The 53,010-nt window shown below is 73.8% G+C and carries 61 protein-coding genes and 1 pseudogene (2 of these 62 only partly in view); 35 read left to right on the top strand and 27 right to left on the bottom strand.

Annotated features, from left to right (window positions below):
- Both ACZ7LK_RS12290 and ACZ7LK_RS12285 read right to left on the bottom strand, forming a co-directional pair.
- On the bottom strand, positions 1-172 hold the 5' end (the start) of the coding sequence (locus ACZ7LK_RS12290) for a hypothetical protein (RefSeq protein WP_471140078.1). The gene continues 479 nt to the left of window position 1, outside the view; 172 of the gene's 651 nt are visible here — the first part of the coding sequence; it begins with the start codon at positions 170-172; its stop codon lies off the left edge, out of view.
- A 37-nt stretch (positions 173-209) separates the two neighbouring features.
- Entirely contained in the window at positions 210-464 is a 255-nt protein-coding gene (locus tag ACZ7LK_RS12285; protein ID WP_471140075.1) for a hypothetical protein, read from the bottom strand.
- 174 nt (positions 465-638) lie between these two features.
- On the opposite strand from ACZ7LK_RS12285, the gene ACZ7LK_RS12280 reads away from it, so the two are divergent.
- Entirely contained in the window at positions 639-1,448 is an 810-nt protein-coding gene (locus tag ACZ7LK_RS12280; protein ID WP_469463186.1) for a DUF2382 domain-containing protein, read from the top strand.
- Positions 1,449-1,801: 353 nt separating this feature from the next.
- On the opposite strand, the gene ACZ7LK_RS12275 is transcribed toward ACZ7LK_RS12280, so the two are convergent.
- Positions 1,802-2,239, bottom strand: coding sequence for a subtilase-type protease inhibitor (locus ACZ7LK_RS12275; protein ID WP_471140073.1), 438 nt, complete (start codon positions 2,237-2,239; stop codon positions 1,802-1,804).
- 530 nt (positions 2,240-2,769) lie between these two features.
- Between ACZ7LK_RS12275 and ACZ7LK_RS12270 the strand changes: the two genes are divergently transcribed.
- Both ACZ7LK_RS12270 and ACZ7LK_RS12265 read left to right on the top strand, forming a co-directional pair.
- Positions 2,770-3,354: a carbonic anhydrase gene (locus ACZ7LK_RS12270; RefSeq protein ID WP_392272950.1), complete on the top strand. Its 585-nt coding sequence runs from the start codon at positions 2,770-2,772 to the stop codon at positions 3,352-3,354.
- Positions 3,355-3,438: 84 nt separating this feature from the next.
- Positions 3,439-5,028 carry a SulP family inorganic anion transporter gene (locus ACZ7LK_RS12265; RefSeq protein ID WP_471140070.1) on the top strand — a complete coding sequence of 530 codons (1,590 nt, stop codon included), beginning with the start codon at positions 3,439-3,441 and terminating at the stop codon, positions 5,026-5,028.
- Here the strand turns inward: ACZ7LK_RS12265 and ACZ7LK_RS12260 are convergent.
- The gene (locus ACZ7LK_RS12260; RefSeq protein WP_471140068.1) at positions 5,001-5,210 is read right to left on the bottom strand and encodes a hypothetical protein; all 210 of its coding nucleotides are present in this window, start codon (positions 5,208-5,210) and stop codon (positions 5,001-5,003) included. The two genes, ACZ7LK_RS12265 and ACZ7LK_RS12260, sit on opposite strands and share 28 nt — an antisense overlap.
- Positions 5,211-5,466: 256 nt before the next feature.
- Here ACZ7LK_RS12260 and ACZ7LK_RS12255 point away from each other — a divergent pair, with 256 nt between their 5' ends.
- On the top strand, positions 5,467-5,937 hold the full coding sequence (locus ACZ7LK_RS12255) for an SPW repeat protein (protein WP_392272953.1): 471 nt from the start codon (positions 5,467-5,469) through the stop codon (positions 5,935-5,937).
- 139 nt (positions 5,938-6,076) lie between these two features.
- Positions 6,077-6,598: a DUF1360 domain-containing protein gene (locus ACZ7LK_RS12250; RefSeq protein WP_392272954.1), complete on the top strand. Its 522-nt coding sequence runs from the start codon at positions 6,077-6,079 to the stop codon at positions 6,596-6,598.
- 35 nt (positions 6,599-6,633) lie between these two features.
- On the opposite strand, the pseudogene ACZ7LK_RS12245 reads toward ACZ7LK_RS12250, so the two are convergent.
- Positions 6,634-8,010, bottom strand: a pseudogene (locus ACZ7LK_RS12245) (ATP-binding SpoIIE family protein phosphatase); the annotation flags it as partial.
- 751 nt (positions 8,011-8,761) lie between these two features.
- Between ACZ7LK_RS12245 and ACZ7LK_RS12240 the strand changes: the two are divergent.
- Positions 8,762-11,038: a catalase gene (locus ACZ7LK_RS12240; protein ID WP_471140064.1), complete on the top strand. Its 2,277-nt coding sequence runs from the start codon at positions 8,762-8,764 to the stop codon at positions 11,036-11,038.
- A gap of 3 nt (positions 11,039-11,041) precedes the next feature.
- Here the strand turns inward: ACZ7LK_RS12240 and ACZ7LK_RS12235 are convergent, their stop codons facing one another.
- From ACZ7LK_RS12235 to ACZ7LK_RS12225, 3 genes are read right to left on the bottom strand one after another with little or no spacing between them, the layout of a single operon-like run.
- Positions 11,042-11,596: a cupin domain-containing protein gene (locus ACZ7LK_RS12235; protein ID WP_392273274.1), complete on the bottom strand. Its 555-nt coding sequence runs from the start codon at positions 11,594-11,596 to the stop codon at positions 11,042-11,044.
- 26 nt (positions 11,597-11,622) lie between these two features.
- Positions 11,623-12,846: a cytochrome P450 gene (locus tag ACZ7LK_RS12230; protein WP_471140637.1), complete on the bottom strand. Its 1,224-nt coding sequence runs from the start codon at positions 12,844-12,846 to the stop codon at positions 11,623-11,625.
- On the bottom strand, positions 12,839-13,972 hold the full coding sequence (locus ACZ7LK_RS12225; protein WP_469463182.1) for a type III polyketide synthase: 1,134 nt from the start codon (positions 13,970-13,972) through the stop codon (positions 12,839-12,841). Before ACZ7LK_RS12225 ends, ACZ7LK_RS12230 begins: the two co-directional genes overlap by 8 nt.
- A gap of 355 nt (positions 13,973-14,327) precedes the next feature.
- On the opposite strand from ACZ7LK_RS12225, the gene ACZ7LK_RS12220 reads away from it, so the two are divergent.
- The 4 genes from ACZ7LK_RS12220 (at position 14,328) to ACZ7LK_RS12205 (ending at position 17,349) form a co-directional block, all read left to right on the top strand.
- Positions 14,328-14,555 carry an acyl-CoA carboxylase subunit epsilon gene (locus ACZ7LK_RS12220; protein WP_471140060.1) on the top strand — a complete coding sequence of 76 codons (228 nt, stop codon included), beginning with the start codon at positions 14,328-14,330 and terminating at the stop codon, positions 14,553-14,555.
- Positions 14,556-14,558: 3 nt separating this feature from the next.
- Positions 14,559-15,101, top strand: a complete 543-nt coding sequence (locus tag ACZ7LK_RS12215) for a metallophosphoesterase family protein (protein ID WP_392272958.1) — start codon at positions 14,559-14,561, stop codon at positions 15,099-15,101.
- 18 nt (positions 15,102-15,119) lie between these two features.
- Positions 15,120-16,409 (top strand): hypothetical protein, encoded by a 1,290-nt coding sequence (locus ACZ7LK_RS12210; protein WP_471140057.1) that lies wholly within the window; start codon positions 15,120-15,122, stop codon positions 16,407-16,409.
- A gap of 127 nt (positions 16,410-16,536) precedes the next feature.
- Positions 16,537-17,349 (top strand): SAM-dependent methyltransferase, encoded by an 813-nt coding sequence (locus ACZ7LK_RS12205; RefSeq protein ID WP_392272960.1) that lies wholly within the window; start codon positions 16,537-16,539, stop codon positions 17,347-17,349.
- A gap of 21 nt (positions 17,350-17,370) precedes the next feature.
- On the opposite strand, the gene ACZ7LK_RS12200 is transcribed toward ACZ7LK_RS12205, so the two are convergent.
- Both ACZ7LK_RS12200 and ACZ7LK_RS12195 read right to left on the bottom strand, forming a co-directional pair.
- Positions 17,371-18,276, bottom strand: coding sequence for a helix-turn-helix domain-containing protein (locus ACZ7LK_RS12200; RefSeq protein ID WP_392272961.1), 906 nt, complete (start codon positions 18,274-18,276; stop codon positions 17,371-17,373).
- A gap of 84 nt (positions 18,277-18,360) precedes the next feature.
- Positions 18,361-18,594: a DUF397 domain-containing protein gene (locus ACZ7LK_RS12195; protein ID WP_471140053.1), complete on the bottom strand. Its 234-nt coding sequence runs from the start codon at positions 18,592-18,594 to the stop codon at positions 18,361-18,363.
- A 165-nt stretch (positions 18,595-18,759) separates the two neighbouring features.
- On the opposite strand from ACZ7LK_RS12195, the gene ACZ7LK_RS12190 reads away from it, so the two are divergent.
- The gene (locus ACZ7LK_RS12190; protein ID WP_471140050.1) at positions 18,760-19,257 is read left to right on the top strand and encodes an ATP-binding protein; all 498 of its coding nucleotides are present in this window, start codon (positions 18,760-18,762) and stop codon (positions 19,255-19,257) included.
- A 75-nt stretch (positions 19,258-19,332) separates the two neighbouring features.
- On the opposite strand, the gene ACZ7LK_RS12185 is transcribed toward ACZ7LK_RS12190, so the two are convergent.
- Positions 19,333-19,722, bottom strand: coding sequence for a rodlin (locus tag ACZ7LK_RS12185; protein WP_392272964.1), 390 nt, complete (start codon positions 19,720-19,722; stop codon positions 19,333-19,335).
- A gap of 234 nt (positions 19,723-19,956) precedes the next feature.
- Here ACZ7LK_RS12185 and ACZ7LK_RS12180 point away from each other — a divergent pair, with 234 nt between their 5' ends.
- On the top strand, positions 19,957-20,247 hold the full coding sequence (locus ACZ7LK_RS12180) for a hypothetical protein (protein WP_392272965.1): 291 nt from the start codon (positions 19,957-19,959) through the stop codon (positions 20,245-20,247).
- Between the two features lie 9 nt (positions 20,248-20,256).
- On the opposite strand, the gene ACZ7LK_RS12175 is transcribed toward ACZ7LK_RS12180, so the two are convergent.
- On the bottom strand, positions 20,257-20,952 hold the full coding sequence (locus ACZ7LK_RS12175; RefSeq protein WP_392272966.1) for a maleylpyruvate isomerase N-terminal domain-containing protein: 696 nt from the start codon (positions 20,950-20,952) through the stop codon (positions 20,257-20,259).
- 144 nt (positions 20,953-21,096) lie between these two features.
- Between ACZ7LK_RS12175 and ACZ7LK_RS12170 the strand changes: the two genes are divergently transcribed.
- The gene (locus ACZ7LK_RS12170) at positions 21,097-21,615 is read left to right on the top strand and encodes a hypothetical protein (RefSeq protein WP_471140045.1); all 519 of its coding nucleotides are present in this window, start codon (positions 21,097-21,099) and stop codon (positions 21,613-21,615) included.
- Positions 21,616-21,825: 210 nt separating this feature from the next.
- Positions 21,826-22,770: a DUF3048 domain-containing protein gene (locus ACZ7LK_RS12165; protein ID WP_471140634.1), complete on the top strand. Its 945-nt coding sequence runs from the start codon at positions 21,826-21,828 to the stop codon at positions 22,768-22,770.
- 49 nt (positions 22,771-22,819) lie between these two features.
- Here the strand turns inward: ACZ7LK_RS12165 and ACZ7LK_RS12160 are convergent, their stop codons facing one another.
- Together ACZ7LK_RS12160 and ACZ7LK_RS12155 are read right to left on the bottom strand one after the other, a co-directional pair.
- Positions 22,820-23,677, bottom strand: coding sequence for an aldo/keto reductase (locus ACZ7LK_RS12160; protein ID WP_471140632.1), 858 nt, complete (start codon positions 23,675-23,677; stop codon positions 22,820-22,822).
- Between the two features lie 86 nt (positions 23,678-23,763).
- Positions 23,764-24,669: a LysR family transcriptional regulator gene (locus ACZ7LK_RS12155; RefSeq protein ID WP_392272968.1), complete on the bottom strand. Its 906-nt coding sequence runs from the start codon at positions 24,667-24,669 to the stop codon at positions 23,764-23,766.
- A 237-nt stretch (positions 24,670-24,906) separates the two neighbouring features.
- Between ACZ7LK_RS12155 and ACZ7LK_RS12150 the strand changes: the two genes are divergently transcribed.
- Positions 24,907-26,022, top strand: a complete 1,116-nt coding sequence (locus ACZ7LK_RS12150) for an RCC1 domain-containing protein (RefSeq protein ID WP_471140041.1) — start codon at positions 24,907-24,909, stop codon at positions 26,020-26,022.
- Positions 26,023-26,118: 96 nt separating this feature from the next.
- On the opposite strand, the gene ACZ7LK_RS12145 is transcribed toward ACZ7LK_RS12150, so the two are convergent.
- Entirely contained in the window at positions 26,119-26,529 is a 411-nt protein-coding gene (locus ACZ7LK_RS12145; RefSeq protein WP_392272970.1) for a helix-turn-helix domain-containing protein, read from the bottom strand.
- A 281-nt stretch (positions 26,530-26,810) separates the two neighbouring features.
- On the opposite strand from ACZ7LK_RS12145, the gene ACZ7LK_RS12140 reads away from it, so the two are divergent.
- Both ACZ7LK_RS12140 and ACZ7LK_RS12135 read left to right on the top strand, forming a co-directional pair.
- Positions 26,811-28,292: an MFS transporter gene (locus ACZ7LK_RS12140; protein WP_471140629.1), complete on the top strand. Its 1,482-nt coding sequence runs from the start codon at positions 26,811-26,813 to the stop codon at positions 28,290-28,292.
- 70 nt (positions 28,293-28,362) lie between these two features.
- On the top strand, positions 28,363-29,538 hold the full coding sequence (locus ACZ7LK_RS12135; RefSeq protein WP_471140039.1) for a MalY/PatB family protein: 1,176 nt from the start codon (positions 28,363-28,365) through the stop codon (positions 29,536-29,538).
- A gap of 9 nt (positions 29,539-29,547) precedes the next feature.
- On the opposite strand, the gene ACZ7LK_RS12130 is transcribed toward ACZ7LK_RS12135, so the two are convergent.
- The 3 genes from ACZ7LK_RS12130 to ACZ7LK_RS12120 form a co-directional block, all read right to left on the bottom strand.
- Positions 29,548-31,431, bottom strand: a complete 1,884-nt coding sequence (locus ACZ7LK_RS12130; protein WP_392272973.1) for a transglycosylase domain-containing protein — start codon at positions 31,429-31,431, stop codon at positions 29,548-29,550.
- A 184-nt stretch (positions 31,432-31,615) separates the two neighbouring features.
- The gene (locus tag ACZ7LK_RS12125; RefSeq protein WP_392272974.1) at positions 31,616-31,864 is read right to left on the bottom strand and encodes a hypothetical protein; all 249 of its coding nucleotides are present in this window, start codon (positions 31,862-31,864) and stop codon (positions 31,616-31,618) included.
- A 203-nt stretch (positions 31,865-32,067) separates the two neighbouring features.
- Entirely contained in the window at positions 32,068-33,039 is a 972-nt protein-coding gene (locus ACZ7LK_RS12120) for a helix-turn-helix transcriptional regulator (protein WP_392272975.1), read from the bottom strand.
- A gap of 102 nt (positions 33,040-33,141) precedes the next feature.
- Here ACZ7LK_RS12120 and ACZ7LK_RS12115 point away from each other — a divergent pair, with 102 nt between their 5' ends.
- On the top strand, positions 33,142-33,618 hold the full coding sequence (locus ACZ7LK_RS12115; RefSeq protein WP_469463166.1) for a DUF3224 domain-containing protein: 477 nt from the start codon (positions 33,142-33,144) through the stop codon (positions 33,616-33,618).
- A gap of 88 nt (positions 33,619-33,706) precedes the next feature.
- A complete protein-coding gene (locus ACZ7LK_RS12110; protein WP_392272977.1) occupies positions 33,707-34,213 on the top strand; it encodes a hypothetical protein in 507 nt (168 codons plus the stop codon).
- Between the two features lie 170 nt (positions 34,214-34,383).
- Here ACZ7LK_RS12110 and ACZ7LK_RS12105 read toward each other — a convergent pair whose 3' ends face one another.
- Complete coding sequence (locus ACZ7LK_RS12105; RefSeq protein ID WP_392272978.1) at positions 34,384-34,848, bottom strand: SRPBCC family protein; 465 nt, start codon at positions 34,846-34,848, stop codon at positions 34,384-34,386.
- Positions 34,849-35,324: 476 nt separating this feature from the next.
- Between ACZ7LK_RS12105 and ACZ7LK_RS12100 the strand changes: the two genes are divergently transcribed.
- From ACZ7LK_RS12100 to ACZ7LK_RS12065, 8 genes are all read left to right on the top strand, one after another.
- Entirely contained in the window at positions 35,325-36,479 is a 1,155-nt protein-coding gene (locus tag ACZ7LK_RS12100) for a sensor histidine kinase (RefSeq protein ID WP_471140033.1), read from the top strand.
- Positions 36,476-37,144: a response regulator gene (locus ACZ7LK_RS12095; RefSeq protein ID WP_392272980.1), complete on the top strand. Its 669-nt coding sequence runs from the start codon at positions 36,476-36,478 to the stop codon at positions 37,142-37,144. Before ACZ7LK_RS12100 ends, ACZ7LK_RS12095 begins: the two co-directional genes overlap by 4 nt.
- Before the next feature lie 83 nt (positions 37,145-37,227).
- Complete coding sequence (locus ACZ7LK_RS12090) at positions 37,228-38,646, top strand: S1 family peptidase (protein WP_469463161.1); 1,419 nt, start codon at positions 37,228-37,230, stop codon at positions 38,644-38,646.
- Between the two features lie 113 nt (positions 38,647-38,759).
- Positions 38,760-39,173 (top strand): hypothetical protein, encoded by a 414-nt coding sequence (locus tag ACZ7LK_RS12085; RefSeq protein WP_392272982.1) that lies wholly within the window; start codon positions 38,760-38,762, stop codon positions 39,171-39,173.
- 114 nt (positions 39,174-39,287) lie between these two features.
- Complete coding sequence (locus ACZ7LK_RS12080) at positions 39,288-39,773, top strand: flavin reductase family protein (protein ID WP_471140029.1); 486 nt, start codon at positions 39,288-39,290, stop codon at positions 39,771-39,773.
- Positions 39,774-39,845: 72 nt separating this feature from the next.
- Positions 39,846-40,085: a hypothetical protein gene (locus ACZ7LK_RS12075; protein WP_392272984.1), complete on the top strand. Its 240-nt coding sequence runs from the start codon at positions 39,846-39,848 to the stop codon at positions 40,083-40,085.
- The gene (locus ACZ7LK_RS12070) at positions 40,085-40,459 is read left to right on the top strand and encodes a toxin Doc (protein WP_392272985.1); all 375 of its coding nucleotides are present in this window, start codon (positions 40,085-40,087) and stop codon (positions 40,457-40,459) included. Before ACZ7LK_RS12075 ends, ACZ7LK_RS12070 begins: the two co-directional genes overlap by 1 nt.
- 277 nt (positions 40,460-40,736) lie before the next feature.
- Positions 40,737-41,225 carry a phospholipase A2 gene (locus tag ACZ7LK_RS12065; RefSeq protein WP_471140024.1) on the top strand — a complete coding sequence of 163 codons (489 nt, stop codon included), beginning with the start codon at positions 40,737-40,739 and terminating at the stop codon, positions 41,223-41,225.
- A gap of 28 nt (positions 41,226-41,253) precedes the next feature.
- On the opposite strand, the gene ACZ7LK_RS12060 is transcribed toward ACZ7LK_RS12065, so the two are convergent.
- Complete coding sequence (locus tag ACZ7LK_RS12060; protein WP_469463300.1) at positions 41,254-41,784, bottom strand: VanZ family protein; 531 nt, start codon at positions 41,782-41,784, stop codon at positions 41,254-41,256.
- 183 nt (positions 41,785-41,967) lie between these two features.
- Here ACZ7LK_RS12060 and ACZ7LK_RS12055 point away from each other — a divergent pair, with 183 nt between their 5' ends.
- Positions 41,968-42,156 carry a DUF6381 family protein gene (locus tag ACZ7LK_RS12055; RefSeq protein WP_392272988.1) on the top strand — a complete coding sequence of 63 codons (189 nt, stop codon included), beginning with the start codon at positions 41,968-41,970 and terminating at the stop codon, positions 42,154-42,156.
- A 126-nt stretch (positions 42,157-42,282) separates the two neighbouring features.
- On the opposite strand, the gene ACZ7LK_RS12050 is transcribed toward ACZ7LK_RS12055, so the two are convergent.
- Entirely contained in the window at positions 42,283-42,711 is a 429-nt protein-coding gene (locus tag ACZ7LK_RS12050; RefSeq protein WP_392272989.1) for an Asp23/Gls24 family envelope stress response protein, read from the bottom strand.
- 295 nt (positions 42,712-43,006) lie between these two features.
- Between ACZ7LK_RS12050 and ACZ7LK_RS12045 the strand changes: the two genes are divergently transcribed.
- Positions 43,007-43,210, top strand: a complete 204-nt coding sequence (locus tag ACZ7LK_RS12045) for a cold-shock protein (RefSeq protein WP_392272990.1) — start codon at positions 43,007-43,009, stop codon at positions 43,208-43,210.
- Positions 43,211-43,342: 132 nt separating this feature from the next.
- Here ACZ7LK_RS12045 and ACZ7LK_RS12040 read toward each other — a convergent pair whose 3' ends face one another.
- Positions 43,343-44,239 (bottom strand): S41 family peptidase, encoded by an 897-nt coding sequence (locus ACZ7LK_RS12040; protein WP_392272991.1) that lies wholly within the window; start codon positions 44,237-44,239, stop codon positions 43,343-43,345.
- Positions 44,240-44,380: 141 nt separating this feature from the next.
- Here ACZ7LK_RS12040 and ACZ7LK_RS12035 point away from each other — a divergent pair, with 141 nt between their 5' ends.
- From ACZ7LK_RS12035 to ACZ7LK_RS12025, 3 genes are all read left to right on the top strand, one after another.
- Complete coding sequence (locus tag ACZ7LK_RS12035; protein ID WP_392272992.1) at positions 44,381-44,884, top strand: FBP domain-containing protein; 504 nt, start codon at positions 44,381-44,383, stop codon at positions 44,882-44,884.
- 107 nt (positions 44,885-44,991) lie between these two features.
- Positions 44,992-45,276, top strand: a complete 285-nt coding sequence (locus tag ACZ7LK_RS12030) for a DUF3040 domain-containing protein (RefSeq protein ID WP_392272993.1) — start codon at positions 44,992-44,994, stop codon at positions 45,274-45,276.
- 241 nt (positions 45,277-45,517) lie between these two features.
- Positions 45,518-45,859: an STAS domain-containing protein gene (locus ACZ7LK_RS12025; protein WP_471140017.1), complete on the top strand. Its 342-nt coding sequence runs from the start codon at positions 45,518-45,520 to the stop codon at positions 45,857-45,859.
- 49 nt (positions 45,860-45,908) lie between these two features.
- Here the strand turns inward: ACZ7LK_RS12025 and ACZ7LK_RS12020 are convergent, their stop codons facing one another.
- Entirely contained in the window at positions 45,909-46,310 is a 402-nt protein-coding gene (locus ACZ7LK_RS12020) for a hypothetical protein (RefSeq protein ID WP_469465252.1), read from the bottom strand.
- Between the two features lie 148 nt (positions 46,311-46,458).
- Between ACZ7LK_RS12020 and ACZ7LK_RS12015 the strand changes: the two genes are divergently transcribed.
- Entirely contained in the window at positions 46,459-47,868 is a 1,410-nt protein-coding gene (locus ACZ7LK_RS12015; RefSeq protein WP_471140014.1) for an RtcB family protein, read from the top strand.
- 30 nt (positions 47,869-47,898) lie between these two features.
- Here ACZ7LK_RS12015 and ACZ7LK_RS12010 read toward each other — a convergent pair whose 3' ends face one another.
- The 4 genes from ACZ7LK_RS12010 to ACZ7LK_RS11995 are packed head-to-tail and all read right to left on the bottom strand — an operon-like array spanning position 47,899 to position 50,900.
- Positions 47,899-48,354 (bottom strand): archease, encoded by a 456-nt coding sequence (locus ACZ7LK_RS12010; protein ID WP_392272997.1) that lies wholly within the window; start codon positions 48,352-48,354, stop codon positions 47,899-47,901.
- 52 nt (positions 48,355-48,406) lie between these two features.
- A complete protein-coding gene (locus tag ACZ7LK_RS12005) occupies positions 48,407-50,047 on the bottom strand; it encodes an IclR family transcriptional regulator domain-containing protein (RefSeq protein ID WP_471140011.1) in 1,641 nt (546 codons plus the stop codon).
- Positions 50,048-50,052: 5 nt separating this feature from the next.
- Positions 50,053-50,646: an RNA polymerase sigma factor gene (locus ACZ7LK_RS12000; protein WP_471140008.1), complete on the bottom strand. Its 594-nt coding sequence runs from the start codon at positions 50,644-50,646 to the stop codon at positions 50,053-50,055.
- Positions 50,643-50,900, bottom strand: coding sequence for a hypothetical protein (locus ACZ7LK_RS11995; RefSeq protein ID WP_392273000.1), 258 nt, complete (start codon positions 50,898-50,900; stop codon positions 50,643-50,645). Before ACZ7LK_RS11995 ends, ACZ7LK_RS12000 begins: the two co-directional genes overlap by 4 nt.
- A gap of 269 nt (positions 50,901-51,169) precedes the next feature.
- Here ACZ7LK_RS11995 and ACZ7LK_RS11990 point away from each other — a divergent pair, with 269 nt between their 5' ends.
- Positions 51,170-51,742: a GNAT family N-acetyltransferase gene (locus tag ACZ7LK_RS11990; protein WP_469465247.1), complete on the top strand. Its 573-nt coding sequence runs from the start codon at positions 51,170-51,172 to the stop codon at positions 51,740-51,742.
- Positions 51,743-51,950: 208 nt separating this feature from the next.
- A protein-coding gene (pstS, locus tag ACZ7LK_RS11985) for a phosphate ABC transporter substrate-binding protein PstS (protein WP_471140004.1) crosses the window boundary here: on the top strand, positions 51,951-53,010 show its 5' portion. It continues 59 nt past the right edge of the window; 1,060 of the gene's 1,119 nt are visible here — the first part of the coding sequence; the start codon lies at positions 51,951-51,953; its stop codon lies off the right edge, out of view.

Below are 53,010 nucleotides of genomic sequence, written 5' to 3'. Positions count from 1 at the left end.
CCACCGGGGCGCTCAGCGGTCTGACCAGCCGCCCCGCCGCCCACCGGTCCGCCGCGTCCGGGTCCGCCAGGACCGCGTGCAGGGTGCCCTCGACCTCGTGCTGGACGTCGTCACCGACCGGCTGGCCGGCGTCGGCGGCGAGTTGCCGCGCCTGCCGGGCCAGCGTCGTCACCAGGGTGTGCTGCTTGCGGCTGAGCTCACGCAGCCGGTCACCGTCCAGCCTCCTGGTGGGCGCGGCGCAGCCCGTCGCCGAGCACGGCCAGCGAGCGCGTCTCCTCCGGCATCCGTCGTACGAGCAGGTTGCTCACCCAGGCCGCGAGGGTCGGCCGGCGCAGGGCCCGGACGGCATCGGCCAGTTCGCGGTCCCCGGCCTTCCGCGCCTCCGCGGCGCGCGCGTCGCGCGCCGCGGTGAAGCGGTCGGGGCGCAGCCCGTACAGCTCGTCGGTGACGTTCTCCAGATCCACGGCTCTCCCGTCGGACGCGGTCTGTCGGTACCTCGCTCCCGTTATCTGAGGTATGCCCGTTTTTAAAGTGATAGGAGAGGTTTTCGCTTCGCCATCGCTGGTCACCCGACCCTTGAGGATCCACACAGCGACACCCACAGAGGGAACAGCGCGAGAGAAACCGCTGGAGGATGCATGATCACCCAGGCACAGATCCCGGCCGTGCTCGACCACCCGGTCTACGACGCGAGCGGTGACAAGATCGGCGAAGCCAAGCACGTGTTCGTCGACGACGTGACGGGCCGGCCCGACTGGGTCAGCGTCAAGACCGGCTTCTTCGGCTCCGGCGAATCGTTCGTGCCCATCCATGAGGCCGTGGTCGTGGAGGACCACCTGGAGGTCCCGTACCCCAAGGGAAAGGTCAAGGAGGCCCCGAACGTCGACGTCGACGCGGGTGGCCACCTCTCGGCCGAGGAGGAACGGCGCCTCTACGAGTACTACGGCATCGGCTGGGGCGGGACGACGGGGATGGATGACCGGGCCCGCACCGAGGGCATGGCGGGCACCGCGGGAACGGCCGGAACGGCGGCCGCCGCAGGCACCGCCGCCGGCCGCACCGGCGACGACGCGATGACCCGCTCCGAGGAGGAACTGCACGTCGGGGTGGAGCAGCGTGAGGCGGGCCGGGCACGGCTTCGCAAGTACGTCGTGACCGAGGAGGTCCAGCAGACCATCCCGCTGCGGCACGAGGAGGTCACCCTGGAGCGCGAGCCCATCACGGAGGCCAACCGCGACGCCGCCCTGTCGGGACCGGAGATCTCCGAGTCCGAGCACGAGGTGACGCTGCACGCCGAACGGCCGGTGGTGGAGACGGAAGTCACCCCGGTGGAGAGGGTGCGGCTGAACACCGAGGAGGTCACCGACGAGGAGACCGTCCGCGGACGGGTCCGCAAGGAGCGCATCGAAGCCGACCTGCCCGACGAGGACGCCGGCACCGACCGCTGACGGCCGGCCGTCGGCCGGTTCCACGGCCCAGGCCCCGCTCCGCGAGGAGCGGGGTTCCCGTGCGCCGCCGACCGCCGACCGCCGACCGCCGACCGCCGACGTGGACCCGCGGCACCCGACCACGGATGTCGGCCGTGGTCCCGGCGCTTCCGCGCGGGCGGATCGTATACGACCGGTGACCGGTGACCGATCGAACGGTGCCCGGCCGCCGAAGCGCCGCCGATGCACCGCATATGACGACCCGTCATTCCCACGGGCACATCCGGATAGGCGCGGCCACGCACGCGCACGGCCCGCACGATTCCTCACCGGAGTCGTGCGGGCCGTACGGGCGGTGCGGGGCTGCCCCGGGTTCAGAAGGAGAATACGCTCGAGCCCTCGGCCTGCATCACACAGGAATTCGCGTAGGTTTTCTCGAAGTTCACGCGTCGGCCTTCCCAAATGCCCTGCGCGGTCACGACGACCGGGTCGTAGATCTTGATGCAGGGCCGGCCCTCGTCCTCGCCCAGTGCGTCGAACTCGCCCTCGGTGGCGCGCAGTTCGGCACAGGCCTGCTTCGGGGCCGGGTGCGTTCCGCCGGCGGTCGGGCTACAGGTGAGCGTCACCGCCCGCATGGGCGTCGCGGTGATGGCGTTCTCCCCCTGGGCGACGGTGAGGACGAGTGCCGACGGTGCGTAGAGCCGCGGTTCGGGTGCGGCGGCCTTCGCGGCGGCCCCCGTGACGGTCATGGGTCCGAGGACCCCCGCTGTGGCCAGCCCGCAAACGATGGCGCGCCTTACCAGTGTCCGCATGGCAGAAAACCTCTCAGTTCGTCTCGGGAACGTTCGGTGCCGTGCGCCAGCCACATTGCCGCGCCGGCCTTGTAGATGCACATTCAGCGGCGCTTTTCGGTTTGATCCGTCATTCAGGCGATGACGCGAAAAGTCGCTCCGCGGCGCGGCTCGCGTTCGTCGGCGAGTGCCGCCATCAGGGCTTTATGGCGTGCTGAAAATGGTTCAAAAGTGCACGATGCGTAGAAACGTTCGAGTCTCCGGTCGTCAACACGGCCGAAACGTGACGGCAACACGAGGGGTGGAGATCCGGCCTGCCTCGATCGGCGCGCCGACTCAAAAGCACCTTTCATGGAAAGGTAATGTGATGGCAAAGTTGACGACGCTGTAGCCGTGCATGATCGTTGGCGCACCGCACCACGGTGCCTGGCGGCGACAGCGCCGCGGAGACCCCGTGGTTCCGTCACGCACGCCCCCACACCACCTGACAATGACCCGACCACACCGCGCCCGCCGGCCCCCACGGCCCGGAGCGCAGGAGGCAGGCCGCCATGAAATCCCTGATCGACAACGCTCGTACGTTCCCCGCACGCGTCGCCCGACGGCCCGATGAGTTCCGCCGTCTCGCCGCCGGACAGTCCCCCGAGGCGCTGTTCATCACCTGCTCCGACTCCCGGGTGATCCCTTCCCTGATCACCGGGGCCAAGCCGGGTGAGCTCTTCGAACTGCGCACCGCGGGCAATGTGGTTCCCCGGTACGACGAGGCACGGCCCAGCGCCGAGACCGCCACCGTCGAGTACGCGCTCCGCGTCCTCGGTGTCCGTGACATCGTCGTGTGCGGGCACTCCCACTGCGGCGCCGTCGGCGCCCTCGTGCGTGGTGAGGACCTCTCGGCCCTCCCCGCCGTGCGGAGCTGGCTCGACCACTCCGTACCGGAACCGCCCGACACCCGCGACCTGGCCCAGGCCGTGCGCCGCCACGCCGCGGCGCAACTGACCACGCTGCGCGGCTACCCGGCCGTGCGGGAGCGTCTGGCCACCGGGCAACTGACGCTCCACGCCTGGTACTACGAGGTCGACACCGGTGCGGTGAGCGTCCACCGGCCCGACCTGGAGGGCGAGTTCACGCCCCTGTGAGGGGGCGCAGCACTCTCGTGTCCCCCTCCGACCGTCCGCCGCCCCCAGCGGGGCGGCGGGCCGCACCCTTAGGAACCCACCCTCATGCTTCGCCATCTCAAGGACCCCGCCGTCCTGCGCCGTGACATACCCGCGTCACTCGTCGTCTTCCTCGTCGCCCTTCCTCTGTGCGTCGGCGTGGCCGTCGCCTCCGGGGTGCCCGCCGAACTGGGGCTGGTCACCGGCATCGTCGGCGGCCTCGTCGTGGGGGCGCTGCCCGGCAGCTCCCTCCAGGTCAGCGGCCCCGCGGCCGGCCTGACCGTGCTGGTGTACGAGGCGGTCCGGGAATTCGGCCTCGGCGCGCTCGGCGCCATCGTCCTCATATCCGGACTGCTTCAACTGCTGCTCGGGGCACTGAAGTTCGGCCGCTGGTTCCGCGCGATCTCCATCGCCGTGGTCCAGGGCATGCTCGCCGGCATCGGTCTGGTGCTGGTGCTCGGCCAGGTGTACGCGATGGCCGACACCGCCCAGCCCTCCGGCGGCCCCGGCAAGCTCGCCGGCCTGCCCCGACTCGCCGGTTCGGTCCTCTCCGGAGGCACGGCGCTGACGGCCTTCCTCGTCGGCGCCGGAACCGTGGCCGTCCTCGTCCTCTGGCCCCGGCTCCCCGCCCGCGCCCGTGTGGTCCCCGGCCCGCTCGTCGCGGTCGCGCTCGCCACCGCGGTGACCGTCCTGTTCGACCTGCCCCTCGCCAAGGTCGAGGTCCAGGGCCTGCTGGAGGCCGTCCAGCCGCCCGGGCTCGCCGGCTTCGGCGACATCGCCACGGTGGCCGCCATCGGAACCGTCCTCGCCTTCACCCTGATCGCCTCGGCCGAGAGCCTGTTCAGCGCCGCGGCCGTGGACCGCATGCACGACGGGCCGCGCACCGACTACGACAAGGAGCTGATGGCGCAGGGCGTCGGCAACACCCTGTGCGGCGCGCTCGGCGCCCTGCCCATGACGGCCGTCATCGTCCGCAGCGCCGCCAACGTCCAGGCCGGTGCGCGCACCTCCCTCTCCCGCGTCCTGCACGGGCTGTGGCTGCTGCTGTTCGCCGCCCTGCTGCCCGCGGCGATCGGCGTCATCCCGCTCGCCGCCCTGGCCGGCGTCCTGGTGCACGCCGGCTGCAAGCTCGTCCCCGTCAAGGACTTCCGTCCGCTCTGGCGTGATCACCGGGGCGAGGCGGTGATCCTGGGCGTCACGGCGGTGGCCATCCTGGTCACCAACCTCTTCGAAGGCGTGGTGCTGGGCCTGCTGCTCGCCGTCTGCAAGACCGCCTGGGAGACGTCCCACCTCCACGTCGAGGTGCGTGAACTCACCGGGGGCCGTCTGGTGGCGACCATCACCGGCAACGCGACCTTCCTCCGGCTGCCCAGGATCCTGGAGGAGCTGGAGAACCTTCCCGCGGACCGCCCCATCGAGCTCGACCTCTCCGGGCTGCGCCACCTCGACCACGCGTGCCGGGTCGCCCTGGAGAACTGGGCGCTGCGTCACAACGACGCCGGGACGGAACCGGTGCGGATGCTGCCGCCCGCCGGAGTCCCCGCCCAGGTCCCGCCGGATCGGATCCCCACGGGCCGGATGCCCGCGGGCCGAGCCCCGTCGGACCGGGCCACCTCGGATCAGGCCGATCAGGTCGCCTCGGTGTCCAGGACGTAGTCGACGACCGACGAGGGCGTCAGCCGGTCCCTCTTGACGATCGCGACGCCGTCGCTCCCGGCGTTCGCCCCGGTGCCGGTCCCGGCACCGGGCGCGGGCTCGGCGGCGGCGTGCGCGGTCGCGGTACCGGCGGCGAGCAGGACGCCGGTGGCCGCGGCGATGACGGTCGCTCGGAGGTTCATGCGTGCTGCCCTCTCGGTCGGGTGGCTCGTCGCTCAAGAGCCTGCCGATGATCAACGAGGCCTCGCCGGAGAAGTGTCGGGCGGCCGTTCCCGCCGGTATGGCGACGGCGCCCACCGGCAATGGCGACCGTTCCCACCTGCATGGGGTGCGGGGGCGGGATCCCGGCCGCGTTCCCGCTGTTGACCGCGAGGGTGTGAAGGTAGTTCTATTGGGACATAAAGGGCAAATAAAGTCTTCCACAGGAGGCGGCCCGCAATGACCACCCACCCGAGCATCGAGCAGCACCCCGATCTCGCCGAGATGCGCTCTCGGTTCGAACGGGCGACCAGCACCCCCCGTGGCCAGGCGATCGAGACGCTGGGCCTTCTCACGGGTCTCTACTTGGCGGCATCGCCATGGATCGTCGGGTTCAACGGCCTCACGACCCTGGCCGTCTGCAACCTGATCACCGGTGTCGCCTACGCCCTGTGCATGGGAGGGTTCGGCTCGGCGTACGAGCGCACCCACGCCATGGCCTGGGCCGCGTGCGCCATCGGCGCATGGACGATCGTCGCCCCGTGGGTCGTCGCCGGCAACGTCGACACGACCCGCAGCGTGGTCAACAACATCATCGTCGGCGCCGTGGCCCTGCTGCTCGGTCTGGCGATGGCGGCGTCGGCGATGGCCGACCGCCGTTCCGGCCGCCCCCGCGCCCGGGCCCGTGGCGGCCCCGGCCCCATGGAGTGAACCGACACGCCCGATCCGGAGGACCCCGGCGCCCGCGCCGGGGTCCTCCGCGCCCCCGGCCACCGAGCGCCACCGCGCCGTTCTGCCTGGTGCGTCATAGCGTTGCCGCGAGCGGGCAGGAGGGACGCGAGGAGGCACCATGGCGAAACCGATCGCACGCATGTCGCGGTGGCTGAACCGCACCTACGCGGGGGACCGGGCCGACCCGCCCCCGCTGGGCGGTTACGCCGCCGCCGTGGCCGTGTTCGGCGGCTACGCGGCGGCGTGGACCGGTGCGGTCCGCCGGAGCGGTCGGCCACTGCCGGCGAGGCCCGAGCCCTGGGACGTCCTGCTCACCTCGGTGGCCACGTTCCGGCTCAGCCGCCTGGTGAGCAAGAGCGCCGTGCTCAGCCCGCTGCGGGCCCCGTTCACCGAGTACCGAGGATCCCAGGGTGCCGCGGAGCTGGCGGAGGAACCGCGCGACGGGGCCAAAGGGGTCGTCGGCAGCCTGCTGACGTGCCCCTTCTGCGTCAGCGTGTGGACCGTGTCCACCCTGACCGGTGCCGCGCTGCTGTGGCCCCGCGCCACCCGTACGGTCACGGGCGCCCTGACCGCGCTGGCCGGGGCCGACGCGCTCCAGTTCGTCCACACCGCCCTGAAGGAGAAGACCACCGGGAACTGAGCACCCGGTACGTCAGCGGCACCGCCCCGGCACGGTCAGGCACCGGACGCCGGGGCGATGTCCTGCTCCGCCCAGACCACCTTGCCCATGGGCGTCCGGCACGATCCCCAGCGGCGGCACAGCATGTTGATCAGTTGCAGACCCCGTCCCCCCTCTGCGCTGAGCGGGGCGTGCTGGATCTGCGGCAGGTCCGGGCCCGTGTCCGACACCTCCACGCTCAGCCGGTCGTGGCGGACGAGCCGGAGCTGCCGCGGACCGCCGCCGTACCGCAGCGCGTTGCCGACCAGCTCGCTCACCACCAGCTCCGTGACGTCCACCAGATCGGCCAGTGCCCAGCGGCCGAGCTGCTCCCTGACCAGGCGGCGTGCCTCCCCGGCGGCCGACCCGTCCGGCGGCAGCGACCGTACGCACAGCTCACCGTCGCCGAAGGCACGGGCCTCCGCCACGAGGACGACCGCGTCGTCGAAGCGCCTGCCCCCCTCCCCGAGGATCCGGGCCGACGACACGTCACAACTCCGCCGCAGCGCGGGCCGAGGCCCCGCGACCGCCTCGCGGAGGCGGCCGAGCTGCACCTCGATGTCCGCCTCCCGGCTCTTGACCAGGCCGTCGGTGTACAGCATCAGCCGCGCGTCCTCCGGCACCGTACCGTCAGCGGGTCGTACGGGATCACGCCCGCCCCCAGCGGCGCGCCCGGGGGCACCTCCACGAACGACGCGCCGCCCCCGGAGGCGATCAGCAGGGGCGGCGGGTGCCCGGCGCTGGCCAGCCGGAACGTCCCGTCCGCCGGGTCGTACACGGCGCACAGACAGGTGGCGACCTGGTCCTCCTCCAGGTCCCGGGCGGCGAGGTCCAGCCGCGCGAGGACCCGTTCCGGCGCGATGTCCAGGCCGAGCAGCGTGCGGGCGACCGAACGCAGCCGCCCCATGGTGGCCGCCGCCGCCAGACCGTGGCCCATGACGTCGCCGACGACCAGCGCGGTCCGGCCGCTCGGCAGGGGGACCACGTCGAACCAGTCGCCGCCCACCCCGCTCGGCTCCACGGCCGGCTGGTAACTGGACGCCACCCGCAGCCCGGGTGTCGAGGGGGCCGCCCGGGGCAGCAGGGCGCGCTGGAGGGTGAGCACCGTCTCCCGCTCGCGGCCGTAGAGACGGGCGTTGTCGATGTACACCGCGGCCTTCGACGCGAGCTCCCAGGCCAGCGCCAGGTCGGTCGGGGTGAAGGGGCCCCTCGACCCGGCCCGGACGAAGTCGGCGGCCCCCAGCAGCACACCGCGGGCGACGAGGGGCACGGCCATGTAGCTGTGCACCCCCGCGTGCCGCATCACCCGCGCGGCCTGCGGGCTCGGGGCGATGGACTCGTACTGACCGGGCGCGATCCGGCTCACCAGAACCGGGCGGCGTGCCGTCAGACACCGGTACACGACCTTGGGCGTCGCGTGGAGGGAGGTCAGCTCGCCCACCGGATCCGGTTCCAAGTGCCGCAGCGGGTCGATCACGGAGACGGCCATGGCGCGGGTCAGCGGCACGCCGGTACCACCCGCGCGGTCGCCCTCACCCCCGCGCAGCACCGACTCCAGCAGGTCCACCGCCGCCCCGTCCGCGATCCGGGGCACCGCGAAGTCGGCGAGCTCCTGCGCGGTCCGGCCCAGGTCCAGCGTGGTGCCGATGAGGTTGCCCGCCTCGTTCAGCCACTCCAGCCGGCCGCGCGCGGCGGACAGGGAACCCACGGCGGCCGCGGCCCGCCGCAGCATCCGCGCCGCACGCAGCGGGTCCACCCGGGCACCCGGCCCGCGCCCTCCGCGCCCCCGACTGCGGTTGTCGTCCACGTCGTGTACCTCTTCCCACGGCGCCGCCGAACCCTGGAGCTCCCGATTCTGCCCTGCGCCGGCACCGGAGGCCTCCCCATCGCACCACCCGGCCCCAGGACGGCCACGCCAGGACGACCAGCACGCCGCCCGCCGCCGTGCCCCCGTGGACGGATGACCGAAGTCCGTGCTTCCACCAACGACATGCGGGTACCAGGGCAGCCATGACCGCTCACGGCCCGGCCGACCGCACCGTGAGACCGGTGTGTGCCGATGGACGGATGTCTCCGGGGCATCCGTTACGCGCCACCCCGCGACGGTCATGGCTGAGGAGTCCCAGTCCCGAGCACGGAGGAACCATGCCCAACCCCAATCCGCTCAAGGCCGCCGCCGAGAAGCTGACCGAGACCCTCCGGGACGGCGGCCCGGCCGAGGGCATCCCGGGCGCCCCGGCCCCCGAGCCCGCCCAGGTGGACGAACCCACCGAGCCGCGCGACCCCCTCCCGCCCAAGCCGGACCAGGGCGAGCCGGCGCCGTACTCGCCCACCGGCCGGCACACCGGCAACCCGCCGCAGTCCCGCGCGCAGGACGGCCCCTACCTGACCACCGCCCAGGGCGCCCGGCTGTACGACACCGACCACTCGCTCAAGGCGGGCCCGCGCGGGCCGGTCCTCCTCCAGGACCACCACCTGCGCGAGAAGATCATGCACTTCGACCACGAGCGGATCCCGGAGCGCGTCGTCCACGCCCGGGGCGCCGGGGCCCACGGCGTGTTCCAGGCGTACGGCACCGCCGAGGGCGTCACCAAGGCGGCCTTCCTCCGCAAGGGCACCGAGACCCCCGTCTTCGTACGGTTCTCCACCGTCCTCGGCTCACGCGGCTCCGCGGACACCGTCCGCGACACCCGCGGCTTCGCCACGAAGTTCTACACCGAGGAGGGCGTTTTCGACCTCGTCGGCAACAACATCCCGGTCTTCTTCATCCAGGACGCCATCAAGTTCCCCGACGTCATCCACGCGGGCAAGCCGCACCCCGACCGGGAGATCCCGCAGGCCCAGAGCGCCCACGACACCTTCTGGGACTTCGTCTCGCTGCACACCGAGGCCCAGCACCACACCATGTGGAACATGTCCGACCGGGGCATCCCCCGCTCGTACCGCACCATGGAGGGCTTCGGCGTCCACACCTTCCGCCTCGTCAACGCCGAAGGCGCCACCACCCTGGTCAAGTTCCACTGGAAGCCCAAGCTCGGCGTGCACTCCCAGCTCTGGGAGGAGGCCCAGATCACCGGCGGCGTCGACCCGGACTTCCACCGCCGCGACCTCGCCGACGCGATCGAGGCCGGCGCCCACCCGCAGTGGGAGCTCGGCATCCAGACCTTCCCCGACACCACCGAGCAGACCTTCGAGGGCATCGACCTGCTCGACCCGACGAAGATCGTCCCCGAGGAGCTCGCGCCGGTGCAGCCCATCGGCCTGCTCACCCTCAACCGCAACCCCAGCAACTTCTTCGCCGAGACCGAGCAGGTCGCCTTCCACGTCGGACACCTCGTCCCCGGTATCGACGTCACCGACGACCCGCTGCTCGCCGGCCGCCTCTTCTCGTACCTGGACACCCAGATCACCCGGCTCGCGGGCCCCAACTTCCACCAGATCCCCATCAACCGCCCGCACGCCCCGGTCAACGACATGCTCCGCGACGGCTTCCACCAGCAGGCCGTGCACAGCGGCGTCGCCCCCTACAAGCCCAACTCGCTCGACGGCGGCTGCCCGTTCTTCGCCGGCGCCGACACCGGCGCCTACATCGAGACCCCGGTGGAAGTGCCCGCCGCCCGCAAGGTCCGGGAGGCCCCCGCCAGCTTCGACGACCACTTCAGCCAGCCCCGGCTGTTCTGGCTCAGCATGTCCCCGGTCGAGCGCGAGCACATCATCACCGCCTACACCTTCGAGCTGGCCAAGTGCTACGACAACGCCGTCAAGCAGCGCCAGCTCCAGGCACTCGCCAACATCGACGCCGAGCTGTGCGCCCGTGTCGCCGAAGGCCTCGGCCTGCCCGCGCCCGAACCCACCCGGGCGCCGGCCGACGTCGTACCGAGCCCCGCGCTCTCCCAGATCGGCCAGGAGTGGCCCGCCGACGGCCGCATCATCGGCATCGTCGCCGACGACACCGCCGACCTCGACGGCGTCCGCGCCGTCCGCCAGGCCGTCCTCGACGCGGGCATGGTGCCCCTCGTCGTCGCACCGGCCGGCGGGAAGATCGGGGCGGACGGCCCCGACCCCGTCACCGTGCAGCGCACCTTCGCCACCGCGCGCTCCATCGAGTTCGACGCGCTCGTCCTGGCCGGGGTCCCCGCGCCGGGCGGCGACGCCTACGGAGCGCGGGACGCCAAGGCCGGCGACGCCGGACAGGCGGCCACCGCCCTCGACCCCCGGCTGCTGCTGATGGTCTCCGAGGCCTACCGGCACTCCAAGGCCATCGGCGGCTGGGCCGGCGCCGATACCGTCCTGGAAGCGGCCGGCGTCCCGGCCGGGGCCCCCGGCGTGGTGACCGGGGACAGCGGCGAGGGCGTGCTCGCCCGGCTCACCCCGCTCCTCGCCCGCCACCGCGTCTGGGACCGCTTCCCCGCCGCCGCCTGACGGTCAGGTGCGGACCCCCGGCTCCCGGTCCGCGTCGTGCCGCAACGGCGTGATCTGCTCGATGTCGTAGCGGCCGCGCAACGCGGCGATCGCCGCGTGGTCCGGGGGCCCGCCCCGGTCGAGGATGCCGATCAGCTCCTCGAAGTACCGCTCGTGGTCCGGGGGAGGGGACGCCTGGAAGAACATCCTGGCGGGCCGGTCCGTGCGGTTGGCGAAGGCGTGCGGACACCCCGGCGGGACCACGATCACCGTGCCCGGCGTGGCCCGGACGGTGCGCCGGCCGGACGGCGACTCCCAGTGCCGCCAGTCGTCGCCCGTCCGGACCCGGGGCTCGAACGCCAGGACGTCCAGCTCGCCGTCGAGGAGGTAGAACAGCTCCTCGCTCCGGGCGTGCACGTGCGCCCCCACGTCGAACCCCGGGGGCACCACCACCTCGAAACTGGACGCCGCCCGGGAGTGCTCGCCCGTCACCTTGAAGGTGACCTCCTGCGCCGGCGAGCGCAGCGTCCGCCCCTGGCCCCTCGGGACCAGCAGCCCGTCGGGGGCGTCGGCCACCATCGCGGCCGGCGCCCCCTGGTGCGCGGTCACCAGGTCACCGGAAGGGACTCGGGCCCACGGATGAGCGCACCGCGGCGGAACCGCACCTCCTCGACCGGAACGGCGAACCGCAGACCGGGGAACCGGTCCAGGAAGGCGTCCACCAGCAGCTCGGACTCCATCCGCGCCAGCATGGCCCCCACGCAGAAGTGGGGCCCGTACCCGAACGCCACATGCGGATTGGGGGACCGGTCCAGGTCCAGGGCATCCGGGTGCGGAAAGACGTCCGGGTCGCGGTTGGCCGCCAGGTACGAGACGTACACCGGCTCGCCCGCCCGGATCCGTACCCCCGCCACCGTCACGTCCTCCAGGGCGATCCGGGACAGGCCGACGGCGCTGCGGTGCGGAATGAACCGCAGCAGCTCGTCGATCGCCCGCGGGCGGATGTCCGGCTCGGCGCGCATCCGGGCCATGTGCTCGGGGTGGGTGAGCAGGACGAACAGCATGTTGCCGCAGTTGTTGGTGACCGCCTCACCGCCGATCTGGATCAGCAGCGCCAGCCCCACCGCCTCCGAGGCGGTGATCTCACCGTTCGCCACCGCCGTGCCGAGCAGCCCGATGACGCTCTCCTCGTCGCCGTCGTCACCGTCGCGCGGCTGGCTCAGCAGGTCGGCGAAGTAGGCGCACATGTCCTCCTTGGCACGCTGGCTGCGCTCCACGCCGTGGGCGGAGGACAGGATCAGGTTCGTCCACTCGTGCATCCGTGGCCGGTCGATGGGCGGCACGCCCATCAGCTCGCACACCACGGCCAGCGGGAACGGCCCGAGCAGCCGCTCGGTGAAATCGGCCGGCGGGCCGTCGGCCAGCACCTCGTCGACCAGCTCCGCCAGCAGGAGCCGGGCCCGCTCGCGCAGCCGTTCCACGCCGCGCGTGGTGAAGGCGGGCGCCACCGCCCGGCGCAGCCGCGTGTGGTCGGGCGGATCCTCGAACCCCACCGCCCCGTCGACCGGGATGAAGTGCGGCGCAAGCCGGGTGACGTCGTTCTCGACGACCAGCTTCCGGCTGAACCGCGGGTCGTTGGTGACCGCCCGGACGTCGTCGTAGCGCGTCACCAGCCATGCCCAGCCGTCGCCGTTGGGCAGCTTGATCCGGCTCACCGGTCCCTCGCGCATCAGTTCCGCGAGCACCGGGTCGAACTCCACCCCGAACAGGTCCAGGGCCGGCCAGTGCCGTACCGGGGGCAGGGCGGCCGTGGTCGTCGTCTCATCCAACACGGGACGGTTCCTCCACCAGGACACGGTCGGGCACGTCCGAGAGCACGCGGGTGGGCACCCGCTCGGACACGCGGTCGGAGACGGTCCAGCGGCCGAGCGACATCTCGGCCGTGATGCCGGGGCCGAAGCCCGCGAGCAGGCCGCGCGCCGTGTCGTGCGCGCCGCCCTCGTCGAACAGCCGGCGCAGCGCGTCCAGGACGACGGCGCTCGCGATGTTCCCGTACTCCGTCAGCGTGGCGCGGCTGAAGCGGAACGCCTCGGCCGGCACGCCCAGGAACGTGCTCAGGTCGTCCAGGATCCTCGGACCGCCCGCGTGGATGATGTAGAAGTCCAGGTCGGACGCGTCCCAGCCGTGCCGGCCCGCCAGCTCCTTGAGCGCCGGAGCCAACGGCTCCATGGTGCCGGGCACCCGCTTGTCGAGCTTGAAGTGGAACCCGGTGGACCGCACGTCGTAGGCGATCCAGTCCTCCGTCTCCGGAACCAGGTACGAGCCGTTGCGCTCCAGCGTCACGCCGGTGCCGCCCCGGCCGCGCATCACGGCGGCGGCGATGCCGTCGCCGAAGAGCCCGTTGGACAGCAGGTTCCCGACGCCCAGGTCGGTGGGCTGGTAGCACAGCGAGCAGAACTCGCACGCCACGATGAGCGCGTTCGCCTCCGGGTAGGCGGTGCAGAAGTCGTGCGCCCGGTTGATCGCCGCGCCGCCCGCCGCGCAGCCGAGCTGGGCGATGGGCACCTGACGGGTGTCGCCCCGGAAGCCCATGGTGTTGATCAGCCACGCCGTGAGCGACGGCATCATGAAGCCGGTGCACGACACGTAGATGATCACGTCGATGTCGGAGGCCCGGAGCTCCGCGTCCGCCAGCGCCTGTTCGATGACGGCCGGCACGCGGGCCTTGGCCTCCGTCTCGTATATCCGGTTGCGTATCTCGAAGCCGTCGTGCCGGAGGGTTTCCTCGATCGGCCGCAGCAGGTGCCGTTTCTGGACACCGGTGTTCTCCATCAGCCGCAGGGCGAGCGGGAGCTGGGGGTGGTCCGCGTGAATGCTCCGCGCCAGGTCGAGCGTCTGCTGCATGGTGATCACGTGCTCGGGGACGGAGACCGCGGGTCTGCACAACGTGGCCATGACGTAAGCCCTTTCGTCGCGTTTGCACTCAAAGGATCCGGGACGGGCGATCGTCGCGCGCGCCGAAACTCGTGCCACCCCGTTACGTCGAACCGGTGACCGGCACCCCCTGCGGCCGCCCTCCGGTACCCCCCGCATCCGCCCTCCGTGCACCGGGCACCCCCGCCCACGCCTCACCACGCACGCGCGCCGCACCGGCCCGGCCCCGGCGCCCGGCCGGAGCACACCACGCGGCAACGGGCCAGCCGCGCGCGCCGACCACGGCGGGAGCCCTGGCCCGCACCGGGCCCTTCCGTTCCCCCGTACGGGGGAGCACCGGGTGCCCCGGGGGACGGGCGCGACGGAGCATGGGCGCATGCCCCTCCACCTCCGCATCGTCCACGGCCGCCCGACCGCCACCGAACTCGCGGCCCTCACCGCCGTACTGACCGCCCTGGCCTGCCGGACCGGGCCGACCGGGCCGTCGCGGGGCGGCGGGGCGCCCACCGGCCGTGCGCAGTGGGACCGGGGCTGGCGGGCCCATCCGGCACCCAACTCCTGGTGCGCCCGGCTCCACCTCCCGGCCCGCCACCCGCACCATTGAGGGGTGAAGGCGAACCGTGACGTACGACTGCTCCTGACGACCGACACCCACCTGCCGACACGGGCCAGGGAACTGCCCGCCGAACTGCTGGCCGGCATCGAGGCCGCCGACGTGGTGGTGCACGCCGGCGACTGGGTGGACACCGCCACGCTCGACCTGCTGGAGGCGCGCGCCCGGCGGCTGCTGGCCGTCCACGGCAACAACGACGGCCCGGAACTGCGCGCCCGGCTTCCCGAGGTCGCCCGCGCCGAGCTGGACGGCCTCCGGTTCGGCGTCGTCCACGAGACGGGCCCCGCGCAAGGCCGCGAACGCCGGTGCGAGGAGCGGTTCCCCGACCTGGACGTCCTGGTCTTCGGCCACAGCCACATCCCCTGGGACAGCACGGCGCCCGGCGGGCTGCGGCTGCTCAACCCCGGCTCGCCCACCGACCGCCGCCGCCAGCCGCACTGCACGTACATGACCGCTGTCGTCACCGGCGGCCGGCTCGCCGAGGTCCGCCTCCACCGGCTGCCTCCCCGCCACCCGGTGCGTCCCGGCACCCCGTAGAGCGGATACGGTGCTGCCGTGGTGATCGACAGGGAGGACACGGCCGGGACGGCGCTGCTGCTGGCGGCCGCCCCCGTCGGCAAGGGACGACTGATCGACGCGGCGGGCGTGCTCCCCGCGCTGGCCGCCGTACCGCCGGGCGCGCTGACCGGCACGGTGGCCGCGACACTGGTCGAGCTGGCGGACCCGCTGGACCCGCAGACCGTGCTCACCCGGCTCCGGGCCGCCGTCGCCGCGTCCGGCCCGCTGTCCGTCTACATCGCCGGGCAGCTCCACCTCGACCACCGGCAGCGCCTGCCGCACCTCGCCCTGGCCCGTACCTCGCCCTCCACCCTGCGCTACACGGCCCTGCCCTGGCACTGGATCGCCGGCGAGCTGAAACTCCGCCGCCCGGGCACGACGACGGTCGTCGTCGACCTGGTCGCCGACGAGCAGACCTGGCAGCAACTCGCCACCGACCCGGGGCTCCTCGCGCTCTGCCACGGGGTGCGGGTCTACGGCAGGGTGGGTCCGCCCCCCGGGCGCCGCGCGCTCGCGAGCCCCGACTACCTCAAGGCCTGTGCCGCCGTCTGGCGCAGTGGGGCGCGTCCGCCGCTCGCCGCGCTGCACGAGCAGGTCGTCGCACAGTCCGCCCCGGACCGCGCCCTGGTGTTCGCCGCCGACTTCCCGCCGGCACAGGCCCCCGCCCCGGCCGCGCCCTCCTCCGCCGTCCCGCCCGTTCACGTGCCGGCCGTTCCCGCCCCGCCCGCGCCCGGGACCACCGCCGCGACCGCGGCCGTACCCTCCGCGCGGCAGGAGCCGGGGCGGACCGCCGGGGACACCACCGCACCGCCCCCCACCGGGGACGCCACCGCACCGCCCCCCGCCGGGGCCGACCCCCTGCCGTCCATCCTGGCCGCCGCGGAATCCGGCCGTCACGAGGAGGCGGCGGCCGCCGCGGCGGCCTGGGAGCAGCACGCCCACCGGACGCACGGCTCCGGCTCGGCGCAGGCGCTGCACTGGCTGGAGGTCCGCGCCGACCTCGCCCGGCTGGCCCGGGACCCGGCCGCCAGTTGCCGGCTCTGGATGGCGGCCGCCGAGGCGAGGCTGGCGCGCGGGCAGACGCTGGACGCGCCCGACGTCGAGGGTGCCGTGGACCGGGCCCACCACCAGTGGGAACGGCTGAGCGACCCGGAGGCCGCCCGCGCCCTCGCCCCCGCCCTGATCGCGCTGCGCCGCCGGGTGCCCGGCCGTCAGCGCGCAGCGCTCCAGGTGCTGCAACGCCGCCTCGAACGCTGGCATGACACCGGTGAAGGTGTCATGCGCTGACACATTGGCCGAAAGGCGCTGCACCCGCACTCCGCTTATGGCCATTCCTCATACCGGCACACCGACTCTCCCTAGCATGTGCCTCTCATACGACCGACCCCACGGCACCCGAGCGGATGAGGACTGGATGGCACGCGAGTTGTGGAGCCCCGCGGAAATCGACACGACCGTGCCCAGCGTGGCGCGCATGTACGACTTCTTCCTGGGCGGCAGCGACAACTACGAGTCCGACCGCGAGGCCTGCGAGCTGTTGCTCAAGCAGGTCCCCAGCACCAAGGCGCTCGCGGTGAACAACCGGCACTTCCTGCGCCGTGTCGTGCGCGTCCTCGCGACGGAGTACGGAATCCGCCAATTCATCGACCACGGATCCGGTCTGCCCACCCAGGACAACGTCCACCAGGTCGCCCAGTCCGTCGACCCCGACTCCCGCGTCGTGTACGTCGACAACGACCCCATCGTGCTCGCCCACGGCCGCGCCCTGCTGGACGAGAACGACCGCACCGCGGTCATCCAGGCGGACATGCGCGACACGGACGGCATCTTCGGGCACGAGGAAACGCGGCGGCTGATCGACTTCAGCCGGCCCGTCGCCGCCCTGTTCGTGTCGGTCCTGCACTGCATTCCCGACGAGGACGATCCGGGCGCGCTGGTCCGGCGGGTCGCCGAGCGTCTCGTGCCGGGCAGCTTCCTCGTCGTGTGCCAACTGGTCAGCGACCGGCCGGAGATCCGGGCCTTCGTGACCGACTTCATGGCCGAGGCCACCGACGGCCACTGGGGCCGGGTACGCGAGGAGCACGAGGTGTCCGGGTTCCTCGACGGCCTGGAGCTCCTCGAACCGGGCCTGGTGGAGGTGTCCACCTGGCGCCCGGACAACGACCTCGCCCCCACCCAGCAGACCGACGAGTGGGTGGAGTGGGGCGGCGTCGCCCGGATCGTCTAGCGGTGGACGACGCCGGTGCCGTCAGGAGTAGCGCCGGATCCGCTCCTCCAGCAGCAGGAGCGACTCCTTGGGAGTGAGCGCGCAGGCCCCCAGCCGGTCGAGCATGTCGCGGTACTGCTCGACCGTCTGGGGCTTCTGGCTGAAGGTGCTGTCCGTCAAGTGCTCGATGTAGACGGCGTCCTTGAGGTCCCCGAGCGCGAACCGGAGGTACGTCACCCCGGTGCCCACCCCCACGGACGCGGTGACGTCCAGCGGCGCGACCTGCACGGTGACGTGGGCGCGCCGCATCATGTCGGCGAGGTGCTCCAGTTGTTCCCGCATCACCCGGGGGCCGCCGACCGTGCGCATCAGGACCGACTCGTCGATCACCGCCCAGAGCCGCGGCGCGTCCGGCTGGTCCAGCTGCCGCTGCCGTTCCTGCCGCAGGTCCACCCGGCGGCGCACGTCGTGGGGCAGCAGACGGGCGGGCCCCGACTCGATCACGGCCCGCGCGTAGGCGGCCGTCTGGAGCAGGCCCGGCACGTAGAACGGCTCGTACGTGCGGATGATCGCGGCCGCCCCCTCCAGGGCGACCAGCGGGGTGAAGAAGTCCGACAGCACATCGCTGAACGACCGCCACCAGTCCGGTCGGCGGGACTGGTTGACCAGCCGGTGGAACTCCGCGACCAGTTCCTCGTCCTCCACGCCGTACAGACGCAACAGGGCTTCGGCGTCGGCCGGTTTGCACCCGTGCCGGCCCAGCTCGATCCTGCTGGTCTTCGATCGTGAGAAGCCGAGGCGGACGTCGACGTCCGCGGGGTCGAGCCCGGCGTTCACGCGCAGTTCGCGCAGCTTGCCGCCCAGGATGAGCTTCAGGGCGGTCGGGTTGTTCTCGACCGCCCCCAAGGGCCGGACGAACAACGACGTGCTCCGTTCGGTTGCAGCCATCGGGGCGCTCCTGCTCTGTGAGGACACGACAGTATCCGGCACGGGGCGGGGCGGGCCAGAGAGCGTGACGCCCTCCTGGCCGGTTCAGTCCAGTACGGAGTCGAAGTCGCCGTCCCGCGCGCCCTCGACGAAGGCCGCGATCTCGTCACGGGTGTAGATCAGCGCGGGGCCGTGCGGGTCGCGGGAGTTGCGGACGGCGACCCGGCCGCCGGGGAGGGCCGCCAGCTCGACGCAGTTTCCCGTGGCGTTGCTACGACCGCTCTTGATCCATGTGACCGGACCCAGGGCTCCGGCCCGTATACCGTTGAAGAACTCCACACCCACCAACCCCTGTCGTTATCGTTCAGGCGTTCACGCTGTCCCAGAATGCAATCCCAGATGCAATTGCATTCTGGGTACCAGGCCGACGATACTCGTTGCAGATCGACTGCCGCACCGTCGAACACCGAAGCCAGCAGGGGGACATGCCCAGTGACGGCTCATATGTCGGCCTTGACCCGTACGGATGCCACGTTGCCCCGCGACGAGAGCCTGGGCGCCTTCGCCGCGTGCGGCCTCGGTGGGTGTCCCCGCAGTCCCGGGCAGGCGCGGCGCTTCGTGAAGGCCACGCTGACTTCGTGGGCGCTGCCGTCGCTCGTGCCGGACATGACGCTCGTCGTCAGTGAACTGGTGACGAACGCGGTCCAGCACGGCCTGGCCCCGGCGTCCCCGCCGCCCGGCCCCTCGCCCTCCGCCCCACCCCCGCCGCCGTCCGAGAACCCGGTCTGGCTGGGCCTCTTCCGCTACCCCGGCGCCGTCGTGTGCGCCGTCTCCGACCCGAGCCCGGAGCCCCCGCGGCCGCGCACCGCCCCCGAGGGCGCGGGCAACGGCCGGGGCCTCGCCCTCGTGGGCGCCCTCAGCGAGTCCTGGTCCTGGGACGCGGCCCCCTTGTGGGGCAAGACCGTCTGGGCCACCCTCCCCCTGCCCCGCGACGGGGCCTGACCCCCCTCGGCACACCGGCCCGCCCCGCGTGTGCCGCGGGGCGGGCCGGTCGCCGGTGCCTCGGTACGCCGTACGTCAGTCCTGGACGGCGGCCGAGAGGTTCTCGGAGATGACGTCCTCGAGGATGTGCGACAGGGCGCTGTCGCCCTTGACCGCGGTGGAGTTCTCCGCGCACTGCTGGTTCTGCGTGTCCTGGAGGAGGTCCTGGACACCGATGTTGATCAGCAGGATGTTCTGGACGTCGCCCTCGACCGGCAGGCCGACGCACAGCTTGTTCAGCGAGCCCTGCACCAGCCCGACCTGCGGGCTCATCCGGCCCCCGGTCACGGTGTTGCCGTACGACTGGGTGGCGAAGTTGCCGTTCTGCGTATCGATCCCGCGATCACCCACGGCAGCGGCCATCGGCGCGGACACACCGAGAACGGCAGCGGCGACACCGGCCGTGGCCAGAGCCTTCTTGATCATGTTCGTCCTTCGTCGTTCGGGATACCCGGATCCCCGGGTCCCTTTGCGTAACAGGCCGCTCCCGGCCGCGTAACGGTCGCGCGACCGGGGAAGCACGAGTTCACCCCTTTGCCGCACCGCGCAGTCCCGGCGCCGGGACTCCGGACGTGCCGTCCTCCCGGGGGCCGACCGGGCCGACCGGGTCGATCGGGTCGAGCCGGCATGGGCCCGGCCATCGGGGGTCACACATGGGGCATGAGTGATTCGCTTGCGGACGAACAGGTCGTCGAACGACTCGTACCGGTATGGCTGGAGGAGGCGGCCCGGCACGACGCCCGGGCCGCCGAGGACGCCCGGGAGGGATGGCGGCGGGGCGACCTGTCCGCCGAGTCCGCCCGGGAACTGGCCGACTGGGTGACGGCGCGCGTGACCGCCACCGGATTCAACGAGGACGAGGGGCCCGCCCCCGACGGGCCCGCCCCCATCAGCGTGGCCGACAAGGCGGCCGTTCACCGCTGGCTCGCGGCACGGGGGTACGACGTGTGACCCGGGGCGTCAGCCGAAGAGGGGGAAGCGCTCCGCGTCCGCGCCGAGGGCCGCGCGTTCGGCGGGTGTGAGCGGCGCCCGCCCGGTGGCGGCGCGGGCGTAGTGCGCGTCGTCCCACCGCACCGGGACGGGGTGGCCCAGCAGTCCGTCCAGCGTGCGGCGGACCTCGGCGAGGCCCTCGGGGGAGGGGCCGGGCGAACCGGCGCCCGACGCCCCGAGGTCCAGGTGGTGGACCGTCGCCTCCACCGCGAGCGTACGCAGCAGGTCGCCCGCGCGCAGGACGTGCCCCTGGGTGCGGACGGCCTGCCCGGGGTCGGTGCGGTCCGCGGCGTGCAGCGCGGCCGCCGCCGTCTCCAGGTACAGCTCCCGCAGTTGCCCGAACCGCAGGAACATCCCGGCGACGGTACGGGCGAACCGGCGGCCGTGGGCGGCCCGCTCCTTGCCCTCGGCGTCCTGCTGCCGCCAGTCGGCCCAGTAGGTGACGGCGTCACGGTCGGGCGCGGCGTCCGTGGGGGTGTGCAGCGCGTTGAGGGCGCGTTGCGCGTCGGCCAGGCAGTGGAACACCAGATCGCGCACGGCCCAGCCGGTGCATCCGGTCGGCGCCCACGAGCGCTCGTCGTCGGTCTCGCGGACGGCGGCCATGAACGCCCCGTACGCCGCGCGCAGCACCGCCGTCGGATCGCTGGAGCTCTCGGTGTCGGTCATGACCTCCAGTGTGCGCGGGCGGGTGCCGTGCCGGCTCGGGCGCCGTGCCGTGGCGGGGGCACGACACCCGGGCGCTGCTTGGTGTGTACCTGACGCTAGAGTGCGGTGCTCGATCCATCGGCGTACGGAGTAGGGGGACGGCGCATGAGTGCGCAACTGCGGGAGGCGGCGGCCGAGTTGGCGGCCGTACTGTGGCGGGAGCACACCGTCTACCGTGAGCGGACCGGGGGAGTGGTCATCCGGGGCGAGCACGTCAGGCGCTGGATCAGCCTCGCCCCGGCCGGGGGCAGGGGCGAGATACTCCTCCGCGCCGGCCGCATCCTCGACGGCGGTACGACGGCCCCGGCCCGCTCGGAAGCGGTCGTACCGCTCACCGCGGGCACGGCCGAACTCGCCGCCGCGTGCCGCCGCCTGCTCGCCGAGACGGCCGCCGAGCCCGCCGAGACCGCCGGCGGTCGTGCGCGCGGTGCACGCGGGACGCGCGGTACGGCGGGCGCCGGCGACGGTGTACGACGGAAGTCGGCGGCCCGCCCCCGGCGCCCGAAGAGGACGCGCCGGCCCGGGCGCGGGGGACGGCACACGGGCTTCGGCTCCTGGCTCGTCCTGCTGTGCCTCGGCGGCGTCATCGCGTACCACTTCTGGAGCACCGGGGCGAAGCCCTGAGGTGACCCGCGCCCTCCGCGCTGCCCCGCACCGCCTTTCGTGGTCCACTTGAGGCAGTCAGGAGCGGAACCGATGGGGACGAAACGCACGTCGGCGGAACGCGAGCCCGCGAAGCACCAGCCCGCGAAGCACCAGTCCACGGCACGCGGGCCGGCCGCACGTGGGCCGGCACCGGTCCGGGCGGCCGTCGCCGCGGCGGTGTCCGCCGCCATGACGGCCGGTCTCTTCGCCTGCACGGGGACCGGCCCGGAACCCCGCCCGCAGCCACCACCGCGCACGGCCACCCCGCCCGCACCCGCCCGGCCCGGCGTCTCGCCCTTCACGGGCCTGCCGGCCGAGCCCGCACCGGTGCTCGCCGTGAAGGTCGACAACGTCCGCCCGGCGCGACCCCAGACCGGCCTGGGCGCGGCCGACATCGTCTACGTCGAGCAGGTCGAGGCGGGGCAGAGCCGCCTCCTCGCGGTCTACTCGTCACGCCTGCCGCGCACGGTCGGCCCGGTGCGCAGCGCCCGCGAGTCGGACCTGGAACTGCTGCGGCAGTTCGGCCGCCCCGCCCTCGCCTACTCCGGCGAGCAGTCGGCGCTCCGCCCGCTCGTCGACGCCGCCCCGCTGTTCCCCCTCACGCCCGGCCAGGCACCCCGGGCCTACTTCCGGGGCGGGGACCGGGCCGCCCCCTACAACCTGTACGTACGGCCCGAACGCGCCCTGGCCGCCGCCCGGAAGGCCGGCGCGGCGAAGGACATCGGCTTCCGGTTCGGCGCCGCGCCTCCGGGCGGCACACCCGTGAACCGGTACACCGTCCGCTATCCGGCGGCCCGGTACGCCTTCACCTGGTCCGCCGGCGCCGGCCGGTGGCTCGTCTCCTTCGACGGGGAACCCGCCCGCACCACCGACGGCGGGCAGGCGGCGCCCAGGACGGTCGTCGTGCAGAACGTCGACGTCAGCCCCTCCCGGTTCCGTGACCGGGGCGGCCACGTCACCCCGTACACCAGGACCGTCGGCTCCGGCACCGCGCTCGTCCTGCGTGACGGCAGGAGCCACCGGGCACGGTGGAGCCGCCCCTCGGCGGACGGCGGCACCACCTTCACCACCCCCGCCGGGCGGCCCCTCGCCTTCGCCCCCGGCCAGGTCTGGGTCGTCCTCACGGGCGGGTGACGGCCACCCACGTGCCATCCCACGCGCCGCCCCGGCGGCGCCGGGCCGCTCAGCCGTTCAGCCGCGCGAGCTGCGACGGCGACAGCGTCAGCCCGGCAGCCAGGGCACAGTCCCGTACGTTCCCGGCCCGGCGCGCACCGGGGATCGGCACCACGCACGGGGACAGGGCGAGCATCCACGCCAGGCACACCCGCTGCGGACTCACGCCCAGCTCGCCGGCCACCTCGTGGAACGCCCGGTGCCGCGAGCCCAGCGCCGCCGCCTCGCCCATGCCGCCCAGCGGGCTCCACGGCAGGAACGCCAGCCCCAGCCGCTCGCACAGCTCCAGCTCGGGCAGGCTGTCGCGGAAGGAGGGCGAGAACCGGTTCTGCACGGCGACCAGCCGCTCGCCCAGGATCCCGTGGGCCAGCCGGATCTGCTCCGGGTCGGCGTTCGAGACGCCCACCGCCCGCACCTTCCCCGCGTCGCACAGCTCCTTGAGCGCGCCGACCGACTCCTCGTACGGGACCGCCGGGTCCGGGCGGTGGTACTGGTACAGCCCGATCGCCTCCACGCCCAGCCGCCGCAGCGACGCCTCGGCGGCCCGGCGCAGGTGCGCCGGCGAACCGTCCAGCGCCCACGAGCCGTCCGGCGGGCGGGTGTGCCCGCCCTTGGTGGCGACCAGGACGTGCGAGGTGTCGCCCCCGTACGCGGCCAGCGCCCCGGCGATCAGCGTCTCGTTGTGCCCCGGGTCGCTCGCGTCGAGGTGGTAGGCGTCGGCCGTGTCGATCAGAGTGATGCCGGCGTCCAGCGCCGCGTGCAGGGTGGCGACGGCCTGCCGCTCGTCCGGGCGCCCGGGGACGGACAGCGGCATGGCGCCCAGGCCGATCGCGCTCACCTCCACGCGTCCGACACGGCGGGCGGGCAGGGTGGTGGGAAGGGGTGTCTCAGTCACCGCTCCAGCCTGCGTGCGGAGGTACGGCACTGTCCAACACCGGCTGCCGATGGCTGCCATCAGCCGGACCGATCGCTCCCCGCCGTCGCTCCCGCCACCGACAGGGAGGCCAGCAGCGCCCGTGCCGCCGCCGAGGGACGGGTGTGCGCCGGCCACGCCACCGACACCTCCCAGGTGACGTCCGTGGCCGGGACCAGCGACCGCAGCCCGCGGGCCTGCTCCTTGTCCGCGACCGACCGGGGCACGAGCGCCACGGCGCTCCCGCCGGCCACCACCTCCAGCAGCTTGTGCACGTCGTCCAGCTGCATGGCGACGGCACGCCGCACCCCCGCCGCGGCGAACGCGGCGTCGGCGACCCGCCGCGCCCCCCAGTGCGGGTGCAGGTCCGTGAAGACCTCGTCGGCCAGCTCCGCCGGGTCCACCGGCTCCCGCCGCCCCGCGACCCGGTGCCCGGGCGCGCACAGCAGCACCATGGACTCCCGCGCCAGCTCCCGCTGCCGGAGCCCCGACGAGTCGCCCGGGCCGGCGACGAACGCCACGTCCAGCCGGCCCTGCCGCAACCGCTCCCGCAGCACCGCCGACCCGGCCTGCTCCACGTGCACGTCCACCGACGGGTGCGCCGCCCCGAACCGCATGAGCGCGCCGAACGGGTCGGCCGCCCCCATGCACTGCTCGGTCCCCACCCGCAGGGTCCCGCCGACCACCCCGCGTACCGCCGCGACCGCCTCGCGCGCGGCGGCCGCGCTGTCCAGCGTCCGCCGGGCCTCCTCCAGCAGCGCACGGCCCGCGTCGGTCAGCTCCACGCCCCGCGCGGTGCGCACGAACAGCTCCGCCCCCAGCTCCCGCTCCAGGGCGCGGACCGACGACGACAGCCCCGACTGCGCCAGGTGCAGCCGCGCGGCGGCCCGGGTGACGTTGCCTTCCTCGGCCACGGCCACGAAATGTTCCAGATGCCGAAGCTCCACGTCAGGCAGTCTAGGTCGGGCGCCGAACGCCCCCTCCGGCCGGGACGCCCCTCCGGCCGGGACGCCCCTCCGGCTGGGACGCCCTTTCGGGCGGGCGACGCCATCTCCGGCGCACGCCCCGCGGCACCCCTCCGGATGCCCCCACGTGCGGGTGATCCATGGCGCCGCGGGCGCTCCCGGCGGCCCCGGCCGGGGACGGCTCCCCCTGTCGGTACCGCAACCCGAGGGGAGCCTTCCATGAGCATCGGATCCGTCGGCCGCGCCGTGCTGGCCTGGGGCGTCAACCACTGCGGACAGCTCGGGGACGGCACCCGCGGCGAACGGCCCGCGCCGCTGGCCCTGCACGATGTCGGGGCCGACGTCGTGGCCGTCGCGGCAGGCTCCCACCACACCCTGGCACTGACCCGGGAGGGCACCGTCCTCGCCTGGGGCGCCAACCACTACGGACAGCTCGGGGACGGCACCCGCGAGGACCGGCACCGGCCCGTGCCCGTCCAGGGGCTGACCGGCGTCACCGCCGTCGCGGCGGGCGGCGGCCACAGCGTGGCCCTGCTGCGCGACGGCACGGTCCGCACCTGGGGCGCCAACGACTGGGGCCAGATCGGCGACGGCACCCGGCACGACCACCACGTGCCCGTCCCCGTGCCCGGCCTGCACGAGGTCGTCTCCGTCGCGGCGGGCGGCGGGCACAACCTCGCGCTGCTGAAGGACGGCACCGTACGGACCTGGGGCTCCAACAACCGTGGCCAGCTCGGCGACGGCAGCAAGGACGAACGCCGCACTCCGGTGGCCGTCCGCGACCTCGGGGACGTCACGGCCGTGTCCGGCGGCGGCTACTTCAGCGTGGCCCTGCTGCGCGACGGCACGGTCCGGGCCTGGGGCACCAACCACTGGTGCCAGCTCGGTGACGGCACCAACCAGGAGCGCCGTACGCCCGTCCCCGTACGGGACCTCGCCGGCGTCACCGCCCTGGAGGCCGGATGGCACCACACCCTGGCCGTCCTCGGGGACGGCACCGTGCGGGCGTGGGGCAACAACCACTGCGGGCAGCTCGGACTCGACCCGGACCACGACCCGGCGGGCCCGGTCACCGTCCCGCGTATCCAGCACGTCCACCGGGTGACCGCCGGCTACCGCCACAACCTCGCCGTGCTGGAACCCCAGGGACAGGACGGGCCGCACCAGTGCCTCACCTGGGGCCTGGCCCCCGACGACCGCGCGGCGCCCACCGGGGGCCCGGCGCACCTGGACCTGACCGGCGGCCGGCCCGGGCCCCGCGTCCACTCGCTGAGCGCCGGGTGGGCGCACACCGTGGCCCTCGTCGGCCACGCCCCCGCGACCACGGGCCACTGAGGCGCCGGTGGCCCCGCCCGGCCGGCAGGCGTACCGGTCCGCCGCCCCGCACCGCTCGCGCGCCCGCCGGGCGCTGACGCGGCCACGCGTAGGGGGCTACGCGGCCAGGCAGAGTCCGTTCCGCCGGGCGTCCGGGCGCGGGGCCGTGCCGGTGCCCGCCCGCCGGACGTGGAGCTCGCTCACGGCGGACCCGCCGCCCACCGCGACGGCGACGCGCCCCGGCACCGTCCGCGCACCCACCGGGCGCGCACCCGCCGCGCGGGCCAGATCGGTCCGGGCACGGTCGAGGAGACCGGCCAGCCCGAGCCCCAGCGCCCGCGCCGCGGCCGCGAGGACCTCCGACGAGGCCTCCTTGCGGCCCCGTTCGATCTCGGACAGGTAGGGCATGGAGATCCTGGCCGCCTCGGCCACGTCCTTGAGCGTCCGTCGCTGCGCGAGGCGCTCGCGCCGCAGGACGTCACCGACGACGTGCCGCCAGAGCGGCTCTTCGGGTATGGGGTTGCTCATCCCTACAGACTAGGGCGTCGCCGTACCAGGGGAGTTGGGTTCGCCCCCGGCGGAACGCCACCGTGTTCCGTGCCGGTCCCGCGCCGGTCCCGTCCCCGTGGGGCGCGTGATCGACTGGTCCGGTCCGGCGACCGGCCTTACCGTCGAACAGTGGACGGGGCTTCCCCGGGACGCTCCGCCACCGTCCGCTGACCCTCCGACGAGGGATGCGCGCCATGACCGGATCCCAGCAGACCCCCGCCCCCCGGACGACCACCCCGAAGCGGGGCGGCGGCAACGCGATGGCGCTCCTGGTGATCGCCTCGTGCCAGTTGATGGTGGTCCTCGACATCACCATCGTGAACATCGCTCTGCCGCACATCCAGAGCTCGCTCGACTTCTCGACCACCAACCTCTCCTGGGTGGTCAACGCCTACACCCTCACCTTCGGCGGCCTGCTGCTGCTGGGCGGGCGCGCGGGCGACATCCTCGGCCGCCGCAGGGTGTTCATCTTCGGCGTGCTGCTGTTCGTCCTCGCCTCGCTGCTCGGCGGACTCGCCCAGAACTCCGCACAGCTTCTCGCCGCACGCGCCCTCCAGGGCGTCGGCGGCGCGATCGCGTCCCCCACCTCCCTGGCGTTGATCAGCACCACGTTCAAGGAGGGCCCGGAACGCAACCGGGCCTTCGGCGTGTTCGCCGCCGTCTCCGCGGGCGGCAGCGCCATCGGACTGCTCGCGGGCGGTCTCCTCGTCGAATGGCTCGACTGGCGGTGGGTCCTGTTCGTCAACGTACCGATCGGGCTGCTCATCGCCCTCGCCACCCCGAAGTGGATCAAGGAGTCGGAGCGTCATCCCGGCAACTTCGACATCACCGGAGCCCTGACGTCCACCCTCGGCATGGTGCTGCTGGTGTACGGGTTCATCCGGGCCGCGCAGGACGGCTGGGGCGATCCGCTCACCGTGGCGTCCTTCGCCGCGGCCGTGGTGATCCTCGCGCTGTTCGTCCTCGTGGAACGGCGCTCCCGGCAGCCCATCACCCCGCTCCACATGTTCGCCGACCGCAACCGGGCGGGCACCTACGCGATCATGCTCAGTCTCGCCGCCGCCATGTTCGGCATGTTCTTCTTCCTGACGCTCTTCGTGCAGAACGTCCTGGACTTCAGCCCGCTGCGCGCCGGCCTGGCGTTCCTGCCGGTCAGCGCCATCATCGCGGTCGGGGCCGGGCTGGCCTCCCAGCTCCTGCCCCGCTACGGGCCGAAACCCTTCATGGTGACCGGGGCGCTGCTCGCGGCGGCCGGCCTCGCCTGGCTGACGCTGACCGACGTGCACTCCACCTACCTGGGCAGCGTGCTCGGCCCGATGCTCGTCTTCGGCCTGGGCATGGGCATGGAGTTCGTCTCGCTCACCCTGATGGCACTGTCCAACGTCCCCGTCCACGAGACGGGCGCGGCATCCGGACTGCTCAACGCCACCCAGCAGGTGGGCGGTTCCCTCGGTCTGTCCATCCTGGTCACCATGTTCGGTACGGCGAGCACCAACGAGGCGGAGAAGCAGGTGCCCGCCTTCCTCGCCCAGGCCACCCCCGCCGAACGCCTGCGGTTCCAGCGCACCGGGGAGCTGCCACCGCCCTGGGCCGACCAGGTCCTCACGTCCGGTGTCTCCGCCGCCTTCATCGTCGCGGCCGTCTTCACCGCCGTCGCGGCGGTCGTCGCCCTGGTGGTCATCCAGGTCCGCCCCTCCGACATCGAGCGCCTCAAGGGCGGCATCGGCCCGGGTGCGGTGTGACCCGGCCACACCCCGGCCGGTCCGGAAACGCGCGGCCGGCCCGGGCGGACACGTCCTAGAATCGCCGGCCATGGAGCACATACCGCACGGCTCTCCCGACGACCCCAACCCGCTCCGGCGGCTCTCCCTGAAGGAGTTGCGCCGGCGCACGAGCGCCAAGTGGCGGACGTACCCCGACGACGTACTGCCGCTGTGGGTGGCGGAGATGGACGTCCCGCTCGCGGAGCCGGTGGCCCGGGCGGTCACCGACGCGGTGGCCGCCGGCGACACCGGCTATCCCGCCGGGAACGGGTACGCCGAGGCGCTGGCGGCCTTCGCGGAGGAGCGGTGGGGCTGGGACACGCTCGCCGCGGACCGCACCCGGCTCGTGCCCGACGTGATGCTGGGCATCGTCGAGGTGCTGAAGCTGATCACCGGGCCCGGTGACGCCGTCGTGGTCAACTGCCCCGTCTACAACCCGTTCTACCTGTTCGTCGAGCACATGGGGCGCCGCATCGTGGAGGCACCCCTCGACGCGCGGGCGCGGATCGACCCGGCCGCGCTGGAGGAGGCGTTCCGCCGGGCCGTCCGGGGCGGCCGCCGCGCGGCGTACCTCCTGTGCAGCCCGCAGAACCCGACCGGCACGGTGCACACCGCCGACGAGCTCGCCGGCGTCGCGGCGCTCGCCGACCGCCACGGCGTACGGGTCGTCGCCGACGAGATCCACGCCCCCCTGGTGTCCCGCCCGGCCGGGTTCGTGCCCTACCTGAGCGTGCCGGGCGCCGGCAGCGCCTTCTCGCTGATGTCCGCCTCCAAGGGCTGGAACCTGGCCGGTCTCAAAGCCGCGCTGGCCGTCGCCGGACCGGCCGCGGCCGACGACCTGGCGGCCATGCCCCCCGAGGTGAGCCACGGCCCCAGCCACCTCGGGGTCATCGCCCACACTGCCGCCTACCGGGACGGCGGCGCCTGGCTCGACGCCCTGCTCGACGGCCTCGACGACAACCGGCGGCTCCTCGCCACCCTCCTGTCCACCCATCTGCCCGACGTCCGCCACGTCCCCGGCCAGGGCACCTACCTGGCCTGGCTCGACTTCCGGGCGCTCGGCCTGGGTGACGACCCGTCCGCCCACTTCCTCGACCGCGCCCGGGTCGCGCTCCACCCCGGCCCGCCCTGCGGCACCGGCGGCGCCGGCCACGCCCGCCTCAACCTGGCCACCTCGCCCGAGGTGCTCACCGAGGCGGTGCGGCGCATGGCCGCCGCCGTGTGACCGGGCCGCCTACCCGGCGTCCCGTGACGCGGGCGAGGCGGCCATGTACGACGACCACACCCGCAGCGGCAGGAAGTCCGCCCGGTCCGACTCGCTCCCGGCCACGCCGTTCATGGGCATCAGCCCCTCCGTACCCGGCCTGCTGCGGAACACCGTCACCGCGGTGGACAGCCGGCCCGTGTACCCGACGAACCAGGACGCGGGCACCCGGTCCCCGGCCCCGGTCCGGCCCGCCGCGACCGGCGGCAGGGTACGGAGGGACTCCGGGTCCATGTCCTCCACGGCCACGTCCCGCAGCGCCGCCGACACCTCCCGGGCCACCCCGGCGTCGAGCACCCGCCGGGAGGCGGGCCGCCCCAGCCCCTCCAGCGGCGTGCCCAGGTGGGTGGCTGCGGTGACGGAGTACGGATCGGTCCGCCGGCCGTCGGCGGCGAAGGTGCCGTACGCGCCCGCCATCCTGATCGCGCTCGGCGTCGACGTGCCGACGGGGAAGGAGGGCGTCAGGGGCGCCATGCTCAACGGCAGCAGACCCGAACCGACCGCCAGGTCACGGACCTTCTCCAGACCCACCGCCTCACCCAGCCTGCTGTACAGGCCGCTGTCGCCCCGGACCAGCGCCCGGCGCAGCGCGGGCGGACCGTCCCCGGCGCCCCCGGACCCGGCATCGGACTCGAGGCCGGTGCCGTGCTGGAGCGCCGCCGCCAGCACGAACGGGGTGAAGGCGGAACCCACCGGTACCCCGGCCGTGTCGGCGTTGTTGGTGAAGTGCTCGGTCGCGTCGGACCCCCCGTACAGCGCCAGCACCGCCCCGTCACCGGGCCGGACCGACGCGGCGCCGATCTCCACCTCCCGGTCGGCGATCCGGCGCGCCGGATCGAGCGACTCCTGCCGGACCTCCTCCACCGTCGTCCTCAGCCGCTCCACCTCCCGCTTGTCGAAGGTGGTGCGGATCCGGTAACCACCGCGCCCCAGTTGCTCGGTGGTCAGCCCGGTGCGGTTCTTGATGTCCTTGTTGGCCACGTCCACCAGATAGCCGATCTGACCGGACAGGCGGGTGGACACCGACTCGGGCCTGGGCTCGGGGAAGACGGTGTACTTCGCCCGCTCCTGGGCGGACATGTAGCCGAGCTCCACCTGCCGGTCCAGTACGTACGCCCACCGCTCGACCGCCCGGCGGTGGTGGGCCTCGCTCAGCGAGGGGTCGTACAGCTCACCGCCCTTGAGCAGGGCGGCCAGCAGGGCGCTGCGGGAGGGATCGAGGTCCTTGGCGTCCCGGCCGTAGTAGGCCACCGCCGCGGCCTGCACCCCGTAGGCGTTGCGGCCGAACCAGCTCGTGTTGAGGTAGCCCTGAAGGATCTCCTGCTTGGACAGCGAGCGGGACAGCTTGACCGCCAGGCACAGTTCGCGCACCTTGCGGTCCAGGGTCTGGTCCGGCGTGAGGTACGTGTTCTTGACGTACTGCTGCGTGATGGTCGAACCGCCCTGCACCTCCTGGCCGCGCGCCATGTTGACCACGGCCCGCGCCAGTCCGCGCACCGAGAACCCCGGGTCGTCGTAGAAAGTGGAGTTCTCCGTCGCGATCACGGCGTTCTGGAGCGACGGCGGGATGTCGGACAGCGGCACGTTCTGCCGGTTGACCGGTCCGACGCTCACCATCTGGGTGCCGTCCGCCCAGTAGTACACGTTGGCCTCGGCGCGGGCGTAGGCGTTCACGTCCGAGATCCGCACCGTGGCGTACACATGGCCCACCAGCGCGGCGAGCCCGGCGACGCCGAGCAGCGCGAGGCACAGCAGCTGGCGCCACGACGGGACCCACCGGAGGATTCCCCGCCGCCCCCGGCGCGGGTAATCGACGCGGAACCGGCGCCCTTGTCCGGGCAGTCGGCGTGGCACCCACGCTTCCCGCCCCCAGCGACGCAGCACGGCTCATCGCCCCCCTTTCCGTACGGGTGACTTGCTCGTCCCCTACTACGGGACGGGGGAGCCACCCGTTCACGGCGGGCGAGCGCGGATGAACGCGGGTGAGCACGGCGGGCGCGGGGCGCGGGGGAGGGGAAGGGGGTGGGCGGGGCGGTGCTCAGCCGCCGAGCGGGAGCCCCGCGGGCAGCCCGCCGAGCAGGGCGCCGCCGACCGGCAGCGGGGACGCCTGCCCCGGGGAGGCGGGGGCGGTGCTGAGCGGGCCCGTGCTGTTGAGGTCGGTCACCACGGGCGCGCCGACCGAGGCGGGCGGCTGCTCGCCGGCCGCCGCCGGGCCGGCGGCCGCGACGCTCGCGCCCGCGATCGAGGCGCAGACGACCAGCAGACGGGTGCGGGGGTTACGGGACATGCGGTGCTCCTGGGTGTGAGGGGCGTGAGGGGGGGGAATTGGCCGAATCCGGCGGCCGGAATGTGCAACGAACCGGGCGGGCCGACGACACGGCCCACCCCCTGCCGGCCCTCCCACCAGGACAGAACGCCCGGCCGACCGCGCGCCCGACCGCATGCCGTGCCCGGCCGGGTGCCCGAGCTCAGGCCGCCGGCCGGGCGGGTTCACGCCCCGGCGTACCGCCCGGCCAGCACGGCGACGGCGTCGGCGACCGCCCGCCGCAGCTCCGGGGGGCCCAGCACCTCCGCCTCGGTGCCCAGCCTGAGCAGGTCCCCCACCGCGACGGCCTCCGTCTCGACCGGCAGGTCCACCTCCACCCAGCCGTCCCCGTCCGCCGGCCCGGCGCCCTCCAGGGCCCGCGCACCCGGCGCGCCGAACTGCACCGGCAGCAGCCGCTGTGCCCGGGGCGACAGGCGCAGCCGGGCGGTGCCCCGGTGCAGCGCGAGCTCCAGCCGCCGGGAGGAGCCCTCCCAGTGGGCGGCCAGGTCGAACCCGGCCGGCCGTTCGAAGTCCTCCCCGGTCGGCTCCACCGCCAGGAACCGCGAGATCCGGTAGGTCCGTACCGCCTCCTCGCCGGCCGCCGCCACCAGGTACCAGATGCCGCCCTTGAGGACGATGCCGAGCGGGCGGAGTTCCCGGTGCACCTCGCCGCTCCAGCGCCGGTAGTGCGCGCGCAGCACCCGTTGTTCCCACACCGCCCCCGCGATCACCTCCAGGTGCGGTACCGGATCGGCGTCCCGGAACCACGCCGGCGCGTCCAGGTGGAACCGCTCCTGGACCCGCCGCGCTTGTTCGGCGGGGCCGGGCGGCAGCGCCGCCTCCAGCTTCAGCCGGGCGGTCGTCAGCAGCGCGCCCAGGCCCAGGTCCCGTGCGGGGCCGGGCGCCCCGGCCAGGAAGAGGGAGCCCGCCTCGGCGCCGGTGAGCCCGGTCAGCCGGGTGCGGTACCCGTCCATGAGCCGGTAGCCGCCGTCGGGGCCGCGGTCGGCGCGGACCGGGACGCCCGCCGCGCCGAGCGCCTCGACATCCCGGTAGACCGTGCGGACGGAGACCTCCAGCTCCTCGGCGAGCTGAGGGGCGGTCATCCGGCCCCGGTTCTGGAGGAGCAACAGCAGGGAGAGGAGCCGGTCGGCGCGCATGGGGCCATTGTGCCCGGTACCTGACAGGAGGTGTCAGGTACCGGGCCCAGGCTGGTCACATCCCCCGGGCACCGGCCCGGGCGGCCCACCGAGAGGACACCCATGCCCGCACGGACCACCGGTACGCACACCACCGGCGCGACCCGGACCACCGGTACGCACACCACCGGTCACTTCACCTTCGCCGACTGGCGCGAGACCCCGCTGGGGGAGGGGGACGGCTGCCCGCGACTCGCCCGTGCCTCCGTCACCAACGCCTTCTCGGGTGGCATCGAGGCGCCGGCCACCATCTGCGAGTACACCATCGCGTACATCACGGAGAAGACCGGCACGTTCACCGGCATGGAACTGCTGACCGGCCGGCTCGACGGCCGCCGGGGCTCCTTCACCGTCGAGGAGCGCGGGTCGTTCCATCCGGACGGCACCGTGACGTGCGTCTTCGAGGTCGTCCCCGGCTCGGGCACCGGAGAGCTGGCGGGGCTGCGCGGAACCGGCTCCTTCACGGCCCGGCACGGCGAACCGTCCGTCCCCTACTCCTTCGGCTACGACCTGGACGGCGGTACCGGGTCCGAGGGGTGACCGGGCCGCACGGTCGCCGTTGACCCGCTCCCGAGCGGCGCCGTACGGTGCGTATCACCCAGTACGCCACTCGCACACGGGGCGGCTCATGGCTCCCACGGCCCTCACCACACGCGTCCGCCGCCGGGCGGCGGCCCTCTCCGGCCCGGCCCTGCTGGTCACGGGCCTCGTGTTCACGCTCTCGGCATGCGGCTCCGACGTCCCGTCCGGCGGTGACCGGAGCGTCCGCCCGGCAGCCGCCGTGTCCCTCGACCGCGTCGGTGCCCCGCTCGCGGACGTCCTGACGGCACAGGCCACCGCCCAGGCCACGGCCGCCCGTACGGCCCAGGCCCGGGAACCGGCCCGCGAACCCGCGACCGGGCCGGGGCCGGAGACCGCGCCGAAGGTGTGCACCACGGCCCCGGCCGACCGCGCGGCCTGCCGCAACCCGGGCGGGAGGATCGACCCCCGGGGCGGAGACCTGGACGGCGACGGCGTCTTCGAGCCGCACGAGCCGGTCGGACCCGGCTACAAGGATCCGCGCGCCTACGACGGCGGCAGGACGTCGGGCGAGACGCAGTGCGCATGGCTGCGTTCCCAGGGCAAGGCCTGCTGAACCCCGCCGGCGCACGCGCACGAGAGCGCCGGGGGTGCGGACCGGGAAACCTCCCGTCCCGCACCCCCGGCGTCCTCCGGCCCGCTAGCAGGTGTCTCGCCGATCATGCCGGGCTCACGACGCCTGGCACCGCGCCTCGCCGGGGGCCGGCAGGGTGGACCGCTCGTCCGTCAGAGGTCGCCCGGCTTGATGCGGCCGCGCCAGCCGCCGGACTCGCCGCCCTGGCCCTCGATGTAGTCCTTGAACCGCCGCATGTCACCCTTCACGCGCCGGTCGATCGTGCCGGTGAGATCGGCGGCCTTCTCCGCGAGGCCGCTGGTCTCGATGTCCATCACCAGTTCCACGCGCGTGTGCGTGTCGTCCAGGCGCTGGAAACTGACCACGCCCTTCTGCTGGGTGTCGCCGCTGATGGTCCGCCACGCGATCCGTTCGTCGGGCAGTTGGTCGACGATCTCGGTGTCGAACTCCCGCCGCACGCCACCGATCTTGGTCTTCCAGTGGTTGTGGCGGGAGTCGACCTGCACGACCTCCTCGACGCCCTCCATGAACCGCGGGAACTCCTCGAACATCGTCCACTGGTTGTACGCGGTGTGGACGGGGACCTCGACCTCGACGGCTTCCTTCACCTTGCTCATCAGCGCCTCCTCGTTCCCGGTCATCGGCGCGGCGGGGACCCGCCGCGCACGTCGGCCGGTGATCCGGGTACCCGCCCCGACGGATCCATGCCCATGGGATCCGCATCCCTTCGATCCGTGCCCGCCACAGCCCTGCCCCGCTGGACCCCGTCCCGGGCGCTTCCGCCACCGCGACGGTGTCCCGCCCTCCTCCCCCCGGAAGGGCGGGACACCGGCACGCCCCCATCGGCGGACCGGCCCGGAGGCCCGTGAGCCCCCGGGCTCCCGAAGGGCCCGCCGTCCCGCGACCGCCGTGCCGTGGGCGGCCGCGGCGTCCTGGTGCCGTGGACGAACCTACGGCCGTCCGCCCGGCCCGTCGTCCCACGCAGGGTCGAGTTCCGTGACCATCTCCCGCGGCAGGCCGCCGGTTCCTGCAACTCCCGCCGTACCGCCAACGATTGACGTGGGCCCCTCCCCGTACGGGTTACGCTGCGGCGATGCGGATCCGCCCCCTCGCCGCCGACGTGCTGATCACGGCGGCGCTGACCAGCGTCGCCGTACTGCTCGGGCAGGAGGCCACCAGCCAGGGCTGGCCCGCACTCGACCTCGCCGGGTACCTGCTGCTGGGGCTGGTCAACCTGCCGGTCGTCGTCCGGGGCAGGGCGCCCGCCGCCGTGTGCCTCTTCGTCCTGGCCCTGTGGATCGTGTACGTCACCGCCGGCTACTGGCCCGTGGTGAACTCCTTCGCCCCCATGCTCACCGTCTACACGGTCGCCTCCCTGCGCCCACTGCGCGCCGCCGCCGGCTGCGCGGCCCTGATGAGCGCCGTCTGGATCTACGCGGGCCTCGTCAGCGACCACGCCGCCATGCCGTCCGTCGTCGGCCAGGCCATCGGTTTCCCCCTCGTCCTGGTCCGCTTCGGGCACCTCGCCCGGCGCTCCGCCGAACTGGCCCGCCGACTGCGGGACGAGCAGGAGGAACGGGCCCGCCGCGAGGTCGCCGAGGAACGCGGCCGGATCGCCCGCGAGCTCCACGACGTGGTCGCCCACCACATGTCGGTGATATCCGTCCAGGTGGGTCTGGCCCGCTTCGTCTTCGACTCCGATCCGGCCACCGCCCGCACCGCCCTCGGGACCATCGCCGGCACCAGCACGGAGGCCCTTGAGGAACTCCGGCGCGTCCTCCAGGTGCTGCGCGCCGACGGCGACGGCGGCCCGTCCGCGCCGATGCCCGGCCTCGCCCGCGTGGAGGAGATGGCCGAACGCGTACGGGCCGGGGGAGTGCCGCTGCGGGTGCGCGTCGACGGGACGCCGCGACCGCTGCCGCCCGGCGCGGATCTGTGCGCGTACCGCGTCGTCCAGGAGGCGCTGACGAACGTGCTGAAACACGCGCCGGGCTCCCGCGCCCTGGTGGAGATCCACTACCGGCAGCACCATGTGGCGGTCTCGGTCACCAACGACAGGGGTGAGGGGGTGATTCTGGACAGAGTGCGAACGGGCGGCGGCCACGGGTTGATCGGCATGCGCGAGCGGGCCAAGCTGTACGGGGGGACGATCAGCATCGGCCCGCGGAGCGAGGGGGGATTCGCCGTCAGGCTCACCCTGCCGACCTCCGCGCGGACCGCACACCAGGGGGACGGCGCGTCGGAATGACCAGGGTGCTCGTCGTCGACGACCAGTTCCTCATCCGGGCGGGCCTGGTGGGGCTGTTGCGCGCCGCGCCCGGCATCGAGGTCGTGGGCGAGGCGGCCGACGGCGAGGAGGCCGTCGCGCTGGTGGCCGAGACCCGCCCCGACGTGGTCCTGATGGACATCCGGATGCCCGGCATGGGCGGCATCGCGGCCACCGAGCGGATCCTCGCGGAAGCCCCCGACCCCGCTCCCAAGGTCCTGGTGCTCACCACCTTCGACCTGGACGAGTACGTGTACGGCGCGCTGCGCGCGGGCGCGTCCGGCTTCCTGCTCAAGGACTCCGGGCCCGAGCGGCTGCTCGCCGCGGTCGCGGCGGTGGGCGGGGGCGACGCCCTGTTCGCGCCCAGCGTCACCCGGCGGCTGGTCGAGGCGTTCGCCCGGCAGACCGGCGACGGGGCCCGCCGGCCACCGCCCGACCTGGCCGTGCTGACCGGCCGTGAGACCGAGGTGCTGCGGCTGACCGCACGCGGTCTGAGCAACCTGGAGATCGCCGGCGAGCTGTTCATCAGCGAGGCCACCGTCAAGACGCACCTCAACCGCGCCATGGGCAAGCTGAACCTGGACAGCCGCGCGCAGGCGGTCGTGGTGGCGTACGAGACGGGCCTGGTGACCCCGGGCGGCGGCTGACCGGCCGGTGAACCGAACGGTGCGGCGGAACGTATGGGAGGGCGACCTTCTGTTTCGCACCGGTACGGCATTGGGGGCCATGAATGAGGCACGGGCGGCGCACCCTGCGGCGGGTCATCCGGCTCGCCGCCGTCGGAGGGCTGCTCTGCGGCGGGCTGATGGTGTCGCACGCGGTGGCGGGGGAGACGGCGCCGGACGGCGGCCGCCCGGCCGTCGGGGCCTCCGCCCCGCCCACCGACGCGACGGCGGACCTGATCGCACGGCTGGGCACGACGCGCACCGCGGGGAGCTGGATCGGTGCGGACGGCCGCCCGGTCGTCGCCGTGACCGACGACGCCGCGGCCGCCGAGGTCCGGCGGGCGGGAGCGCGGGCCGAGGTGAAACGGCACAGCATGCGGGACCTCCGCTCGGCGACGCGGAGCCTGGAGAGCGCCCCCAGGGTGCCCGGTACCGCGTGGGTGATGGACTACGCGTCCAACCAGGTCACCGTGTACGCGGACCGCACCGTCTCCTCGGGCGACTGGTCACGCATGACGCAAGTGGCCCGGCAGGCGGGCGACTTCGTCCGCATGCGGCGCACCGGAGGTGCCTTCACCACCAGGATCAACGGCGCCGTCCCTATCTTCAACGGGACCGGTCGCTGCTCCGTGGGCTTCAACGTCACCGACGGGCGGGACAACTTCCTGCTGACGGCCGGGCATTGCGGCCCGGTGGGCACGCCGTGGTTCCGCGACACCGGGGGCGGCAGCGGGAGGCTCGGCACCACGGTCGCCCGCAGCTTCCCCGGCGACGACTTCTCCCTCGTCCGGTACGACGACCGCGGGGCCTTCGACGGCTCGAACGCCGTGGACATCGGGCAGGGCAGGAGCGTCCCGGTCGTCGGCGCCGCCGACCCCGTGGTGGGGCAGGAGGTCTTCCGCAGCGGCAGCACCACCGGACTGCGGTCCGGACGGGTCACCGCCCTGAACGCCACCGTCAACTACCGCGAGGGCACCGTCACCGGACTCATCGCCACCACGGTGTGCGCCGAGCCGGGGGACAGCGGCGGCCCGCTCCTGGCGCAGGGACTGGCACTCGGCGTGACCTCCGGGGGCAACGGTGACTGCGCCGAGGGAGGGATGACGTTCTTCCAGCCGATGACCAAGGCGCTGACGGCGCTGGGCGTGCGCGTCATCGACGGGCGCCTGGCGGCCGACCGCGGCACCGTCGCCGCCCCGTCCGCACCGCCCGCCACCCCGTCACCCGCCGCCGCCGGCGGGGGAGCGGGCACCGGGGCCGACGGCGGCACGGGCGCCGGGTTCGTGCCGCCCGCCCAGGCCGTGGCACCGCCGGGCGGCGTCGCGCGGCGGGCCGTCACCGGGATCGTGGACACGGCGGAACTCGTCCCGGGGCTGGGGGTCATCGCCGTGAGCCTGCTCGTCCTGCTCGCCCTCCGCCGGCTGCTGACCGAGCGCGCCGACCGCGACCACCTCCGTGCGCACTACTCCCAGCACTGGGGTTGACGCTGGATGGATTATCCGTATCGCGTTGCTCGTGTCGAATAATCCGGTTATCCGCCTACGTGCTTAAGGTGAGCCCGCTGAAGCCACCCCCCTACGCTTTGGGAGACATAGCAATGGGTCAGTTCGCACGTACCTGGGGCGCCGGAATCGCCGCCGCCGCGCTCATCGCCGGCTCCGTCGGGACGGCCGTGGCGGTCTCGTCCCCGTCCTCCGCGCCCCACAAGCCGGCCGCCGTCGCCGGTACCGCACTCACGACCGCGTCGGCCAACGCCACGGTGAGGACCGTCCGGGCGTGGCAGCAGTTCCGCATCCGCGGTGTCGTCAAGAGCCTCCGCCCCGGCAGCAAGGTCATCCTCCAGCAGAAGCAGAACCGCCGCTGGGTCTCGCTCCCCGCGTCGATGAACACCACCTCCCGCTCCACCTACAGCATGCGCGTCATGCTCGGGATGAAGGGCCACAACAAGCTGCGCCTCGTCGACAGCCGCAAGCGGGTCGTCTCGCCCGTCATCAACGTCTGGGTGCGCTGACGGCCTCCGCGCCCCAGGGGCTCCCACCCGGCTCCGGGCTCGCTCGCCGCCTCGGCGACGCGAGCCCGGCCGTACGGGGGCGGGGCCCCCGCCGGGCGGGTTAGGGTCGGTCGCATGGCCGGACTCGACGCGTTCAGTGACCTGGTGGACTACCCCATGTATGTCGTGACGGCCGAGGCCGACGGCGAACGGGCGGGCTGCCTCGTCGGTTTCGCCTCGCAGTGCTCGATCCACCCGCCCCGCTTCACCGTATGGCTCTCCACCGCCAACCGGACGTACCGGGTGGCACGGCACGCCACCCATCTGGCCGTCCACCTCCTCCGCCGCGAACAGCACGGCCTCGCCCGGCTCTTCGGCGGGGAGACCGGTGACAAGACCGACAAGTTCCGCCAGGTCGCCTGGTGGCCCGGACCCGGGGGCGCACCGGTCCTCGCCGGCACCTGCGCCTGGTTCGTCGGCCGCGTGCTCGACCGCGTCGACGGCGGCGACCACGTGGGGTTCCTCCTGGACCCCGTCGAGGCCTCCCCGCCCACCGCGGAGCGGCCCCCGCTCGTCATGTTCAGCGACGTCGGCGACATCTCCCCGGGACACCCCGCCTGACCCGCCCCGGACAGCCGCCCCGGAGCGCGGGCTCGTCTGGCCGGGCAGGTACCTACTAGGTACCCTCAAGGCATGCCGTCTCTGAACATCACCTTCACCGACGAGGAGCTGGAGGAGGTCCGCGCCGCGGCGGCCGCCGAAGGCAAGTCTCTCAAGCAGTACGTCCACGACCTGCCCCTCCGTGAGCGCCAGCGGCGGCAGTTCGTCCGCTACGCCGTCTCCTGGGGGGAGGCCCACCGCGCCGAGTTCGACGAGGCCTTCCCCGACGAGATCCCCCGGCCGGAGGGCCGACGGGGAGGCGCGGCCGCCTGATGGTGTTCTACGTCGACGTCCCCTGGCTCCTCGACGTCCAGGAGCAGGCCGTGCCCGAGGACGTGTCCGTCGCGGACTACTCCGCCCTCGTCGCGGCCGTCGCCCGGCACAAGACCCGCATCCCGCGCGCCACCACCGCCGAACCCGACCCGGCGTGGCGCGCGGCCGCCCTGCTGCACACCCTCGTGCGCCTCCAGCCCCTGCCGCACCGCAACTCCCTGTACGCCTGCCAGGTCGCCGTCGCGTACATGCACGCCTCCGGCGAGGGCATCGACGCTCCGTACGGCGCCCTGGTGGAACTGGTCCGTGACATCCAGGCGGCCAAGGCCACCGTCTACCAGGCGGCGGACCGCATCCGCGGCTGGCGCATATGACCGCCCCGGCGGCTGCCGTGTGACGGCCGGCCGCGGTGCGGCGGTACGAGGCGGGGTGCGGGGCGCGGCGCGTGACGCGTACGGTCCGGGCGGCGTGTGACAGGGCCGGCCGCGGTGCGGCGGTACGAGGCGGGGCGCGGCGTGTGACACGGACGGCCGCCCGCCCCGCCCGGCCGGTGCCCCGTACAGGGGACCTCCAGCAACCTCCCCGCCGGGTGATCGTTTGCCGTCGTGGGGGCGGGCCTCCCGCTCCCACGACCCCTCACCTGGAGGCCCGATGCGCGGGAAAGTCCCGTCCCTCGTCGCCGCTCTGGCATTCGTCACCACCACCGCTCTGGGCGGCGCCGCCGCCACGGCCGGCACCGCCGTCGCCGCCGGTCCCGCCGGCCGGCCCGGCGTACTGGAGCAGGCGGACCGGATCATGAACCTCACCTACGGCGCGTTCGCGAAGACACCGCGCGTCGAGCCGTTCGACTGGAGCACCGACGGCTGTTCCGTACCGGTCGGCTTCGCCCCGTACCGTGAGGTGTTCCGCCCGGCGTGCGAGCAGCACGACTTCGGGTACCGGAACTACGGCGCCCACGGGAAGCTGCGGCTCGGCCCGACCAGGGACACCAAGAACTGGATCGACGGCCGGTTCCGCACGGAGATGGAGCGGATCTGCCAGGACGCCTACGCCGCCGCGGCCGACCGGGGGAACTGCGTGGGCGCGGCCCAGGGGTACTTCGTCGCCGTCAACGTCGGGGGCGACGCCGCCTTCTTCTGACCGGCGGGCCGGCCGGCCGCGACGGTGCTCAGCGTTCGCCCGGCACCGTCGCCGGCCGCTTGGTGAAGCGGTGCCACCAGTGGTGGCGCCGGGGGTGCACGGCCCTGCCGAGCCGACGGCCGAGCAGCAGGTAACCCAGCAGGGCACCGGCCGTGTTGAGCAGCACGTCGTCGATGTCGAAGGCCCGCCCGGTGATCAGGGCCCCCTGGACCAGCTCGACCAGCAGCATCACCAGCGCGGTCACCACCGCCACCCGCAGCAGTCCCCGGGCGCGGGGCACCAGCACCGGCAGGAGCACGCCGAACGGGACGCCCAGCAGGACGTTCCCGCCGAGCTGCTTGACCGTGTCACGGAAGGCGGGCTGCCCGAGGTAGTCGCCGATCGAGTCCCCCGGCCGCAGATTGCTGTGCGTCATCGGTTCCGAAGCCGCCGACGGCTCCAGGGTCAGCCGGGCCAGCACCACCGCGAAGGCCACCATCCCCGCGAAGGCCAGCAGCATGGCCGCCACCCGCCCCCACCGGGGAGCACCCCGCCGGTCCTCCACCGCCTCGTCGCTCATCACCTTCCGCGCCATCACACGCCCCCAACTCAGGTCGGAATGCCTCAGCTTCCGTTACCCCCGTCGCAGCGGAGCACGCGGGGTGACCGTGCGTGACCGTACGGGATGCGGATGCGGGGACGCTCTGTTTGTCTGATCTGGCCCGGCCTCGCGCCACCCCCACGGACGGAAGGCAGGACCACGATGAGCATCGCCGACGAACCCGGGAACCGGATCAACCAGATGCGCGCCAAGGCGCAGGAGCTGGAACAGGCGGCGGAACGCGCCACCGATCCGCACGACCGCCAGCGGCTGCGGGACAAGGCCCGCCGGCTCAAGGAGCAGAGCGAGCAGGAGCGCGGCACGACGGGCGGCGGCACCCACCCGATGTGACGGGACGGCGGGACGGACGGGCGGCGGCTCCCCTGCGGGCCGCCGCCCGCCGCCCGCCGCCCCGGTCCATGGGGGCGGGAGTGGTCCATGGGGGGCGGGAGTGCCGCTAGGCACCCAAGGCGCCCCCTAGCGGACGCGCTCCTGGGTGGGTTCCTCGTCGTCGTCCTCGGGCAGGTGGACGTCGTTCACGGCGATGTTCACCTCGACCACTTCCAGACCGGTCATGCGCTCCACCGCCTCGACGACGTTCTCGCGCACGGAACCGGCCACGTCGGTGATGGGTACGCCGTACTCGACGACGAGCTCGAGATCGATGGCGCTCTGGCGCTCGCCCACTTCCACCTTGACGCCGCGCGTGACGCTCGAACGCCCACCGGGGACCCGGTCGCGTACCGCGCCCATGGTCCGGGCGAGCCCGCCGCCCAGGGCGTGGACGCCGTCGACCTCTCTGGCTGCCATCCCGGCGATCTTGACCACGACCCCGTCGGCGATGGTCGTCCTGCCCCGGGCCGCCGGGTCGGCGGCGGGGTTCCTCGAACCGCTCGGCTCCGTCATGGCGAAGCCACCTCCTCGATGCGCGAACGTGGGGCTCCCTCCTCTTCTCAGCGTGCCCTCGTGCCCCGTCCCGCGCCACGCGAGACCGTGCCCGGCGAAAAGCGACACACGGAACGGGGTGTGCGCTGCGTAGCAGCGTGACCACTGTTCGGGTACGGTCGGTGGCAGAGAAGTCGTGGTTCCGAAGTGTGCGCCCGTGATCGCGATCACGGGCGTTCGTGCTGTCACACCCCATGTCGGGCCCCGCACTCTCACGGCCCGCACCGTGCGGGCCGTTCAGGCTTAGGAGGCCGGTATGGCTACAGGAACGGTCAAGTGGTTCAACAGCGAGAAGGGCTTCGGCTTCATCGCCCAGGACGGCGGCGGCCCCGACGTGTTCGCCCACTACTCGCACATCACCGGTGCCGGTTACCGCGAGCTGATGGAGGGTCAGAAGGTGGCCTTCGACGTCACCGAGGGACGCAAGGGGCCGCAGGCGGAGAACATCGTCTCCGCCTGACGTTCCGTGAGGACGGCCATGACGACCCGTCCGGTCGTCATGGCCGTCCTCGTCACCGCTCCGGCGCCGCCGGGTCCCGGGGCGCACGCCTCGCCCGGGACCCGGCGGCGCCGGCCGCGCGGGTCGCGCCGGTCAGGCGCCGTCGAGGGCGCGGAGGGCGGCCTTGTGCGCCGTGTCGAGCGCCTGCTCGGCGGGGACCGGGACGTCCGGGGTGACCCCGGTGCCCTCCCAGTTGGTGCCGGTGACGGTGCTGATGGTGCGGGCGCTGGGGACCGTCACGAGGATGTGCTCGGTCAGCGGGTACCGGGCCGTGGGATGCGCGCCGCCCCGGGTCGTCTCACCCACCACGACCGCCTTGCCGTGCGCTTGCAGGGTGTACGCCACGTCCTCGCCGCCCGAGAAGGTCAGCGCGCTCGTCAGCACGTACACCGGCCGGTCCAGGTACCGGGGGGCGGGGAGGTGCGCGGTGGTCCAGAACTGCCGGGTCGAGTCCGTGGGACGGTCGTAGATGTCGTTGAGGTGCACCTGGTCGTCGGGGAAGAAGTAACTGCACCACATCGCCGCCCCCTCCGGGGCACCGCCCCGGCAGGCACGCAGGTCGAGGACGAGGGCGGAACTGAGGGCCGCCAGTTCCATGGCGGCGCCGATCGCCCGGCCGCCCTCGCCGGCCTCGGCGATCCGCCGGACGTCGATGAGGGCGACATTGCCCTCCAGGTGCTCGAAACGGCGGATGCCCTGGTTCTCCGTCCGCAGCAGTTCGAGGAACGCCGACCGGCCCCCGTCCTCCGCCGCCGGGTCCGGATCCTGCGGCTCGTCCGTCCACAGCAGCCGCAGATGCTTGTCGGGGCACGCCTCCTGGAAGTGGGCGGTCACCGTCTCGCAGAGGGCCCGCCCCTCCAGCCCGTCGTAGTGCCCGGCCGCGAGGTGGCGCCGGACCTCGGTCCCTATGCGGGCGGTCCTGTCGGGGAAGACGTACCCCGCCGTGATCCGGTCCAGGGCACGGCTGATGATCTCTGCGTTGGTGGGCATGGGCGGAGATGCTAGACCGCCGACGCCCGGCGCGGGAAGGGGTTTCAGGGTGGTCGGCGGGGGCGTCCGGCGCCGGCCGGGAGCGATGCCCGGCCGAAATCCTGATGCGCCGTGACCGGCCGGTGCGTAGGGTCGGCGTCCGTGGAACCGCTCAGTGAGAAACAGATCCGCTCGTCGTTCGTGAACTGCACCAAGGGTGAGGCGGCCCGGCTCAGACTGCCGGCCGACTTCGCCGAGGTGCCCTGGGCGGACCTGGACTTCCTGGGCTGGGTGGATCCGGGGGCTCCGCTGCGGGCCCACCTCGTCCTGCCCCGTTCGGAGGGGCCGCTGGGGATCACCTTGCGGGTCCCCGCCGTGGGCCGCACCAGTGCGGTGAAGTCCAGCCTGTGCCAGATATGCCTCACCGGGCACGCCTCTTCCGGCGTCACCCTGCTCGCCGCCCCGCTGGCGGGCGTGCGCGGCCGTGAGGGCAACACGGTCGGCATCTACATCTGCGCCGATCTCGCCTGTCCGCTGTACGTACGCGGCAAGCGGCAGCCGAAGCTCCGCACCGGACGTTACGAGGAGTCCCTCGGCGTGGCGGAGCGGGTCGCGCGGATGACCGGCAACCTGGACGCCTTCGCCGCGAAGGTCACTTCGGGCTGAGCGAGCCGCGGAGGGGACGCCCCGCCCCGCATGCGGCAAAATGTGGAGGAGACGAGTGACTTTCCCGCACGTCCCCGCGTGACACCTCCCGAAGCAGGTGGGCTGCCATGGAACACGAGTCGGAAGGGCGCATCCTCGCCCAGATCGAGCGTGGGCTCACCAGCGACGATCCCGGGCTCGCCGCCAGGATGAGCGCCCTCAACGGGCACTTCCCGGGGGAGGGGCAGGACGCCGTCCCGCCCGGGCGCGGGCAGAGGTCATGGCGCCGGAGGACCGCCTGGGTGCTGGTCGTCATCGCCCTGGTGGGGCTGCTGCTGACGGCGATCCTCAACGCCTCGTCGGCCGGGACGCCGGAGCCACCCAGCGGCCAGACGCCCGCCGTGTCCTTGTGAGCCGAGCCGAGCCGGGCCGAGCCGGGCCGGGCCGGCCGGGCCCGCCGGCCGTAGCTCCTCGCGGTCCCGCCGGCCCCCGGTCGCCGTTCCGGCCGGGCCCCGGCGTGCCCGGGCGCGCCGGTGCGGTGGACAGCGCGGCGCTCGGGGCTTACCTATGGATCGACGGGCCGCTTCCCGTCGCACGGCCGATCCGGAACGCCGGCGCCCGGCGCTCTCCGGCGGCGGAAGGGGGTGTCCCGCGATGCCCGACGAGCTGCACATCGACGTCACCGCCACGCCCGGCGGGCAGACCCTGCTCACCGTGGCCGGCGAACTCGACATCGTCACCGGCGAGGAACTGCGCGCCCGCCTCCACGGCCTGCTGCTCGGGCCCGCCACCGTCGTCGTCGACCTGTCCGCCGTCACCTTCCTGGACTGCTCGGGCCTGCGCGTCCTGCTCTGGGCCCGGCGCCGGTCGAACGCCGTGGGCGCCGAACTGCGGCTGCACGCCCCGTCACCCGCCGTACGCAAGATCCTCCGCGTGACACGTCTGGAAGCGGCCTTCGCCCCGGCCCCCGAGGTGCCCCACCCGGCCCGCGGCTGACCCCGGACCGGACCGGCCGGTCACCCGCGCCCGACCGGACCCGCCGCCCTCACAGCGACGGCCGGCCGGCCGGCCCGTCCAGGACGCGCATGGCCTCGGCGTGGGCGCTCATCCGGCCGCTGACGCTGCCGACGGTGAACATCACCGCGCCCGCGACCGCCACCGGCACCGACAGGCCCAGCACGGCGAGCGCCTCCGGCCAGTCCCGCTCGTCCGCACACCAGTCGCCCCGCCACACCCCGTCGTTGGCCGTGCCGCCGTCGGTCAGCAGCCGTGACTCGCACTCCCGGGGGTGCCGGTCGTCCGGCTTCCTCTCCGCCTGGTACGGGGTGAGCAGCAACACCGCGCACCACGTCCACAGCAGCGCCGCCAGGGACAGCAAACCGGCGCCCCACCCCCGTGTCCGCCGGGCCCGGACGCGGAAGTCCTGGTCATAGTCATGTGCTCGCATGGCGCAGCAAGCTAGCAGTCACCCCGCCGGCCCCCGCCACGCGGCTCCCTCGCCACCGCCCGGGCCCCGGGCGGCGCCGGGTTGTTTGACGGCGGCGGTGAGGGATACGCGGACACGGTGCGGGGCCACCGGCGCCCTGGAGGCTGCTATGGAGTACGTGGAGGAGCGCCCCTACCGTTTCCGCATCGCCCGCCACGGAGACATGCGGGTGCCAGGAGTGGTGTTCGCGTCACGGAGCCTGCTGCGGGACGCGGAGAAGTCCCTGGAGCAGGTCGCGAACGTGGCGACCCTGCCGGGCGTCGTGAACGCCTCGTACGCCATGCCGGACATCCACTGGGGCTACGGGTTCCCCATCGGCGGAGTGGCCGCCACCGACATCGCCGACGGGGGAGTGGTGTCGCCCGGTGGCGTCGGCTTCGACATCTCGTGCGGGGTGCGGCTGCTGGCCGCCGACTGCGACCGCCGGGAGCTGGAGCCGGTGCTGCGGCCCCTCATGGACGGCCTCGGCCGGGTGGTCCCGCGCGGCGCCGGACCGGGCGGCGTCTGGCCGGTCGGCCGGGGCGAACTGGAACGCATCCTCCTGGGCGGCTCCCGCTACGCCGTGGAGGAGGGCCACGGCGAGGAACGCGACCTGTGGCGCTGCGAGGACGGCGGGGCGGTCGCCGACGCGGACCCCGGCCAGGTGGACGAACGGGCCCGCGAGCGAGGCCTCGGCCAGGTCGGCAGCCTCGGCTCGGGCAACCACTTCCTGGAGGTCCAGCAGGTCACGGAGGTCTACGACGCGCCCGTGGCCGCCGCCTTCGGGCTGGCCGCCGGCCAGGTCTGTGTGATGATCCACTGCGGGTCACGCGGCCTCGGGCACCAGATCTGCTCCGACCACGTCCGCCTGATGGACCGGGCGATGGCACGGTACGGGATCGGCGTGCCGGACCGGCAACTCGCCTGCACCCCGGTCGACTCGCCGGAGGGCCGCGCCTACCTGGGAGCGATGGCCGCCGCGGCCAACTACGGCCGCGCCAACCGGCAACTGCTCTCCGAAGCCGCCCGCGAGGTCTTCCGCCGCGAGGCGCACGCCCGCCTCACGCTGGTGTACGACGTCTCCCACAACCTCGCCAAGGTCGAGGACCACCCGGTCGACGGCGTACGGCGCCGGCTGTGCGTGCACCGCAAGGGCGCCACCCGTGCCTTCCCGCCCGGGCACCCCGAACTCCCCGACGACCTGCGCCCGGTGGGCCAGCCGGTGCTGATCCCCGGCACCATGGGCACGGCGTCGTACGTCCTCACCGGAGTCCCCGGGGGTGACGCCTTCCACTCCACCTGCCACGGCGCCGGCCGGGTGATGAGCCGCCACCAGGCCGCGCGCACCACCGGTGGCAAGGAGCTCCGGGCACGGCTGGAGGCGGACGGCATCGCGGTACGCCCGGTGTCCTGGCGCGGCCTGGCGGAGGAGACCCCGGAGGCGTACAAGGACGTCGACGCGGTGGTGCGGGCGAGCGAGGGCGCGGGCCTGTGCCGCAAGGTGGCCCGCCTCGTCCCGCTGGGCGTGGTCAAGGGGTGAACCGGCCGCGGGGCCGTCGGGGGGCGGCCCTCAGACGTCGACCGTCACCGCGCACGACCATCCGTACGGATCGGGGGCCAGCCGCAGCTCGTGCCAGGACACCGCCTTCGGCACGGCACCGGTGATCGGCACCGACCGCACGTCCGTCACCGCCATCCGGACGTCCAGTCCGCCGTCGACCGTCTCCACCTCGACGTCCACCGGCACGTCACCGCGCACCTCCAGCCCGAAGACCACCTCGTCCAGCAGCGTGGCCAGCAGGTCGTCGTCGCTGCCCTCGTCCACCTGCACCTGCCGCACGGCGGTCGGCCGCGTCCCCGAGACGTCCGCGAAGCACTCGACCATCCCGAGGACCGCCTCCACCAGGCACTGCTCCCGGTTCGTGCCCCACGCCTCGACGCGCACGTCGGCCGTGTGCGGCACCGCCCGGTGCCCGCACGTCCCGGGCCGCCGGACCCGCATGTCGTCGTCCGTCTCACCGGCCATGCCGACCGCGTGCCCCCTCACCGCACCCGTATGCCTCCCCGCGCGTCACCGGCTACTCGCCGGCGGGCCGGGCACCCGTGCGCACGAACACCTCCGTGTCGTCGTCGTGGTGGTCGCCGGCGTCCCCCGGAGCGCCGCCGCCCCCCTCCGGCGGGTCCTCCGCGAGCAGCAGGGTGGCCAGCAAGGTCGCCGAGCGGTTGCTCAGGGCGTCGGCCGCCTCGATGAGCCGGTGCTGCTGGGCGACCGGCAGCGACAGGGCCACCGCCCCCGCCCGGCCGTCGACGGTCAGGGGGAAGGCGACGCACACCTCGTCGTTGGAGTACTCCAGCAGGTCGAACTGCGCCGCCTGGGGTCCGTGGTGGTCGAGCGCCCGGAACAGGTGGCGGTGATCGGTGATGGTGCGCGGTGTCAGCGGTACGGGGCGGCGCCGGTGGAGATGGTCCATCCGGCCGTCGAAGTCGAGCTGCGCCAGCAGGCTCTTGCCGACGGCGCTGGCGTGCGCCGCCTCGCGGAAGTCGACGTACTCCCGCACCGCCGGGGTGCGGGGCCCCGCCGCGTACTGGGTGATCCGCACCTCGCCGTCGGTGTAGCGGCCCACGTACACGGCCGCCCCCACCCGGTCCCGGAGACCGGACAGGACCTCCCGCAGGGCGTTCTCCCGCTCGGTGCCCTCGTGCGCGGCCCACGCCCGGAGCAGGGGACCGGCGGCGTACGCGCCGGGCTCCGGCGCGGTCACCAGGCCCTGCTCGGACAGCCAGGCCAGCAGGCGCTCCAGCGCGGTCGCGTCCAGGCCGGTGCCGTGTGCGAGCTGCACGGTGCTCATCGGCCCGTCCGTCCCGCCGATGGCGTGCAGGACGTCCAGCGCGCGCATGGCCTGCTGCCACCGCTGCGCCGATTCCCGGCCGTCCGGTACCTGCTGGGCCAGGCCGGTGAGGGAGGCGGGCCGCAGGGGCGCCGGTGTCCACAGGCGGCTGCTCCCGGGCCGGCCGGGCACCCACAGTCCGCCGGCCGTGGCGAGCACGGACGCGCCCGGCGGGGGCCCCGACGGGTCGGGGGCGGGGCCGGATGGGGTGCGGAGTGCGGTGCTCTCGGGTGCGGGGCCCGCCGCGGTGCCGGGTGCGGTGCCGGTGCCGGTGCCGGTGGCGGAGGTGGGCGCGGTGGTGTCACCGGCCGGGACCGCGGAGGCGTCCCGGAGCGGCGCGGCGCGCGGACGGCGCAGCGCGGCACGGACCTGGTCGATGAACTCGGGATCCTGCACCGTGCCGTCCCGCTCCCGTACGCCCGCCGTTACCTCGCGCAGCAGCACCCGGGCGTCACCGTGACCCAGCCGTGCCGCCGCGGCGACGAGGTACGCGGCATCGTCCCGGCCCTCCTCCCCGTACCGGCGGCCGACCACCACCGCCAGACGGAACAGCGCTCCGGGGTGCCCCCGCTCGGCGGCCCGCCCCAGCCAGTCGGCCGCCATGGACAGCTCGTCGCGGCGCAGCGCCTTGGTGCCCAGCCGGTAGAGGGAGTTGACCCGCGCCCGCTCTTCCCCGGCGCCGTCCTCCGGGGCGGGGCCGGCGGGCCCCCATGTGCCGTCCGGCCGGTCCCAGTGGTCCCGCTTCCCCTCCAACTCCTCCAGCAGTGCGGTGAGCCCGGCCGGAACCGGCGGCTGGGAGCACTCGCTCCGGGGCCCGTCGTACCTGCTCACACCACTCACCTGATTCCCTTTCCGTGCACCGCTGTGTCCTTCCGCCGCTGTGGTCGGCAATGCCGGCCGAGCTTGCGCCGCAGCTCGACGATCGCGTTGTGCCGCTGGACCCGGAGGTTCGGCAGGGATATCCCGAGGGCGTCGGCGATCTCCTGGTCCTCCAGTCCGCGCGCCTGGAGCTCGACGACCCGCCGCCGTGTCCCGGGCGTCATCCGCTCGATGGCCGGTACGACCAAGTCGTGCAGGACGTGCAGGTCGACGGCCGGGGGAGACAGCCGCCGCTCCTGGAGCTGGGCCAGTACCGTGTCCGCCACCAGCACCGCCCGCTCCCGGCGGAAGGTACTGACGGCCAGGTTGTGGGCCGCGCCCAGCAGGTAGGCCATCAGGTGCTCGCCCGGCGCGGCCCTCCCCGACAGACAGGCGTCGGTGACCCGGAGGAAGGCCTCCTGTGCGACGTCCTGGCCCTGGACCAGCGACATGCCGAACTTCCTCCGCAGCGCGTGCGGGGCCCGCTCGATGTACGCCGGATAGATGTCCAGCAGGCGCTGCCCGAGGCTCCCGCCCGGGCGGAGCGTTTCGCCGGGCGGTACGTCGCTCACCACAGGCCGGTCTCCTCGCGGCACCGTCCTGGGACCGGCCGTACCGTCCACACGGTCAGCACGCCGCCGTCCGCCGTCTCGAACCGCGCCACCCAGGGCACCAGGCATCCGCACAGCTCCCGCTCCGTTCCACCGCCCGCGCCCGGCGTCCGCCGGGCCGGCCGCCTCCAGGGCCGGCGCCGCACGGCGCCCAGCGCGTGCACCGCGCTCAACGCGGCCGAGACCAATCCGACCCAGTCCAGGGACGACGTCATGCAAGGGCTCCCGATCTTCCGTGAGGAGGCACGGCGCGGACGCGCGCCGTCACCCATGGACGCGCGGAAGGTCGCGGACATTAACGCGTGATCGCAGATGGCTGGAGATGACCGATCCTGAGCATGTTCCGACGTGTGCTCGACGGATGTTCGACGGGTCGAGGAGGGAGCCGGTCCGCGAACGAATGCAAAGTCATCGCCGCGCCGTCGAGGAGCGGAGGGGAACGGGTGCCCGCAGAGCGGCACTTGAGGATCCGTACAGTGGCCGCATGACCATCTCCGCGCCGCACGACGGCACCCTGGAATACCGCGAGGCGAGGCCCGAGGACCTGGCCGGCGCCGAGGGCATCGACTCCTCGTTCACCACGGACCGGACGTTCACCGTGGTGGACACCGGCTCGGGCTTCTCCATCGTGGAGACGCCGGTCGACCCGCCCCTCCGCAAGGAGTTCCCCGACGACGACGGGGAGGGGGACGGAGACGAGAACGGGGACGGGGACCCGGCCGGGGCCGGCACACTTGTCGCGGTGGACGGCACGCGCGTGTGCGGGTACGTCACCACCACGTACCAGGAATGGAACCGGCGCCTGACCGTCGCCGACCTCGCGGTGTCGCCGGACCACCGGGGCCGGGGTATCGGCGCCGAACTGCTCCGCCGCACCGTGGAACGGGCCCGGGCGCGCGGTGCCTCGCACGTCTGGCTGGAGGTCACCCACGTCAACGCGCCCGCGATCCGGCTGTACCGCCGGGCGGGCTTCACCTTCTGCGGTCTGGACACGTCCCTCTACGAGGGGACCGAGTCGGCCGGGGAGACGGCCCTGTTCATGAGCCGGCGCTGCTGACCTGTTCCCGTTCCAGGGTCATTCCGCGAGCTCAGCCCGCCCGGGCCGGGAGGAGCAGGCGCTCACCGGCCCCCGGCCGGCCGCGACCGGAGCGGTGTTGCTCCCACGAGGCTTCGCCCGTACGTCAGGAGCCGTTCGCCCGCGCGTCATCATGGCCGCACCCGTACCCGCCACCATCGGAGCTCCGGCCTTCGGAGAGGAACGACAGGTGCAGCGTCGACGGACACATCGGGGACTCACGCCGGGCACCGGCGCGGCGATGGCGGCGGGCGTCCTGCTGCTGTCGGCCTGCGGCACCACGTCCGTCACGGACGACAGCCCGGCCCCCACGCGCACCAGCGGCATCGCGTGCGCGGAGAGCGGCCGGCTCGCCGCCTCCGGTTCCAGCGCCCAGCAGCACGCGATGAAGCACTGGACGCGCGAGTACCGGGAAGCGTGCCCGGGCGTGGAGATCCGCTACGTACCCATCGGATCCGGTGGAGGAGTCGCCCAGTTCCTGCGCGGGGCGACCGTCATCGGCGGGACCGACAGCCCGCTGAAGGCCGACGAGGTGGAGCGGTCCCGCGAGGTGTGCCGGGGCGGCAGGGCCATAGACCTGCCCATGGTCGGCGGCCCCGTCGCCATCGGCTACAACCTGTCCGGAGTGCGGGACCTCGTCCTGGACGCCCCCACCCTCGCCAAGATCTTCGACTCCAGGATCACCGTGTGGAACGCGCCGGAGATCCGCCGGCTCAACCCGGGCGCACAACTCCCCGCCACCCCCATCAGCCCCGTGCACCGGTCCGACGAATCGGGTACGACCCAGCACCTGAACGCCTACCTCGCCGACGCCGCGCCGGCACAGTGGCGGTACCCCGAGGAGAAGGCGTGGCAGGCCCACGGCGGCCAGTCGGCCGTCGGCTCCGGGGGAGTGGCGGACCTGGTGCAGGTGACCGACGGGGCGATCGGCTACTTCGAGCTGTCCTTCGCCAAGGCGAAGGGGATCTCGACCGTCCGGCTCGACACCGGGGCCCCCGAGCCCGTCGCCGTGTCCGCCGGGACCGCCTCCGCGGGCATCGCCACGGGGAGGGTGGAGGGCACCGGCAACGACATGACGCTGGCCCTCGACCACCGCACCCGCGCGCCCGGGGCGTACCCGCTCGTCCTCGTCACCTACGAGATCGTGTGCGACCGGGGCAACCCCGCCGAGCTGCTGCCCGCCCTGAAGTCCTTCCTCACCTACACGGCGAGCGCACGGGGCCAGCGGGATCTCCCCCGGATCCACTACG

The organism is Streptomyces sp. NPDC039423 (assembly GCF_055598725.1).
Note: the sequence above shows the minus strand (reverse complement) of the source record. Positions and strands in the feature narration are given on the sequence as shown.

Excerpts from the sequence above, each read along its gene's own strand:
- ACZ7LK_RS12280 (WP_469463186.1), top strand. The coding sequence starts at position 639 with ATGATCACCCAGGCACAGATCCCGGCCGTGCTCGACCACCCGGTCTAC.
- ACZ7LK_RS12275 (WP_471140073.1), bottom strand. The coding sequence starts at position 2,239 with ATGCGGACACTGGTAAGGCGCGCCATCGTTTGCGGGCTGGCCACAGCG.
- ACZ7LK_RS12270 (WP_392272950.1), top strand. The coding sequence starts at position 2,770 with ATGAAATCCCTGATCGACAACGCTCGTACGTTCCCCGCACGCGTCGCC.
- ACZ7LK_RS12265 (WP_471140070.1), top strand. The coding sequence starts at position 3,439 with ATGCTTCGCCATCTCAAGGACCCCGCCGTCCTGCGCCGTGACATACCC.
- ACZ7LK_RS12260 (WP_471140068.1), bottom strand. The coding sequence starts at position 5,210 with ATGAACCTCCGAGCGACCGTCATCGCCGCGGCCACCGGCGTCCTGCTC.
- ACZ7LK_RS12255 (WP_392272953.1), top strand. The coding sequence starts at position 5,467 with ATGACCACCCACCCGAGCATCGAGCAGCACCCCGATCTCGCCGAGATG.
- ACZ7LK_RS12250 (WP_392272954.1), top strand. The coding sequence starts at position 6,077 with ATGGCGAAACCGATCGCACGCATGTCGCGGTGGCTGAACCGCACCTAC.
- ACZ7LK_RS12240 (WP_471140064.1), top strand. The coding sequence starts at position 8,762 with ATGCCCAACCCCAATCCGCTCAAGGCCGCCGCCGAGAAGCTGACCGAG.
- ACZ7LK_RS12235 (WP_392273274.1), bottom strand. The coding sequence starts at position 11,596 with ATGGTGGCCGACGCCCCCGACGGGCTGCTGGTCCCGAGGGGCCAGGGG.
- ACZ7LK_RS12225 (WP_469463182.1), bottom strand. The coding sequence starts at position 13,972 with ATGGCCACGTTGTGCAGACCCGCGGTCTCCGTCCCCGAGCACGTGATC.
- ACZ7LK_RS12220 (WP_471140060.1), top strand. The coding sequence starts at position 14,328 with ATGCCCCTCCACCTCCGCATCGTCCACGGCCGCCCGACCGCCACCGAA.
- ACZ7LK_RS12205 (WP_392272960.1), top strand. The coding sequence starts at position 16,537 with ATGGCACGCGAGTTGTGGAGCCCCGCGGAAATCGACACGACCGTGCCC.
- ACZ7LK_RS12200 (WP_392272961.1), bottom strand. The coding sequence starts at position 18,276 with ATGGCTGCAACCGAACGGAGCACGTCGTTGTTCGTCCGGCCCTTGGGG.
- ACZ7LK_RS12190 (WP_471140050.1), top strand. The coding sequence starts at position 18,760 with ATGTCGGCCTTGACCCGTACGGATGCCACGTTGCCCCGCGACGAGAGC.
- ACZ7LK_RS12185 (WP_392272964.1), bottom strand. The coding sequence starts at position 19,722 with ATGATCAAGAAGGCTCTGGCCACGGCCGGTGTCGCCGCTGCCGTTCTC.
- ACZ7LK_RS12180 (WP_392272965.1), top strand. The coding sequence starts at position 19,957 with ATGAGTGATTCGCTTGCGGACGAACAGGTCGTCGAACGACTCGTACCG.
- ACZ7LK_RS12175 (WP_392272966.1), bottom strand. The coding sequence starts at position 20,952 with ATGACCGACACCGAGAGCTCCAGCGATCCGACGGCGGTGCTGCGCGCG.
- ACZ7LK_RS12170 (WP_471140045.1), top strand. The coding sequence starts at position 21,097 with ATGAGTGCGCAACTGCGGGAGGCGGCGGCCGAGTTGGCGGCCGTACTG.
- ACZ7LK_RS12165 (WP_471140634.1), top strand. The coding sequence starts at position 21,826 with ATGACGGCCGGTCTCTTCGCCTGCACGGGGACCGGCCCGGAACCCCGC.
- ACZ7LK_RS12150 (WP_471140041.1), top strand. The coding sequence starts at position 24,907 with ATGAGCATCGGATCCGTCGGCCGCGCCGTGCTGGCCTGGGGCGTCAAC.
- ACZ7LK_RS12145 (WP_392272970.1), bottom strand. The coding sequence starts at position 26,529 with ATGAGCAACCCCATACCCGAAGAGCCGCTCTGGCGGCACGTCGTCGGT.
- ACZ7LK_RS12140 (WP_471140629.1), top strand. The coding sequence starts at position 26,811 with ATGGCGCTCCTGGTGATCGCCTCGTGCCAGTTGATGGTGGTCCTCGAC.
- ACZ7LK_RS12135 (WP_471140039.1), top strand. The coding sequence starts at position 28,363 with ATGGAGCACATACCGCACGGCTCTCCCGACGACCCCAACCCGCTCCGG.
- ACZ7LK_RS12125 (WP_392272974.1), bottom strand. The coding sequence starts at position 31,864 with ATGTCCCGTAACCCCCGCACCCGTCTGCTGGTCGTCTGCGCCTCGATC.
- ACZ7LK_RS12120 (WP_392272975.1), bottom strand. The coding sequence starts at position 33,039 with ATGCGCGCCGACCGGCTCCTCTCCCTGCTGTTGCTCCTCCAGAACCGG.
- ACZ7LK_RS12115 (WP_469463166.1), top strand. The coding sequence starts at position 33,142 with ATGCCCGCACGGACCACCGGTACGCACACCACCGGCGCGACCCGGACC.
- ACZ7LK_RS12110 (WP_392272977.1), top strand. The coding sequence starts at position 33,707 with ATGGCTCCCACGGCCCTCACCACACGCGTCCGCCGCCGGGCGGCGGCC.
- ACZ7LK_RS12105 (WP_392272978.1), bottom strand. The coding sequence starts at position 34,848 with ATGAGCAAGGTGAAGGAAGCCGTCGAGGTCGAGGTCCCCGTCCACACC.
- ACZ7LK_RS12100 (WP_471140033.1), top strand. The coding sequence starts at position 35,325 with ATGCGGATCCGCCCCCTCGCCGCCGACGTGCTGATCACGGCGGCGCTG.
- ACZ7LK_RS12095 (WP_392272980.1), top strand. The coding sequence starts at position 36,476 with ATGACCAGGGTGCTCGTCGTCGACGACCAGTTCCTCATCCGGGCGGGC.
- ACZ7LK_RS12090 (WP_469463161.1), top strand. The coding sequence starts at position 37,228 with ATGAGGCACGGGCGGCGCACCCTGCGGCGGGTCATCCGGCTCGCCGCC.
- ACZ7LK_RS12085 (WP_392272982.1), top strand. The coding sequence starts at position 38,760 with ATGGGTCAGTTCGCACGTACCTGGGGCGCCGGAATCGCCGCCGCCGCG.
- ACZ7LK_RS12080 (WP_471140029.1), top strand. The coding sequence starts at position 39,288 with ATGGCCGGACTCGACGCGTTCAGTGACCTGGTGGACTACCCCATGTAT.
- ACZ7LK_RS12075 (WP_392272984.1), top strand. The coding sequence starts at position 39,846 with ATGCCGTCTCTGAACATCACCTTCACCGACGAGGAGCTGGAGGAGGTC.
- ACZ7LK_RS12070 (WP_392272985.1), top strand. The coding sequence starts at position 40,085 with ATGGTGTTCTACGTCGACGTCCCCTGGCTCCTCGACGTCCAGGAGCAG.
- ACZ7LK_RS12065 (WP_471140024.1), top strand. The coding sequence starts at position 40,737 with ATGCGCGGGAAAGTCCCGTCCCTCGTCGCCGCTCTGGCATTCGTCACC.
- ACZ7LK_RS12060 (WP_469463300.1), bottom strand. The coding sequence starts at position 41,784 with ATGAGCGACGAGGCGGTGGAGGACCGGCGGGGTGCTCCCCGGTGGGGG.
- ACZ7LK_RS12055 (WP_392272988.1), top strand. The coding sequence starts at position 41,968 with ATGAGCATCGCCGACGAACCCGGGAACCGGATCAACCAGATGCGCGCC.
- ACZ7LK_RS12050 (WP_392272989.1), bottom strand. The coding sequence starts at position 42,711 with ATGACGGAGCCGAGCGGTTCGAGGAACCCCGCCGCCGACCCGGCGGCC.
- ACZ7LK_RS12045 (WP_392272990.1), top strand. The coding sequence starts at position 43,007 with ATGGCTACAGGAACGGTCAAGTGGTTCAACAGCGAGAAGGGCTTCGGC.
- ACZ7LK_RS12040 (WP_392272991.1), bottom strand. The coding sequence starts at position 44,239 with ATGCCCACCAACGCAGAGATCATCAGCCGTGCCCTGGACCGGATCACG.
- ACZ7LK_RS12030 (WP_392272993.1), top strand. The coding sequence starts at position 44,992 with ATGGAACACGAGTCGGAAGGGCGCATCCTCGCCCAGATCGAGCGTGGG.
- ACZ7LK_RS12025 (WP_471140017.1), top strand. The coding sequence starts at position 45,518 with ATGCCCGACGAGCTGCACATCGACGTCACCGCCACGCCCGGCGGGCAG.
- ACZ7LK_RS12020 (WP_469465252.1), bottom strand. The coding sequence starts at position 46,310 with ATGCGAGCACATGACTATGACCAGGACTTCCGCGTCCGGGCCCGGCGG.
- ACZ7LK_RS12015 (WP_471140014.1), top strand. The coding sequence starts at position 46,459 with ATGGAGTACGTGGAGGAGCGCCCCTACCGTTTCCGCATCGCCCGCCAC.
- ACZ7LK_RS12010 (WP_392272997.1), bottom strand. The coding sequence starts at position 48,354 with ATGGCCGGTGAGACGGACGACGACATGCGGGTCCGGCGGCCCGGGACG.
- ACZ7LK_RS11995 (WP_392273000.1), bottom strand. The coding sequence starts at position 50,900 with ATGACGTCGTCCCTGGACTGGGTCGGATTGGTCTCGGCCGCGTTGAGC.
- ACZ7LK_RS11990 (WP_469465247.1), top strand. The coding sequence starts at position 51,170 with ATGACCATCTCCGCGCCGCACGACGGCACCCTGGAATACCGCGAGGCG.